The organism is Mycobacterium europaeum, assembly GCF_002102155.1.
In the GTDB taxonomy this organism is placed as follows: Bacteria; Actinomycetota; Actinomycetes; order Mycobacteriales; family Mycobacteriaceae; genus Mycobacterium; species Mycobacterium europaeum.
In genome coordinates, this window is sequence record NZ_LQOU01000004.1 from 1 (window position 1) to 56,338 (window position 56,338).

The following is a 56,338-nucleotide window of genomic DNA, read 5'->3' on the forward strand; positions in this document are numbered from 1 at the left end:
GGCTGCAGCTGCGCGGGGGCGGGTATCACGGCCGGTTCCGACCCGGGCGGCGGGGGCCCCGGTTCGGGCGGCGCGCCCGGCGGTGGCGCCGGCGGCAGGCCCGGGTATAGCGGTGTTCCGTCCGGGGCGTATTGCGGGGCGCCGTAGGGCGGCGCCCCCGGGTACGGGATCGGCCCGGGAGCGGGACCCCCGGGGTAGCGGATGCTGGGCGGTTCTGGGATTCCGCGGGTCACGGGCAGGTAGTCGGCGTATCCCGGGAACGCGATGCCGGGGTTGGGCCGGATATCCAGACCGGTTCCCCACCCGGTGTTCGTAATCAACTCACGCAGTGGCCAATTCGCTGCGACGTCCGGGAGCGATCCGCAGCCCGGCTTACCTCCGGGCCCGCCCCTGGCGCCGACGATCGGAAGGTTCTGCGGGTAGCGGTATTGGTCCGCGCCGAACAGCGGCGTGCTGTCGATGATCAGCGAGTAGCCGTTGGCGCCGCCCATCGCGTCCCGGTACCCGGTGTCGAGGGCGGTCTTCGCGCCGACGAGCATGCACGTCAGTGCGGGGTTGTATTTCATCAGCAGGCTCGTCGTGGGCTCGAGCAGGTTCACCGCCTTGATGAGGTTGTCCTTGTTGGGGCCAACGAGATTGATACCCGCGCGAGACAGGCCGATGACGCCGGCGAGCAGCGCGTCGAGGGCGGCTGAGTCGTGGTCGATCGTGCCGCTGGTAACGCTGGCCGCGTCGAGCACCCGCAGAATGTCCTGCACGGCAGGGCTATAGGTGTCGCTGACGCGCTTGACGGCGCGAATGTCCGCCCTGACCGTCTCGGCGCGCGGATTGATCGCGCGCAGCACCTCGTTGGCGTCGGTGATGCCCTGGCCGATGACTGCGCCCCTTCCGCGCAAACCCTCGGCCAGGGCGGACAGGACGGCCTGCAGCTTGGCCGGGTCGATCTCGTCCAGCACCTTGACGAGATTGGCGAACATGGTGTTGACCTCGGTGCCGACGTTGTCGACCCGGATCACCGCCCCGGCCGCCAGGCGCTGGGGGCTGGGCTGGCTCGGATACACGAGGTCGACGTATTTCGCGCTGAAGAAGGTGGTCGCCCTGATGCGGGCACGCACGTTCGCCGGGATGTATTGGACCTGGTTGGGGTCCAGATCCAGCCTGAGGCTCACGTGGTCCTTGCCGGTGGCGATCGCGGCGACCCGGCCCACCTGCACCCCGCGCATCTTGACCTTCCCGCCGCGGTCCATCACCAGGCCGGCCCGGTCGGAAATCGCCGTCACCGGCACGTAGGACTTGAACGACCCGGAGAAGAAGGCGGACGTCAGCACGATGGCGGCGACCGTGGCGACGGCCGAAATCAGTGTCCACCACGCGGGATGCATCCCCTCCGAGCGCGATTCCGACATGGCCCTACCCCGAGAGATTGAAGTGGCCGGACTGGCCGTGTACGGAAAGGGAGATCGCCAGCACCATGAGCGTCAGCACGATGAGAGAAGTGCGGACGGAGTGGCCGACCGCCCGGCCCACGCCGGCGGGACCGCCCCAGGCGTTGTAGCCGTAGTAGGTGTGCACGAGCATGACGGCGATGGCCACGGCGATCACCGTGACGAAAGACCACAGCAGGTCGGTCGAATTGAGAAATGTGCGGAAGTAGTGGTCGTACACACCGGTGGATTGGCCGTAGATGCCCGTCGTGCCGAACCGGGCCGCCTGAAACGCACACACCACCGCCACGCAGTACAGCGGGATGACCACGACGACGCCCGCGACCACCCGGGTGGAGACGAGATAGGCGATCGATCGCACCGCCATCACCTCGAGCGCGTCGATCTCGTCGGCGATCCGCATCGCGCCCAATTGCGCGGTCGCGCCCGCGCCGATGGTCGCGGCCAGGCCGACCCCGGCAACCGCAGGGGAAATGATGCGTACGTTGACATAGGCGGAGATGAATCCCGTCATTGCCTCGACGCCGATGCCCGACAGCTGGTTGTAGCCCTGTACCGCGATGACCGCGCCGGTCGACAGGGTCAGGAAGCCCACGATCACCACGGTGCCGCCGATCACCGCCAGTGCGCCGGTGCCCAGGCTCATCTGAGCGACCAGTCGGATGATTTCCTTCCCGTACCGAAGGAAGGCCGTCCGCATTTCGGTGATCGCCATCGCATAGAACTTCACCTGCGCCCCAACGCGATTCCAATCAGCGGCGACGCGGCCGGCCGCGTGCTGCAGCCAGTCGGATCGCCGGCGAGTCGCGCTGTCGGCGGTCATTGCGGGCCCGTGTAGTAGACGGCTGTCGCCACGATGTTGATGACGAACAGCGCGACGAACGAGTAGACGACGGTCTCGTTGACGGCGTTGCCGACGCCTTGCGGGCCACCGCCGACGGAAATGCCTTTGTAGCAAGCGATCAGGGCGGCCGCCATCCCGAACAGTGCCCCTTTGACCAGCCCGAGGACGAGGTCGGGCAGGTGGGTGAGCAGCGTCAGACCCGCGGCGAAGGCGCCCGGGGTGACGTGTTGCACGAAGACCGAGAAGAAGAACGACCCGGCCATGCCCACCAGGGTCACCAGCGACACCAGGGACACCGCGACGACGGTGGCCGCCAGCACCCGCGGCACGGCCAGCCGGCGAACCGGGTCGACGCCCATCACCCGTAACGCATCGAGTTCGTCGTGGATGGCGCGCGCTCCCAGGTCGGCGCACATCGCCGTGGCCCCGGTGCCCGCGACCACCAGCACGGTCACGACCGGCCCGATCTGGGTGACCGAGGCGGTCGCGGCGCCGGTGCCGGAGAAGTCGGCCGCCCCGAACTCGACCAGCAGGATGTTCATGGTGAACACGACGAGCACGGTGAACGGGATCGTCAGCAACAGCGTCGGAATGATGGACACCCGGGCCACGAACCAGGTCTGCAACAGAAACTCGCGCCACGGAAAGGGCAGCTTGAACATCGCCACGATTGTGTCGAGCGACATGGCGAAGAAATCGCCGACCGAGCGCAGGGGTTTGGTGACCGACTCTGCGGAAATCACGGCAAACCCCTCCTGCGGCCTGTAAATACGGCCGTTGTCGCGACGCCCGAACGCCTGACATGGGGCCGCTTGTGGGGAAGCGTACGACAAGTGTCCACGGCGCAAAGGCACATTCGCAATCTTTGCCGCCCGAACGCGAAATGAACCTGGCGCGAACAAGATCCACAACAATACGAATGGCTGAGATATCCGACCGGTGTCATCGCGGCACGGCCCCGGGGGGAAGATATCCGGCGGCCGATTGCCGTAATTGCCAGATCCGCGCGGGGCACAATTCACCGACGGCCTGGCTGATCAGATACGACGCCTGATACTCGTCGGAGTTGCCGAAGTCCGCTTTGACCTCCGCCATGATCTGCGCGTAGCGCTCCCCCGCTCCCACCTTCTCGCAAATGCCGTTCCCGTACGCCAAGGCGGCGTCGGCGTTGGCGAAGTTGTAGCCCGGGCGCACCGTTACGTTGACGAGATAGGCCACCGCATCGGCCCGCGCCGGGGGTGGCCCGCCGCCGCACAGCAGGACGGCAGCCGCGGCAGGACCGGTCAGCCGGTGAAGGTTCATCTCGGCGCCCGAGCGCCGGGTGCGCCGTACATCGCCACGACGACACTGCGGTCCAGGCTGTTCTCCGACCACACCCCCATCTGCGTGTAGGAACAATTTCGCATGATCGCCAGGTAGGTGGGGTTGGAGTACCACTGGTTGATCACCTCGAGCCCGCTGATCGCCAATGCCGGGTTGATCGCCACGGTCTCGGCGACGCTGCCCCCATAGCCCGCGGCATTCGCCCGATCCTGCGGTGTCGAGCCGTCGGAGCCGATGTCGCCGTCGAGCGCGCGGTTGGTGAGCACATCGTCGGTGTGCCATTGCGCGGCGAGTTGGAGTTGCGGGTTGATCCGCACGTCGTTGGTGCAACCGGCGTTGTGTTGGACGGTGTAGACATTGGCGACGACTCCGTCGTTGAGCCGCTTGTTATCCGCGTTCGCCAGTGGTGGGCGGGCGAGTACCGCGCCGGCCAGCAGACCGGCCAGCATCGCCGTGCAGCAACAAATGGAGTCGCGCAGTTTCATGCGGCCCCGCGCCTACCGCCGGGTTTGGAAATCCATTGGCGCGCCTTTTCGGCCTCGGCGTTCGAAAAGGTCCGGTACCTCCCGGGCCATAGGAATCCGAGAAGTTCAGTCAGTTTCGCCACATGCTTCACCCATGGCAGGTCACTGACGACCGCGCACCGATCCCAGTCGAAGTAGTGGTCCACTCCGAACTTCGAATCCGCCCACACCGCGCTCGGCCCGCGTCGAGTTCGACGCCAGGGCGCGGCGTAAGGCCAGTTGCAAGCAAGAAGGGTTAAATCAGATGCGATTTCGCAATAAATCCGAACCTTTTTGTGCCGGGTCAGTTTGTCTTCGAAGCTGGGTATCAGCACCGCATCGTAATCGGCCTTGGTCACGTGCCCACGAATGGCGAACGCGGCCACGTCGTCGGGAAAGCCGCGAAGCATCTCGATCACGGTGCCTCCTGGAAACAAACGCAAATCTTCTTCGATCCGGTCATCGTCTCCGCGCCGAGCGCGGCGGCCTAGGGGCCAAAGTCATCGGAAGATGCGACCGGTGGCCGCTCACTCGAGGACCCGTCGGGCCGCGGCGCGCCGGGCAGAAAGCTTGTTTCAGGCCCCCGGCGCGGTCCTAAAATTGCGCGATGAGGGTCGGCATCGACTTTGGCACCACACACACCGTCGTCGCGGCCGTCGACCGGGGCAACTACCCCGTCGTCTCGTTTGACGGAGTCGATACCTGGCCTTCGCTGATCGCCGCCAACGCCGCCGGTGAGTTGCGGTTCGGTTTGGACGCCGCCTCGGTCCGCCACGAGTCGGGATGGTCGGTGCTCCGATCGTTCAAGCGCCTTCTCACCGAGGCCGGGCCGCAGACCGAAGTCAGCCTGGCCGGCCGCAACCATCGACTGGCCGACCTTCTCACCGGCTTGCTGGCCCAGCTGAAAAGCGACCTACAGCGTCGTTCGAATGCCGGCCTTGCCCCGGGCGAGACCATCGAGGCCGCGATCAGCGTGCCGGCCAATGCCTCCAGCGCCCAACGCCTGCTGACACTGGACTCCTTCGTTGCCGCCGGTTTCCACGTCGTCGCGCTGCTGAACGAGCCGTCGGCCGCGAGCCTGGAATATGCCCACCGGTACCGCTCCACGATCACCGCCAAGCGTGAGTACGTCTTGATCTACGACCTCGGCGGGGGCACCTTCGACGCCTCGCTGCTGAAGATGACCGGCCACGCGCATGAAGTGGTGATCAGCGAGGGCATTCAGCGGCTCGGCGGCGACGACTTCGACGAGGCGATCCTCGGGCTCGTCGTCTCCCGGTCGGATCTGCAGACGGCGGATCCCGCCGCGCTCGACTTGCTCAGAGAGGAATGCGTGGCCCGCAAGGAGGCCATCGGGCCGCAGACGCGGCGCTTCCTGGCCGACCTTTCCGCCGTGGACCGGCCCCCGTTCTCCTGCCCCATCGACGACATCTATTCGGCCTGCGCGCCGCTCGTCGACAAGACGGCGGAATTGCTCGATCGCGTCCTGTACGACGTGACGTGGTCCGAGGTGGCGGGCATCTACGTCGTGGGCGGCGCCGGAGCCTTCCCGCTGGTTTCGCGGATGCTGCGCACCACCTTCGGCGATAAGCGGGTGAAGCGTTCGCCGCACCCGTTCGCCGCGACGGCCATCGGGTTGGCGGTCTTTTTGGACAAAGAGGCCGGTTTCGCCCTGTCCGAACGCTTCTCGCGCAACTTCGGGGTCTTCCGCGAGGCGGAGGCCGGTGCCGGCGTCGTGTTCGACCCGATCGTGTGCAAGGACGTCTCACTGCCGGCCGACGGCCAGACCCCGCTGGTGGTCAGGCGGACCTATCGGGCGGCACACAACATCGGACACTTCCGGTTCGTCGAGTGCAGCCGCGTCGTCAACGGCCGGCCCGACGGGGACGTGACGCCTTACGACCCGGTGCTCTTCCCCTTCGACCCGGCCCTGCGCGATCGGGAGGACCTCGGGCGCCAGCCGGTCGGCCGGTGGAAGGACGGCCCGGACGTCGAGGAGCGTTACGTCATCACTCCCAGCGGGGCCGTCGAGGTCACCCTGACGACGCGCCCCGCCGGCTTCGAGCGCACCTTCCGTTTGGAGCGCTGCGCCTCCGTGAGCGTGTGACGCGGCCATGGAGCTCTATGACGTCATGCGAACGACCTTCGCGGCGCGGGAATTCACCGACGACACGCTGCCCGACGAGGTGTTGTGGCGCATCTTCGACAGCGCCCGGTTCGCGCCGAGCGGCGGCAACCGGCAGGGCGCCCACATCACCGTGGTGCGCGACCCGGACGTCCGTCGCCGACTCGCCGAGCTGGGTACAGCCGCCGCCCGCCGCTACTTCGCCCAGCTCCAGGCGGGTGAAAACCCCTGGAATTCGATCCATCCCAGCGGCGTGCCGCAGGACATCATCGACCGAACGGAAATCCCCGAGACGTTCGTCGCGCCGATCGTGAAAGCGCCGGTCGTGCTTGTCTTTTCGGTCGATTTGACCGTGGTCGCGGCCGTCGATCAGGATCTGAGCCGCGTCGGCCTGGCCAGCGGGGCATCCGTATATCCGCTGGTATGGAATGTCCTGCTGGCCGCCCGCGACGAGGGCTACGGCGGGACGATCACCACGATGGCCATCGCGGCCGAGGCGCACGTTCGCCAATTGCTGGGCATCCCGGATCAGCACGCGGTTGCCGCGATCGTGCCGCTCGGCAAGCCGGTGCGGCAACTGACGAAGCTGCGGCGGCGCGCGGTTGCGGAGTTCGTTACCCGTGACCGTTTCGACGGCCCGGCGTTCGACGGCTGAGGGCCCGTCCCTGGGCCGGTCCGTCCTTATCCGATGACATCGGCATAGATGTCTAGGAGCCGGAACCTTGTCGCATCGAGATACTCCCCGAGAACCGCGATCACACGCTTCTGCAGCTCGTACCCGAGTTCGTGGTCCTCTTCGCACTTGTCGCGCAGGCATTTGCCGTCGAAACCGATGGCGCGCGTCGTCTCGACGGCGCGCGCGTCGAACCGCGAGTTGTACGGTGGCACCAACCACGACCATCCGAGGATGTCTCCGTCTCCGAGTGTCTGCACCGTCAAGCTGCCACGGCCCAGAACGGCGGTTTCGAGCGCGATCCTGCCGGCGCGGATGAGGTAGAAGTGATCAGCGGGGCGGCCCTCGCGGAAGATCAAGTCACCCGCGGCGAAGCGCATGTTTGCCGCACACCCGACCGCCAACTCCAAATAGCGCGGGTCCATCCCCCGGAAGAACGGGTGTCTGCCCAGAACGCCTTCAAGCGTCCGCACTGCCTGCTTCCTTCACCGGTGCCTGATCAGTTCCTCGAGTCGGACGATAGTCGATTATGAAGGCCTCGTCCCGGGATCGAAGGGAAGAATTGCCCGCCGAAAGCCGACGCCGGGTGTCGGACCACCCTCGTACGATGCTTTCGTGATCCCCCGCGACTTCCCGACGAGGGATGTAGTCGACGCGATCGAGTTGGACGACGATCGGAACCCACCTTGGGTACCCGACGTCGGGGGCCTATCACCGGTTAACGCTGCCCTGGCGTACGCGCGGGCGAGCTGGTACGTCCTGCCGACCGACCCCGCTGATATCAAGAACCCCGGCAGCGTCGTACATGGCCACCGGCAGGACCAGTCAAGCCGCGACCCCCGGCAGATACGCGCATGGTGGCGCGATTCGCACGCCTGAAGTGGCGGTCATATCGACGGCCACACGACGAGTGACCTGTCCAAGTCAGTACCGTAGTCTGACAACACATTTCACGGTACCAGTTGCGTCTCGGCGAGAAGGAGCCATCCAGTATGTCCACCTGGCTGATCACCGGATGCTCGACCGGACTCGGTTGCGGGCTTGCCGAAGCCGTCATCGGGGCCGGCCACAACGCGGTCGTCACCGCGCGCGACGTCGCGAAGGTCGCCGACCTGGCGTCTGCCGTGCCGGACCGGGTGCTGGCGGCGGCTCTTGACGTCACCGACCCCGCACAGGTCGCCTCGGTTGTGCGGCAGGCCGACGATCGGTTCGGCGGCGTCGACGTACTGGTGAACAACGCCGGCTACGGGTACCGCGCCGCGGTCGAGGAGGGCGACGACGCCGACGTGCGCGCCCTGTTCGAGACGCACTTCTTCGGCACCGTCGCGATGATCAAGGCGGTCCTGCCGGGCATGCGGGCGCGCCGCAGCGGCGCGATCGTGAACATCTCCTCGATCGGCGCAACGGTAACCCCGGTGGGCTCCGGCTACTACGCGGCGGCCAAAGCCGCCGTCGAAGGCATGAGCGGCGCGCTGCGCGGTGAGCTTGCCCCGCTGGGCATCTCGGTGACCATCGTCGAGCCGGGTGCGTTCCGCACCGATTTCGCCGGGCGGTCGCTCGTCCAGTCGGCCACCGTCATCGACGACTACGCGGGCACCGCGGGGCAGCGCCGCAAGGAGAACGACACCATGCACGGGAACCAGGCGGGCGACCCCGCCAAGGCGGCCACCGCGATCATCGCGGCGGTCGAGTCGAGCGAGCCGCCCGGTTTCCTGCTGCTCGGACCCGACGCGCTGGCCATCTACCGCTATGTCGCGGACACGCGCGCCACCGAGATCGCGAAATGGGAGCAGCTGACGAGCGGCACTAACTTCGGGCCGTAACCGCCTGCCGCAGCTGGTTTTTGGCCAGTTTACCGGTCGGCGTCCGGGGCAGGTCGTCGACGAACTCGACCGAACGGGGCGCCTTGTAGTGGGCGATACGATCGCGGACGTACTCGATGAGCTCTCTTGCGAGGCAGTCCGTTCCGCTCATCCCGGGTGTCAGCTGGACGAAGGCTTTGACCTCCTCGCCCATTTCGGGGTGGGGCACCCCGATGACCGCGACGTCGAGCACCGCGGGGTGCAGCGCGAGGGCGTTCTCCACTTCCTGGGGATAGATGTTGACGCCACCGGAGATGATCATGAACGACTTGCGGTCGCTCAGGTACAGAAATCCCTCGGGATCGAGGTAGCCGACGTCGCCGACGGTGGTCCAGAACGGATGTTCGGGGTGGCAGGCCGCGGCGGTCTTGTCGGGATCGTTGTGGTACTCGAACGGTAGGTGGTCGCGTTCGAAGTACACGGTGCCCACCGCACCGACGGGTAGCTCGTTTCCCTCGTCGTCGCAGATGTGCAGCGTGCCGAGCACGCTTTGTCCCACCGACCCCGGGTGGGTGAGCCAGCGCTTCGAGTCGATGTACGTCAGGCCGTGGGCTTCGGTGGAGCCGTAGTACTCGTAGAGAATCGGGCCCAGCCACTCGATCATCGCCCGTTTGACATCGGCGGGACAGGGCGCGGCGGAATGCATGAGCATCCGCAGGCTCGACAGGTCGTAGCGGCCGCGGATGGTCTCGTCGAGTCTGAGCAGCCGGACGAACATGGTGGGGACCAACTGGGCGACGGTCACCCGGTACCGCTCGATATACCGCAGGGTGGCCTCGGCGTCGAACTTCTTGGCCAGCACCACCGTTCCGCCGAGCGCCTGCACCATGCCGCACCATCGCAGGGGTGCCGCATGGTAGACGGGCGCCGGAGACAGATAGACGTCGGTGACGTCGATCCCGTAGACGTGGCTCGCCATCGCGACGATCGGATCGCCCGGTTCGTCGACGCGACGGTCCGGCAGCGGGGGCTTGACGCCCTTGGGGAATCCGGTTGTGCCGGAGGAGTACAGCATCACCGCCCCGGACGGCTCCTCGCGCAGGCGCGGGCCGGCCCCCGCGAGACCGGTTTCGTAGCAGGCGAAACCGGGGACGGCGCCGCCGAATGCCAGCCGCAGTCCGGGGCCGCCTGCCCGGGCGGCTACTTCGGCCGCCAGGTCGGCCAGCGCAGCAGAGGCGATCAGCGCGCGTGCACCCGAGTCACGCACGATGTAGGAGGCCTCCTGCGCCGTGAGGTGGTGGTTGACGGCGGTGATGTACAGGCCCGATCGTTGCGTCGCCCAGTACACCTCCAACACCTCGGCGGCGTTGTCGGACAGCAGCGCGACGACATCGCCACGGCGGAGCCCGGCGTCGTAGAGCAGCCGCGCCAGCGCGGCGGAATTCTCGTCGAGTTGCCGGTAGGTCAACACCTCCCCGGTCTCGGCGAGGACGACGGCGGGCCGGTCGGGACCGTTCTTGGCGTGGGCGGCCGGGTACATCGATCAGGCCGTTGCGGGGGCGGACACGACAACGGCGTAGACCCGCTTGGCGCGGTCGTTGGTCATGTCGACGTGCACGAACTTCTGCTCGGTGTACTCGTCGAGGGCGGTGGGTCCCAATTCCCGCCCCAGACCGCTTTGCTTCACACCGCCGAAGGGGAACATCGCGTTGACCATGTGCCAGTCGTTGATCCACACCGTGCCGGACTCCAATTCGCGCGCGATCGCCAACGCGCGTTCGTTGTCCGTGCTCCACACGCCCGCGGACAATCCGTACTCGCTGTCGTTGGCGATCGCGACCGCCTCGGCGTCGTCGGCGCACTTGATCACGACGAGCACCGGCCCGAAGATCTCCTCCCGGGCCACCCGCATGTCGTTGGTGGCCCCGGTCAGGATCGTCGGCCCGACCCAATGACCGTCGGCCCACCGCGCGTCGGCGGGAACCGTGCCCTGGAAGGCGATCTTGCATCCCGCCTCTTGGCCGAGCGCGATGTACTTCTCCACCCGCGCTTGCTGTTTGGCCGAGATCAGCGGGCCGACGTCGGTGGCCGGGTCCATCGGATCGCCCACGACAAGGGTGGACGCGCGGGCGACCAGGCGTCGCACGAACTCGTCGTGAATCGACTCGTGCAGCAACAGCCGCGTACCGGACTCGCAGGCCTGACCACACATCAGCAGGAATCCGAACAGCGTGCCGTCGACCGCCAGGTCCAGATCGGCGTCGTCGCAGACGATGTTGGCGCCCTTGCCGCCCAGCTCGAGGGTGACCCTCTTGACGTTGCCGGCGGCGGCGCGCATCACGGCCTTGCCGACTTCGGTCGAGCCGGTGAAGGCCACCTTGCGAACATCGGGGTGTTCGGCGAGCCGGGCGCCCACGACTGGGCCGGGCCCGGTGACGACGTTCAGCACCCCCGCCGGCAAACCGACGTCGTCTGCCGCCCTGGCCAGTTCGAGCAACGTCAGCGGAGTCTGCTCGTCGGGCTTGAGCACTATCGTGTTGCCCGCCGCCAACGCGGGGCCCAGCTTCCACACCGCCAGCAGCAACGGGAAGTTCCACGGCACGATGCCTGCGCAGACGCCGACCGGCTCGCGGCGAAGCACACCGGCGGCCAGCGTCGGCGCTTGGATCAACGGTCCGGTTTCCTCGAATGCATACGAGCGCGCCAGGGAGGCGAAGTATTTCAGGTGGGCGATCGAGTAGCCCAGCAGGAACGCGCCCGCCGACCGTGCGGTCGCACCGTTTTCGCGTACCTGCAGCACGGTCAGCTCGTCGAGCCGCGCGGCGAGGTTGTCCGCGATCGCGTCGAGGATGCGGGCGCGTTCGGCCGGGGGCGTCAACCGCCAGACACCGCAGGCATGTGCCGCGTGCGCCGCGGCGACGGCCTCGTCGGCCACGCTGACGTCGCCGCGGGCAACGGTCGCGACCACTTGACTCGTCGCGGGGTCGCGCACCTCCGACCTGCTCGAGGTGTCGCGCCACCGCCCGTCGATGTACATCGGATAGTGCGGAATGCCAGTCATGTCGTCCTCGCTCTCGTCATCGGATCCGTCGGCGCCATCGCGCGAGACCACGCCATCCGTCGGCGGCGTGGTGCGCGGCGCTGACCCCGGCCGGGATGCCGAGCGGGGCAGCGAAAATGACGACGATGGTGATCAGGCCGATCATCGGTGGCCCGGTTCAGAACCGGATCAACCCGCGCAGATTCACGCCGGCATGCATGTCGGCGTAGCCGGTGTTGATGTCGTCCAGGGTGTACTCGCGGGTGACGAGTTCGTCGAGCTTCAATCGACCGGCCCGGTAGAGGTCGAGCATCCGGGGTATGTCGTGGCGCGGATTGGACGATCCGAAAAGCGATCCACGGACCTGCTTTTCGTACAGGGTCAGATCGAACAACGACATGTCGACGCAGGTGTCGGCCGGGTGCGGGATCGCGGTCATCACCACCCTGCCGCGCTTGCCGACCAGGCTCAGCGCCTGCGCGACATAGGCTCCCTCGGCCGAGTCGGCGCTGACGACGCAGACGTCGGCCATCTGGCCGCGCGTCAGGTCGGCGATCAGGGCTTGCGCCTCGGCCACCGTCGCCGCCGTGTGGGTGGCGCCGAATTCAAAAGAGCGGCTGCGCTTGTACTCGACGGGATCGAGGGCGACGATGACGCGGGCTCCGGCGATCCGCGCGCCCTGCACCGCGTTCATTCCGATCCCGCCCACCCCCATGACCACCACGGCGTCGCCGTCCCGCGCCTCACCGGTGCGGACCATGCTGCCGTAACCGGTCGTGACCCCGCAGCCGACCAGCGCGGCGGTGTCCAGCGCGGTGGACGGGTCCACCTTGATCACCGAGGCCAGCGGGACCACCGTGTATTCGGAGAACGTTCCCAGCACGCACATTTGGCCGAGCCCTTGGCCTTTGGCGTGGAACCGGAATGTGCCGTCGAGTTGCGGTCCGGCGATGATGGCGGCCCCGAGCACGCACAGGTTGCTCATGCCGCGCGAACACGGTTCGCATCGACCGCAGGCCGGGATGAAACTCAGCGCCACCGAATCGCCCGCGGCGACGTCGGTGACGCCCGGGCCGACCTCGACGACCACGCCGGCGCCCTCGTGACCCCCCACCACCGGCAACTGCATCGGCATGTCCCCGGTGATCAGGTGGTCGTCGGAGTGGCACAGGCCCGCGGCCGCCATCTTGACCAGGACCTCGTTCTCCTTGGGCCCGTCGAGATCGACCTCTTCGATCTCCCACTTCTGGTGCAGCCCCCACAACACCGCGGCTTTGGTCTTCATCGAAAACTCCTCGAGGTCAGCGCTTCTCGGGCGTCCAGGTCGCCGGCAGGCTGTTGACGCCGTTGATGAAGTTGGCCAGGGCGTATTGCGGCTCCGGCGCCGAGATGTCCGGGATGCGGGTGTAGACCTCGGTCAGCAAGGCCTTGAGCATGGTGCGCGCCAGGGCCGCGCCCAGGCAGAAGTGCGGCCCACCACCGCCGAAGGCGATGTGCGGGTTCGGGTTTCGCAGGATGTCGAACGAATGCGGATTGTCGAAGACGTCCTCGTCGCGGTTGCCGGAGTAGTACCACAGCACCACCTTGTCGCCGGCCTTGATCTCGGAGTCGCGGACGGTGATGTCCTGGGTGGCGGTGCGGCGCATGTGCAGCAGCGGCGAGCCCCAGCGCAGCACCTCCTCCACGGCGGTGCCGACCCTGCCCTCGACGTCCTCGACCAGCAGCGCGCGCTGCTCGGGGAACTTGGAGAGGGCGGCGATGGCGTGGGCGGAGGCGTGGCGGGTGGTGTCGTTGGACGCGACGCCCATCAACACGAAGAACGCCTTCAGCTCGTCGTCGGTCATCTTCTTGCCGTCGAACTCGGCCTGCACCATCCAGGTCATCAGGTCGTCGCCGGGATTGGCCCGCCGCTGCGGGATCAACACCGTCGCCACCTCGTGCAGGTCCATCACGGCGCCCATGAACAGTTCCAGTTCGCTCTGCTCGCCGCGGATGTTCGGGTCCGTCCACCCGACCAGGCGCTGGGCGGCCGTGACGGCCTTGTCCCGCAGATCGCCCTCGGGCAGCCCGAAGAAGCTGCCGAAGATGCGGCCCGGCAGCTTGACCGACACGAGTTGGACGAAGTCCCCTGCACCGAGGTGCGCCATCTCGCTGACCAGGTCGTGGGCGTGGCCCCGGATCCAGCCTTCCAGGCGGCGCACGTTCTTGGGCTTGAAGGCTTCCGTCGTGATGCCCCGCAGCTGGGTGTGGCGCGGGGCGTCCATCGCGATGAACGACTGCGCGATCTCCACCGCCTCGGGGGCGAAGTCCTCCATCGTGATGCCCTGGGCCGACGAGAAGATCTCCGGGTGGCGACTGGCCATCCGGATGTCGTCTTGCTTGGTCAGCGACCAGAATCCCCTGGTGTTGAGTTCGGGGGGCAGCAGGTCAGACTCCGCGGGACGGCTCCACGGCACGGGGTTCTCCGCGCGCAGGACCGCGAAGGCGGCGTCGCGCTCTTCCGGGGGTTTCGCCCAGAACTCGCGGGCGCTCAGGTCGATGTCCTTGTGGGTGGGCGCGGTCGTGGGAGCGGTCATCGTGGGGGCCTTTCTGGCGGTGTGCTGTGGTGCACGTCACCGCCGCTTCGCACCCATGCTGGCCAGCGCGCCGGCGGCGCGGCACTGACCCGAGTGCCAATCGCTGGCCTGCGCGGGCCAGCGTGCGGGACTGCCCGGTCAGGCGATCGGCGCGCGGAAGGTGGCGATCAGGCCGCCGCCGTCGCGCGCGGCGAAGTCGACCCGGCCACCCATCGCCTCGGCGATCTGCTGCACGATCCACAGGCCGAGGCCCGCGGTGCCGCGTTGGCCGCCGACGCTGACGTATTTGGCGGTCAGCTCGCCGAGGTTTTCGGCCGGGATACCCGGGCCCCGGTCGGCCACCGTGAAGACCACCTCGTCGCCGTCGCGTGAGCAGGTGACGTCGACCGGTTCCCGGCGGCCGTGCCGGGAGGCGTTCTCCAGGAGGTTGGTCAGCAGCCGGCGCAGCCCCTGGGCGTTGACGGTCACGGCGCCGACGTCGCCGCCGACGCTCAGCCGCAACCGCGGTGCCGCGAGGCCGACGGCGTCGGCGGCGGCAACGATGAGGTCTGCCACGTCGACCCGGCGGACCCGGCCGGCCGAGAACGTCGGCCGGCGACTCAGCGCGACATCGGAGAGGGCATCGAGCATGTCGCTCAGGTGATGCACGTGCCGGGCCACCAGCTGCAGACTGGTGTCCCGATCCGCCTGCGACATCGGCGGCTTCGCGGTCAACGCCTCGGTCAGCGCCTCCAAAGACGTGATGGGAGTGCGGAATTCGTGCACCAGCACCTGCAGGCCGTCCTGTTGGGACTGGTAAGACCGCAGCAGGCGGGCCCGCAGGTCACGCTCCTCCTCGGCGGCGGCGTGCTCGGCCTCGGCTTCTACGAGCGCGCGCACCCGGGAGCGGTGTTCGCGTTCGGCGAGCGCGGACAGCCCCGCGGTGATGATCGCGACGAAGAGCAGGTACACCGCCCACCAGCCGGCCTGGAGCGCCGGAGCCGGGCTGACCGGTCGTTCGGGCGACGAGATCAGCGCCACGAGGATGTAGGCGGCGCCCAACAGCAGCGCGACCAGCAGGGTCTCGCCGAAGGAAAGGCGCGCCGCCGAGGCGATGACGGCCAGCGCCAGCACCGCGACCACGGGGCTGTAGACGCCCCCGCTCAGGGCGATCAGCGCCAGCGTGAACGCCGAGTCGAAGGCGGTGACCAGCCACGAGTACCGGGTGCGCCGGACCTCCAGCTGCGGATAGGCCATCACCACGGCCGCGTAGACCATCGCGCCGGCCAACACCGCGACGGTGGCCGCCGTGTGCTGACGGACCCACTGGGGCCCGATCGCCAGCAACACGCCGATCGAGATGACGACGGCAACCCGTACCGCCACCACGGTGCGGGCCAGGCCGTAGTCCTCGCCGTCGAAGTCCACCGTGGTCCTGAGCTGATCGAGCGGTCTCACCCGGCTGACCATAGAGTTCGCGCTAGCATCGCGGCAATGACTCGCTCGCCGTATGTCGTGGTCATCGTGGACGACCATGAGCTGTTCGCCCAGGGCCTCGCCCTGTTGCTCACCCGCGAGTGGGGCGAGTTGTTCACCGTGGGCGGCCAGACGACGTACGTGGAAGAGGCCGCCGACCTGGTGGCCCGCTGCGATGCCGATGTCGCGATCATCGACCTGTCGATGCCGCCGCTGGGCGGGGTCGCCGCCATCCGGCACATCAAGGCGCGCCGCCCCACGACCCGGATTCTCGCGCTGTCGGGGACCGAGGACCTGGCGCTGGCCGAAGAGGCGCTACGCGCCGGCGCGGACGGCTTTCTGCCGAAAACCGCGAGGCCCGAAGCGCTGGCGGGACCGTTGTGGACGATCGCGGAGGGCTTGCGGGTCGTCGACGGCGCACTGCTCGACGCGCTGCTGAGCAACACCCGCAAGCCGCCGTCCGAACTGCTGGACAGCCTGTCCGCCCAGGAACTTCAGCTTTGGACGCTGCTGGCGACCGGCGTGGAAACCGGCGACATCGCCCAGCGGATGCTGGTGTCGGAGCGCACCGCCAAACGTATGGTGGCCGCGCTGCTGCACAAGCTCCGGGTCAGCAACCGGGTTGCGGCCGCCGCGTTGGCCGGGCGTTACCGGCTGCTCGATGACGTCGCCGAAACCAACCGGATCAGTTGAGGATTCGGATCGCCTGCGCGGGGCACATCGCCGCCGCGCGGATCAGCCGCTCCCGATCGGCTTCGGGCGGGTCCGGCTGCAGAACCACCACTTGTTCGGCACCATCGGGAATGTCGAAAACGTCGGGGGCGGCCAGCAGGCACTGCCCATGGCCCTCACACAGGCCGAGGTCGACGGTGATGTGCATGGGCGCCAGTATCGGCGATCGCCATGCCCCGCCGGCGGCCCGCCTGCGCCAGAGTTGGCCTGCCCGGGCCAGTTGGTCGAGGGCCTTTCAGCCCTAGGCGCACGGCGTCGCTTCTGCTCATTCTGGAGCCCTCCGTGTCCCCCATCGAAAACGCGATCATGACCACTACGCCAACCCAGCCCACCTCCTCAGTCGACCCCTTGGTCGGCGAGCAGCGCAGACACGAAGTCGACGCGATCGTCGGCAGGGCGGCCACGGCGGCCCGCGCCTTCCGCAACCTCGACCAGCAGCAGGTCGATGCGATCGTCGAGGCGATGGTGCGCGCCGGGGTACGGGCCGCGGGGGAGCTGGCGAGCGTCGCGATCGAGGAGACGGGTTTCGGCGTCTTCGAGGACAAGGTGGTCAAGAACTATGTGGCCACCGAGTTCCTGCACGACTACCTGCGTGGCAAGAAATCGGTGGGGGTCATCGACGAGGACGTCGAGCACAACATCACCTACGTGGCCGAGCCGATCGGGGTCGTGCTGGCCATCACCCCGGTGACCAACCCGACGTCGACGGTGCTGTTCAAGGCGATCGTGGCCGCCAAGACCCGCAACGCCATCCTCTTCCGGCCGTCACCGTATGCGGTGCGCTGCTGCGAACGCAGCCTGGAGGTGCTCCGCGCGGCGGCCGAAGCGGCCGGGATGCCACCGGGGGCGCTGCAGGTCATCCCCGACGCCGCACACGAGGTCACCCACTATCTGTTCAAACACCCCGGAGTCGATTTCATCTGGGTGACCGGCGGACCGAAGATCGTCGCGCTGGCGAATTCGGCCGGAAAGCCGGGCCTGTCCGTCGGTCCCGGGAACGCACCGATCTACATTCACAAGACGGCGGACCTCAAGGGCGCAGTCGTCGACATCCTGATCTCGAAAACCTTTGACTCCTCGGTCATTTGCCCGGCTGAGCAAACCTGCGTCATCGACGACGAGGTGTATGACGAGATGATGGCCGAGTTCCAGCGGATGGGCGCGCAGGTGCTCACACCGGGCGAGGCGAAGGCGTTGGCGGAGTTCGCGTTTGGCTGCGGTGACAAGATCTCGCTCGACGCGGTCGGACAGAAGCCGTCGGAGCTGGCCGCCCGGGCGGGCTTCAGCGTGTCGCCGACGGTGAAGGTGCTGCTGGCGCAGCTGCCCGCCGACTTGGACGAACTCGCTTCCCATCCCCTGTTGCGGGAGAAGCTGATGCCGGTGCTCGGGGTGGTGCGGGCACGCAGCGTCCAGCACGCCATCGACGTCGCCGTCCTGGTCACCGAGCACGGGGGTCTGGGCCACACCTCGGCGGTCTACGCCAACGACGAGGACGTCATCGACGCATACGGCCTGGCGGTCCGGACCGGTCGCATCCTGGTCAATGCCCCCACTGCGGTCGGGGCCCTCGGTGGGGTCTACAACAACCTGACCCCCACCTTCTCGCTGGGTTGCGGCACGTGGGGCGGGTCCAGCACGACGGAGAACGTGAACTACCGGCAGCTGCTGAACATCAAGACGGTCTCGCGGCGCCGCACCCCGCCGCAATGGTTCCGCGTCCCGTCCAACACCTACTTCAACGAAGGCGCGCTGGACAACCTGCGCGAACTCGACACAGAGACCGTCGTCGTCATCACCGATGCGCTGACCGAGGAGCGCGGCGTGGTCGAGGCGTTGCGCGGCAAGTTGCGCGCCCAGCACGTGCAGGTGTTCAGCGAGGTGACGCCGGAGCCCGACGAGGCGACCATCCGCCGTGGCGTCGCGCTGCTACAGCGGGTCCAGCCCGATCTGCTGATCGCCGTCGGCGGCGGCTCCGTGCTCGACGCCGGCAAGGCGATCCGGCTGTTCTACGAGCACCCGGAGAAGAGCCTCGACGAGTTGACGATGCCGTTCCTCGATCCCCGCAAGCGCGTGGCCGACTATCCGGTCGACCGGCATCGCGTCCAATTAGTCGCCGTCCCGACGACGTCGGGCACCGGGTCGGAAGTCTCGCCGGCGGCGGTGCTGACGGTGCGCGGCAAGAAGGAAACGCTCGTCGACTACAGCCTGGTGCCCGATCTCGCGATCGTCGACCCGGTCCTGACGTCCTCGATGCCGCAGCAGCTGACCGCCGACACGGGCATCGACGCGCTGACCCATGCCCTGGAGGCCTGCGTCTCGATCTTCGCGTCGCCCTATACGGACGCGTTGTGCGCCCAGGCGGCACGGCTGATCTTCGACGCGCTGCCGCAATCGTTCGAGCATCCGGACGACCTGTCCGCGCGAACCGACATGTCCAACGCGGCAACCCTTGCGGGGCTTGCCTTCTCGAATGCCTTCGTCGGGACCAACCATGCGCTCGCCCATGCCGTCGGCGCCAGATTCGGGATCTCGCATGGCCGGGCGAACGGGATATTCCTGCCGCATGTGCTGCGCTACAACGCCAGCCTGCCGAGCAAGTTCATGCCCGCGCCCGGCTACTCCGCCTACGTGGCGCCGGACAAATACGCGCAGCTCGGCCGGCTGATCTTCGGTGGCCATGAACCCGACGAATGCCGCAGTCGGTTGTTTCGCGGCGTCGACGATCTGCTGAACCGGCTGAACATGCCGCGATCGCTGCGCGAACACGGCGTCGACGAGGGGGAGTTCCTGGCGGCATTGCCCGCGTTGGCGATGACGGCATTCGAGGACCTGAGCAACCGCACCAATCCGCGGATGCCGTTGGTCAGCGAGATCACCGCGTTGCTGCGGGCGGGCTTCTACGGCGATGCCCAAGCGGAGGCTCAGCCGCGGACCTGAGGCAGCACGTCGCGCTCCCACGCCGCGAAGAAGCCGTCCTTGTCCGGCCCGATCTGCTGCACGTACACCTCGTCGATGTCGGCGTCGAGGTACTTGCGCACCCTCGCGACATGTGCGTCGGGGTCCGGTCCGCAGACCACGGCTTCGGCGACCTGCTCGGGCGTGACGAGCGACATCAGCGCGGCAAAGTCCTTGGGGCGCGGCAGGGTCTGGGCGGACTGTCCGGGCAGGGCATCGTTGCCCCACAACCGGTGCGCCGTCGTGAGCGCGGCGTCGGCGTCGTTGTCCCAGCTGACCTTCATGCCTGCCTGAACCGGCTTGTCCCCTCCGCCGGCCTCCCGAAAGGCTTTCACCAAGTCAGCCTCGGGCGTCACCAGGACGAAGCCGTCGCCGATGCGCCCGGCCAGCTCGGCGCCCTGCGGCCCGAAGCCGGACACGTAGATCGGCACCGGCCGCTCGGGCCGCGTGTAGATGCGGGCCTCCTGCACCTCGTAGTGCTTGCCGTGGTGGCTCACCTCGTCCCCGCGGTGCAGCAGGCGGATGACGTCGACCGCTTCCTCCAGCATTTCCTGGCGCACGCCCACCGACGGCCAGGGGTCCCCGAGGATGTGTTCGTTGAGCGCCTCGCCGCTGCCGACGCCCAGCACGAAGCCGCCGTCGAGCTGAACGGCGGCGGTCGCCGACGCCTGCGCGATGATCGCCGGGTGCGTCCGGATCGTCGGGCAAGTCACGGCGGTGCTGACCGGCAGCGACGTCGCCTCCGACAACGCGCCGATCACGCCCCATACGAACGGGCTCTGCCCCTGCTCGTCGTTCCACGGGTGGAAGTGGTCGGAGATCCACAGCGCGTCGAACCCGGCGGCCTGGGCGCGCTTGGCCTGGTCCACAAGTTCTTTCGGGCCGTACTGCTCACTGGAGAGGAAGTATCCGATCTTGGTCATGCGGTGCGGGCTACCCGATGCGCGCCGGGTTATGCGCTGCTGCCCACCGGGCGAGAATAGCTTCGCCAATTTGGAGAAGGTAGTTCTCCACAGCCGAGAGACGAATTACGATACCGGTGATCTGTGAGGTCATCGCCCCCGAACGATGGGAGTCCGTCATCGACGCCTGGATCCTCGATGCAGTGCGCACGCCCCGCGGCCGAGGCCGCCCCGACGGCGGACTGCACGCCGTCCATCCGCAGACCCTGTTCGCCCGTTGCCTCACCGCGCTGGCCGAGCGGATCGGCTTCGAGCCCGCCGACGTCGATGACGTGATCGCGGGCAACGGCATCCTCAGCGGCGACCACGGCGACGACATCGCGCGCCTGTCGGTTCTGCTCGCGGGGTGGCCCGAGACGGTGCCGGGGATGACGCTGAACCGATTCTGCGGATCGGGCCAACAGGCCGTCACGGTCGCGGCGTCGTCGATCGCGGCCGGCAACGAGAATCTGGTGATCGCCGGCGGAGTCGAATCGATGTCCCGGTGGGACGCCACCGTGGGAATCCCGACCATCGACGGCCACAACCCCGACTTCCGGGCGCGGTACCCTACCGTCCCCCAAGGCATTTCGGCGGACCTGATCGCCACGCTGGAGGGCTTCACCCGCGAAACGGTCGACGCCTACGCCGCGCAGAGCCAGAGCCGCGCCGCCGTGGCGATCGACGAGGGAAGGTTCGTGCGTTCGCTGGTCGACGTCCCCACCCCCGATGGCCCTTTCGGACGCGACGAACATCCCCGCCCCGGCACCACCACCGAGACGTTGGCGCGCCTCAAGCCTGCCTTCGCCGCGATGGGTGACACCCGCGCCGACGGTGAGCAACGCACCTTCGACGAGATCTGCCTTCAGCGCTACCCCGGCATCGACCACGTCGATCACGTTCACCACGCGGGCAACTCCTCCGGGGTGGTCGACGGGGCCGCCGCGGTGCTGGTCGCCTCCTCCAACTGGATGCACGCCCATGGCGTCACCCCGCGCGCTCAGGTGCGCGCCGCCGCGACGGTCGGCAGCGAACCGATCATCATGCTCACCGCGCCCGGACCGGCGGCCCAGCGATGTCTGGAACGCGCCGGCATGACGGTGGCGGACATCGACCTCTGGGAGATCAACGAGGCCTTCGCCGCGGTTCCGCTCAAGACGGTGCGCGATCTCGACATCGATCCCGAGGTGGTCAACGTCAACGGTGGCGCCATTGCCCTGGGCCACCCCATCGGCGCCACCGGGGCGATGCTCATCGGCACCCTGCTGGACGAACTCGAGCGCCGCGACCTGTCAACGGGTCTGGTGACCATGTGCACCGGCGGCGGAATGGGTACCGCGACCATCATCGAGCGAGTGTGACCATGCCGAGCGCGCTGGAGCTCGAGCGGCCGTGCGACGGGGTCGCCGTGCTGCGCCTGAACCGCCCGAAGCAGCTCAACGCCATCAACGAGGTGATGCAAACCGAATTGGGCCAGACGCTGGCCGATTTCGCCACCGACCACTCGGTGCGTGCCGTCGTGCTGACCGGTGCCGGGCGCGGCTTTTGCGCCGGGATCGACGTGCTCGACTTCGGCCCTTCGATGCTGGAGGCCAGTGCACCCGCGCTGGATCGGATGCGCTTCCAGGAGCGGATGGCCGCCCTGGCGGAAGCCGTCCGGGCCTTGCCGCAACCCGTCGTCGCCGCGGTCAACGGCCCCTGCGTCGGAGCCGGACTCGCGCTGTGTTTGGCCGCCGACATCCGAATCTGTTCGCAGAACGCATCGTTCGGCAATGCCGCCATCCTGCTCGGGCTCTCCGGCGCCGAGATGGGGATGAGCTACCACCTGCCGCGCATCGTCGGCACCAGCGTGGCCGCCGACTGGATGCTCACCGGCCGCACGGTTTCGGCCGCCGAAGCCGATCGGCGCTGTCTGGTCAGTGAGGTGGTCGAGCCGGATCGGCTGGCCGAACGCGCGGTCGAGTTGGCGGCGCTGATAGCGAGCCATTCGCCGCTCGGAGCGCAACTGACCAAGCGTGCGCTGCAGGTCAACACCGACGCCGCGAGCCTGTCGGCGGCTCTGGAGCTGGAGAACCGCAACCAGGTGATCTCGCACGCCACGGACGAGGCGGCCGAGCGCCGCAAGAAATGGTCGTCGTGACCGGACCGCTGCGCGGCGTGCGCATCGTGATGATGGGCGGCCTGGGGCCCGCCCCGTTCTGCGGAATGTTGTTGGGCGACTTGAGCGCCGACGTCATCCGCGTCGACGGCCTTCCCGGTGTGGACGGTCCGCTCCCCATCGATTACTCGGTGCGTCGTAGCCAGCGGTCGCTCGCCGCCGACGTCAAGGATCCACGCGGCAGGGACCTGGTTCACCGCCTGGTCGCCGACGCGGACGCCTTCGTTGACGTGTACCGGCCCGGAGTGGCCGAACGACTCGGCATCGGCCCGGATGCGCTGTGCGAGCGCAATCCCCGCCTGGTGTACGCCCGCATGACCGGGTATGGCCAGGACGGGCCGCTGGCCGGGCACGCCGGCCACGACATCAACTACATCGCCCTGGCAGGTGCCCTGCACGGCATCGGCGCCGCCGAATCCCCGGTGCCGCCGCTGAACCTGGTCGGGGACTACGGCGGCGGCGGCATGCTGCTGGCGGTCGGCCTGCTGAGCGCGATCCTCGAGGCCCGCGGATCCGGCACCGGTCAGGTGCTGGATGTCGCCATGGTCGACGGGGTCGCCACGCTGCTGGCGCCCTATTTCGGGATGGTGCCCGCCGGCACCTGGCGCGACCGACGCCACGACAACCTGCTCGACGGCGCCGCCCACTTCTACGGCGTCTACGCCACGGCAGACGGCGGTCATTTCGCCGTCGGCGCGATGGAGCCGAAGTTCTACGCGGAGCTGTGCGATCATCTGGGCGTCGACGTGCCCCACGATGAAGACGCACCGGAAACGTGGGCCGCGCACCGGGCCACACTGGCCGCCCGCTTCGCCGAGAAATCGCGTGAGGAGTGGGCGCGGCTCCTCGATACGCCGGGATGCTGTGCGACACCGGTCCTTTCGCTGGCCGAGGCGCCGCGGCACCCACATCTTGCCGCGCGGAAGACGTTCATCGACATCGACGGCATCACCCAACCGGCGCCGGCGCCCCGGTTCTCCCGTACCTGGCCGGCGACCCCCACTTCCCCCTCGCTTCCCGGTGACCACACGCGCACGCTGCTGCGCGAAATCGGGTTGGACGACAACGCCATCACCGCGCTCGAGCGCGCGGGCGTGGTGGCCCAAAGCGGCTCAGAGTCAACAACCTAGAGAGGACGGCGCATGTCGTGGGACTTCTCCACCGACCCCGAGTGGGCGCGGCAACTCGAGTGGGTCGAGGACTTCGTGCGCGAAGAATGCGAGCCGATCGACATGATCGTCAAGGAGTCGCACGATCTCAACGACCCGGTGCGCCAGGCGCTGATCCCGCCGCTGCAAGACATCGTCAAGGAGCGCGGCCTCTGGGCCACCCACCTCGGACCGCACCTCGGCGGACCCGGCCACGGTCAGGTGAAACTGGCCCTGCTCAACGAGATCCTGGGCCGCTCGGAGTGCGCGCCGATCGTCTTCGGCTCCCAGGCTCCCGACTCCGGAAACAGCGAAATCCTGGCGCACTACGGCACGCCGGAGCTCAAGGCCCGCTACCTCGAGCCGCTGCTCGACAACCGCATCGTTTCCTGCTTTTCGATGACCGAGCCGCAGGGCGGTGCCGACCCGAAGGTCTTCCGCACCACCGCCGTGCCCGACGGGGATCACTGGATCATCAACGGGGAGAAGTGGTTCTCCTCGTTCGCCTCGATGGCGTCGTTCCTGATTGTGATGGCCATGACCGATCCCGACGCGCCGCCCTACCAGCGTTATTCGATGTTCGTCGTTCCGGGCGACACTCCCGGCATCAACGTGCTGCGCGACGTCGGGCTGGGCTACCAACCGCTGGGCGGAGGGCGCGAGGGCTACGTCCGCTACGAGAACGTCCGCGTTCCGGCCGATCACATGCTGGGCCCGCGGGGTGGGGCCTTCGTGGTCGCGCAAACCCGCTTGGGCGGTGGGCGGATTCACCACGCGATGCGCACCGTCGGCCTGGTCCGCCGGATCTTCGACATGCTCTGCGAGCGCGCCGTGTCGAGATACACCCAGGGCGAGGTGCTGTCCAACAAGCAACTCGTTCAGCAGATGGTCGCCGACTCGTGGATGGAGATCGAGGCCTTCCGGCTGCTCACCCTGCAAACCGCTTGGAAGATCGACCAATTCAACGATTATCAGGCGGTGCGTGCCGATATCTCGGCGGTGAAGGCGATGATGCAGAAGGTCCTGCACGACGTGTCGGCGCGGGCGCTGCAGCTGCACGGGTCGCTCGGCACCACCCACGAGATGCCCTTTGTGCAGCACTTGGTGGAGTCGTTCGTGCTGGGCCTTGCCGACGGCCCGACCGAGGTGCACAAGGTGACGCTGGCCCGGCTGCTGTTGAAGGACCGCGAGCCCGCGCCCGATCTGTTCCCGTCCGAACATTTACTGCGGTTGCGCGCGGCCGCGGAAGCGAAGTTCGCCGACAGGCTGGCCGGCATCCCCCGCGGCGTGGCGATCGCTAGCGCGGCGGAGCCGGGCGAAGCGGGTCGCCACCATCGGCCTTAGACCGATTTGGTGACGCCGACGTACGACAGCACCACGTCGGACAGGTCGGTCATTCGGGTCAGCACCGCGTAGGAGCGGATGAAGGACTGGCCCACGCACCCGTCGATCTTGATGTGGAAGTTGCTGATCATGACCCAGGGATTGGCGCCCTTGAATTGTTTCTTGATCACCGGCACCGTGATGACCAGGCCGGGCTTCATTCCGATGCTCATCACGCCGTTCAGCGGAGTCGAAACAAACGGCAGCAGGGGCGGCAAGGTACCGGTGGTGTCGAAGGTCGGGCTGACGCCCGGGATGATGCCGACACCGCCCTCCATGATCACGCCGTTGGAGGTGCTCATATCGATCCCGCAGCCGATCTGATAGCCGACTTCCAGGATTCCGTGGGGCTCTTCGGGTCCTTTCAGGGAGCCGACGTAGATGCCGCTGGCCATGTATTCGCGCGACGCGATGGAGGTGGTCAGCGGCGCCACCGGAAGCTGCGCCTCGTCCTTCGCGCCCAGCCCCAGGGTCCAGCCGTCGGGAGTGTTGAGCATGACGGGGGGATTCGAGGGCACCGCACCCCCGGCCGGTGCCGAAGCTGCAGCGGCAGGCTCGATCTCGGGACCGTCATCGGGATCAGCGGTCGCCGCCGGCGCCGCGACCACAGCCATGACGAGGCAAACGGCGACCACCAGCGCGCGACGAACGACCACGGCTACCGGCCTCACGCACGCCAAGGTACGCACTTGCCGATTCGAGTCGCGAAATTTGCTGGGCGGCCGATCGATTTTGTTGTGTGTTCGTGACTCTTATGCGATATGGACACCGTAGGTAGAATTAGGCGCAGTTAGCCAGCATTTCAGGCAGACGACCGAAGGGCCACGATGATGAAGCGTAGGTATGCTGCTCTACTCATCGTGGGATTGACGGCCCTTGCAGTTTTGATAGGCGGCAGCGGATTTTCGGCCGGAAGGGCCCTCGCGTCTCCGGACCCAGGCCAGGTGGACGACATCCCGACGATCGACGAATGGCAGATCCAGTACCCGACCACAATGACGAACCCATACGAAGATTCGGTCGGCACGTCAGGTGATTGGGGTGGCGTCGGAATGTGGTGCCAAAATCTCCACGCCAACTGCAGCTGAGCAGGGGCCGCGCTAATCCAGCAGTGACCGCGCCCGGGCCAGCAACCTCGGGAGCGTTGCCGCCATGGCCTCCAATTCCGGCCGCGGACTGCGCCGTCGCCGGTTGTGTTTGACGATCAGGGACCACGTCGCGGCCGACTTGAAGCACGCGAGCGCCTCGAACCAGGCCAGGTCGGTGACCCCGCGGCCCAGCCCTTCTTGGTAGAGCTTTGCGAGTTCGGCCACGGGCGGCACCATGCCGGCCGGCCCGGAAAAGCGCCCGTAGGTGTCGGGGTCGCAGTTGATCAGAAACCAGCCGGCGTCGATGCGCGGATCGCCGACCGACCAGATTTCCCAGTCGATTACCGCGTTGATGCCGGATCCGGCGGCCAGCAGGTTGCCCAGCCGGAAATCACCGTGCACCACGCTCGGCCGCATCGCCCTTGGGGCGCAACTCGACAACGCGTCACGCACCGCCGGCCAATCGGGCACCAGCGTCGCGTCCACCGTTCGCAGCGTCTGTGACCACCGCCGGACCTCGGCGCCCGCATCGACGGGCGGTTCGTCATCCAGGCTGAGCTCACTCGGCGACAGGCCGTGCAGGACGGCCATGGTCCGGCATGCGTTGCGGTACCGCTCGGGAAGCGTGGGCGAAGCGGCGCAACCGTCGAAAAGTGGTTCCACACAGTCGCCTTCGACGTGCGACATCACGAACAAAGGCGGTATGCGCGGGGGGTCCCCCGGGTCCTCCCGCAGCACCTCCGGCACCGGAACTCCCGTTCCGGCAAGCGCCTTGATGATGCGGGCCTGACGCAGTACGTCGCGGTGACCGACCGGGTCGACACCGGGCGGAGCGACCTTGATCACGACCGGTCGCCCGCCAAGGTCCCCGCTGAACGTCAGGCTGGAGGCGCCGCCGGTCAGTGGGGCAATGCCGGTGACGCCGGCACCGCCCAGTCGCCGCCGCAGCTCGTCCGAATCGAGCTCGGCCATTCAGTTGGCGGACTTTGTCCAGCCCACCTCGGCGAGGAAGGGCTGAGTGTGCGCGATGCGGCCGGTCAGGATTTTCGGATCACCGGTACACAGCCGCAGGGCGGTCTCGGTGATCAGTTCGATGTCCTCGGTGTCGGTCTTGGCCAGATCGAGGGTGCCGGCCCCGGGTGTGGCCACGGGATTGCTGGGCGCGGCGGCGTTGACGGCGATTCCGTCGTCGTACAGCTCGGCCGCAAGGCTTTTCGTCAGCCGGTTCAGCGCGGCCTTGACCGTCCCGTAGATGCCGAAGCCGGCGGTGCGGTCGAACTCGGAGAACGGCGGTCCCGGCGGCAGGTCGCCGCCCGCCGAGGTGAGGTTCAGGATCCAGCCCCTCCCGCGCTCGCGCATCGCGGGGATCGCCAGCTGGCTCAACTGCAGCGGACCGAGGACGTGCATCTCGATCATCAGGCGGGCCCGCCGTTCGGGAAATCCGTCCAGGGGACGCAGGAAGGTCACCGCCGCGTTGTTGACCAGAATGTCCGGAGGCCCGACCGCGCTGACCACCTCGGCGAAAAGCCTTGCCCGCTCCTCGGATTGGGACAGGTCGGCCTGGACCGCGACAGCCTTCCCGCCGCCGGCCACGATCTCGTCCAGGGTTTCCCTCAGCGATCCCCGGTACTTGGGGTCAGGGTCCATCGTGCGGGCGGTCAGCGCGACCGTGGCACCGTGTGCGGCGAGCCGTGCGGCGATCGCCTTGCCCAGCCCGCGGCTGCTGCCGGTGACGAGGGCCACCATCCCCTCGCAGCGTTGGTCTACGCTCATCTTCGGCCCTTCTATATGGAAATGGCTTCTCCGTATCAGAGAATGCCATTATCGAGGCTTGGCCGAAAGTGCCGTCCTGGCGCGCACCGCGTCGATCGAGTAGTTCCCGCCCCCCGCGAAGACCAGCAGCAAGAACGCGAAGCAGAACAGGATCGCCAAGGCCCCACCGTTGCCGGCCGGCGGATCGGCGACGGGCCACAGCGCTTGGGGTTGGTGGATCCAGAAGTAGGCGACCGCCATCTGCCCCGAGGCCACCAACGAGACGGCGCGGGTGAACAGGCCCGTGCCGATGAGCAGACCCGCGACGACTTCGATCAACCCGGCATACCACCCCGGCCAGGAGCCGAACTCGACGCGAACCGGCGAACGGACGGGCCAATCGAACAGGCTCCTGGACCCGTATGCGGCGAAGAGCAAACCGTAGACGACCCGAAACACACTCAGCACCGCCGGGGTGTGGCGATCCAGTCGCCGGCCCAGATCCGCTGTCACGACTGCGAGGTTACGGTCGCGGCCCAGTCGAGCAGGCGCCGCCAAAGCCGATGGCGGCTCGAGGCCATGTTGTGGCAGTGCGCGCTGTCGGCCAGAACCAGCGTGGTGATGTCCGGGCAACTGCGATACAGGGCGGCTTCGCCGCGCGGGTCCGGCGAGACGTCGACGACGCCGTACCCGATCAACACGGGGACGTCGATCAGTGCGGCGTGGTCGGCGACGACCCCCGGGACCATGGCGGTGCCGAACACTCGCGGCACCATCGACCTGGCGACGACGCAGTCCGCCGCCACGACGCCGGCCGGAACGTCGGCCAGGTGGAACCAGCTCTGCAGGTGCTCACGGGGTCCCTCGAAGTAGGGCTCCGGCAGGGCGGACAGGATCTCCCGGGCGAGTTCCTCGCGTCCCCGCGCGGTTGCCGACCGGGCGATGAACGCCGGATCCAGGTTCAGCGGCGCGACGTGCTGATTGGTGCACCCGAGAAGGGCCAGTGCGGTGAAGCTGGAGAACAGCGCCTGCTGTGTGATTGCCAGGTAGCCGCCGAGGGAATGGGCCACCGCCACCGGAGGCGCCTGGATTCCGATCGCCTCGGGCAACGCGGAGACGGCGTGCGCGAGCGCCGCAGCGATGTCGCGGAATCCGAAATCGCCTGCGGGCTGGGAGCTCTCGCCGGTGCCCAGCGGGTCGATGGTTACCACGGCGTAGCCGTTTCCGGTGGCGAACTCGGCGAAGCTGTAGCCGTGCTGGCCGGGGATGCACAGGTCCCAGTAGTCGCGGCTGTAGGTGCCGCCCGGCAGACAGACCAGCACGCCCACGGTCGCCCCGCCGGTGCGCGCGGGATAGTAGGTCGCCGCCAGGGATGCTTGCTCCCCGACCGCGTCGCTGGCGTCGAACCGCAACGCCCGAGCGGAAGAGTTCATAGGGCGCTCATGTCCTCGTCTTCCTCGGCGTGCCGGCCAAACCGGTCACCACGCGATGCGGTCCGTGGCTGCGCCATTTCGGCGTAACGTCATACTCGCGTACATCGGGTGATCAAGACGCCAACTCGTGGACTCTGGTGGATGGAAATGTGGTGATGGCCGAGACTTTCCCCGATCGGCGATCGGACCCTTCGGACTGGGCCGCCAAGGTCCAACAGCGGGTGAAAGAGCTCAACCAGCGAAGGGCGGAATTGGCCGCGGGCGAGCGCCCGACGCCTGAGTCGGTGGAGCTGGCGCACCGCCGTGCCGAGGAATCCTTGCTCCGCGCGCAAGCGGCTCACCGCGCCGCGGCCCGGCGGCACGAAGAGTTGGCCCGGGTGCACGAGCAAACGGCGAACAGCTATCAACGGGCCGCACTGCAAGGGCTGGGGCCCACCGCTCGGCTGCAACAAGCGGCCGATGATCATTGGCAGGCCGCACAAGAAAGCCGGCTGGAGGCCCTGGAGGACGAGGCGAAGGCCCAAGAACCCAAGGAATCCTCATCGGGTTAGCTCCCGAACCAGTCCGCCCGTCGCCCGTCCAAGGAGACTCCTTGACATACGTCCTTCTCCTCTGCGCCATCCTCGCGGAAGTGGCCGCCACCAGCCTGCTCAAGAGCACGGAGGGCTTCACCAGGCTGTGGCCGACGGTCATCTGCCTGACGGGTTACGCCATCTCGTTTGCGCTGCTGGCACTGTCGATCTCGCGCGGCATGCAGACAGACGTCGCCTACGCGCTGTGGTCGGCAATCGGTACGGCCCTGATCGTGCTCATCGCGGTGCTGTTTCTCGGCTCGACGGTCTCCGTCGCCAAGGTGGTCGGCGTGGGGTTGATCATCGCCGGCGTGGTCACGTTGAACCTGTCCGGCGCCCACTGACGTCAGGCGCGGGCGGCTAGCGGCGCACTCAGCAGGTCGAGCAGCGCCGCGGTCACCTCGTCGGGCCGTTCCTCCATGACATAGTGGTCGGCGCCCGGCAGCCGAATTAGTGTGGCGTGCGGGATGGACCCGGCCAGTTCGCGCGCGGTGCCGAACGGGATATAGGGATCGCGGTCACCCCAGATCACGGCCACCGGGCACCGGATCGTCCCGAGTCCGTCCGCCAGCCACGGAACGGCGGGCACCGGGTAATGCGAGAAGAAGTTCCAGAACGTGCGCGTCCCCTCGGGCGAATTCATCCAGCCCAGGTACTCGGCTTCCAGCGCGGTGTCGAAGCAGCCGAGCCTTCGATAGCGGGTCAGTGCCAGATGGTGCAGCGCGGCCAGCGGAAGACGGTGTGCGGCATCAGACAGCGCCGGGTGGGTCGCGATCCAGCGTTGCCCCCGGGAAAAGCGGTAGAACCCCGGGCGAAAGATGCCATGCGCACGGGTGTTCAAGAGAGCAAGCCGCAGCACTCGCTCGGCATGGCGGATGGCATAACCGAGTCCGATGAAGCCCCCGTAGTCGTGGGCGCACAGGTTGAACCGTTGCCACCCCAACTCCGCCACGAATCGTTCGAGCCGCTCTACCTCGTTGTCGTAGGTAGCCACGGTCGACGGCGGATCCGACCGGCCGAAGCCGGGCCAATCCGGCGCCACGACGTGGTGGCTCTCGGACAGCGCCGCGATCTGATGGCGCCAGCAGGATGCGCTCTGCGGGTAGCCGTGCAGCAGCAGCGCTGGCTCTCCCCTGCCGGCGGCCTCTCCGAACACGTTGCGTCCGTCGATGTTCCACACGGTCGAAACATATGCGCATCCGGCGCCGTGCCACCCCTCGCTTTGAGACACACGACGCTCCATTCCCGCCACCGCGAGATCCCGCGGCCCGACGGCCGCCCGCGCCGATTCGTCGCCGGCCCGTGAGCTGGTGTTTACGTAAGAGCCTTCAGCTGCGCTCCTCGTGTGCAAACATCACTGCCAGACTGACGGTCTGCCGTCCCCGGACGACAGGTTGATTTGCGGCAACCTCGAGGGAGTAGGACTCACGATGACCGATGTCGATCAGCCGCCCACCGACGGAATCGCCCCCTCAAGTCCCGCGAGGGCCGATCTGGTCGAGCACTCTCGCACCGGGATGAGCGCGGCCGCGCTGCAACGGGCCATCAACGACCACCTGCGCTACTCGATCGGCCGGCCCGCCGCGGCCCGCCGGCCCGAGCATTACTACCGGGCGCTCGCACTGGCCGTGCGCGACCGCATGCAGGACCGCCGCGTGGTGTCGACCCAGACCTCGCTCGATCTCGGCCGCAAGGTGACCTGCTACCTGTCGGCGGAATTCCTGATGGGTCCGCAACTGGGTAACAACCTGCTCAATCTCGGCATGGAGCGGGCGGCCCGTGAAGCGCTGACGGCGATGGGGCAGAACCTGGACACGGTCCTGGCGTGTGAGGAGGAGCCGGGGCTGGGCAACGGCGGCCTGGGCCGGCTCGCGGCGTGCTACCTGGACTCGCTGGCCACCCTGGAGCGACCGGCGATCGGCTACGGAATCCGTTACGAGTTCGGCATTTTCGATCAGGAGATTCACGATGGCTGGCAGGTTGAGCAGACCGACAACTGGCTGGACCACGGGAATCCCTGGGAGATCGCCAAACCCGATGTCAACTACGTGGTCAAATGGGGCGGCTACGCCGCTCACTACACGGACGACGCCGGCAAAGACCGCGTCCGATGGGTGCCGGGGCGGGTGCTGAAGGGGGTCGCCTACGACACCCCAATCCAGGGCTACGGCGTCAACACCTGCAACGTGCTGACGTTGTGGAGCGCGCGCGCCGTCAAGTCGTTCGCGTTGGAAGCCTTCAACACCGGCGACTACTACGGGGCGGTCGAGGACGAGGTGATGTCGGAGACGGTCACCAAGGTGCTTTATCCCAACGACGAGCCGGAGGCGGGCAAACAGCTGCGCCTGCTGCAGCAGTATTTCTTCGTGTCGTGTTCGCTGCAGCATGTGCTGCACATCATGGATGACCTTGCCGACGTTTCGGTGACCGAACTCCCTCAGCGTTTTGCGTTGCAACTCAACGACACCCATCCGTCGATCGGCGTCGCCGAGCTCATGCGGTTGTTGGTCGACGAACGCGAATTCAACTGGGAAGAGGCGTGGGAGATCACGGTCGCGACGTTCGGCTACACCAACCACACCCTGCTACCGGAGGCGCTGGAGACCTGGCCGCTGGAGATGTTCGCCGAGGCGCTGCCGCGCCACCTGGAGATCATCTACGAGATCAACCGCCGGTTTCTCGACGAAGTGCGCGCTCGGTTCCCGGGTGACGAGGAGCGGGTCGGCCGGATGTCGCTCATCGGCGAGAACGGCGGCAAGAACGTCCGGATGGCGCACCTGGCGACCGTCGGTAGCCACGCCATCAACGGTGTCGCCGCACTGCACTCGGAGCTGCTGAAAAGCAGTGTGCTCAAAGACTTTTACGAGATGTGGCCCGAACGGTTCAGCAACAAGACCAACGGCGTGACGCCGCGCCGCTTCCTGGCGCTGGCCAATCCGGGGCTGCGCGAACTGCTCGACCGCACCGTCGGTGATGGATGGCTGACCGATCTGAGTCGCCTGCGCGGACTCGAGCCGTTGGTCGACGACCACACGTTCCGGCGGGAATGGCGCGACATCAAACGCAACAACAAGGCGCGCCTCGCCAAGTACATCCGCTCGGTAGCCGGCGTGGACCTCGACCCGGACTGGATGTTCGACGTCCAGGTCAAGCGCATCCACGAGTACAAGCGTCAGCATCTCAACGTCCTGCACGTGGTGGCGCTCTATCGCCGCCTCAAGCAGGACCCCGGCCTGTCGATTCCGCAGCGGGCCTTCATCTTCGGCGGAAAGGCCGCCCCCGGCTACTTCATGGCCAAGCGGATCATCAAGCTGATCAACGCCGTCGGGGAGACCGTCAACGCCGACCCGGACGTCAACCGGTTCCTGAAGGTGGCGTTCGTGCCGAACTTCAACGTGCAGAACGCGCACATGATCTACCCGGCCGCCGATTTGTCCGAGCAGATCTCCACCGCGGGCAAGGAGGCGTCGGGCACCGGGAACATGAAGTTCATGATCAACGGCGCCCTGACGGTCGGCACGCTCGACGGCGCCAACGTCGAGATGCGCGACGAGGTGGGTCCGGAGAACTTCTTCCTGTTCGGCCTGACGGAGCAGGAGGTCGAGGCGGTCAAGGCCGGCGGATACCGCCCGGCCGATTACATCGACGGCAACGACGAGCTGCGCGCGGTGCTGGATCTGATTGCGGCCGGAACGTTCTCGCACGGCGACACCGAGGTGTTCCGCCCGCTGGTCGACAACCTGCGCCATGACGACCCCTTCCTGGTGTGCGCCGACTTTGCGTCCTACGTCAACTGCCAGGAGCAGGTGAGCGCCGCGTGGCAGGACAGGGAGTCGTGGACGAAGATGTCCATCCTCAATACCGCTCGCAGCGGCAAGTTCTCGTCGGATCGCGCGATCACCGAATACTGCGACGACATCTGGAACGTGTGGCCGCTGACCGTGAAGATGTAAGAAGCATCGCAACGCCGGTAGGTCCGGCACTCCGCCCGCGGTCAGCCATCCATCGCCGCTCGTCGCTGCGCATCGCCACAGGCTAAGGCTGAACCGGCGCTCGACAGTGGACGTTTTCCCGCTCCGCCGCAAGGATCGACACAGTGACCCCTGGCAGGAGAAAAGTGACCCTACGATTCCGTCGGCTTGCGCTGGCCCCAGTGACCATGGCGCTGGCGATGCTGCTCGCGCCGTCCGCGTCGGCCGACACCTATACCGATCAGCTGGTGGACAAGTTCAACGCCCAGACGCACGTCCTGGCCGACCCGGCGGCGAATCCGCCGCTGCGGGACCCCGACGGGCTCAACGACCAGATCCTGTCCAGCCGATGGACCTGGAGTTCCACGCCGCCGGTCTGGGTGGCGGCGGTGGCCCGCAGCCAGACCGGAGTGACCACCGCGGACGCCGTCCACACCGCCATGCTCCGCCGGGATCCCACCTTCAGCGGCGTCATCCTGGTCATCGACGCCAGGGGCTACCACGTCCGCGCCTACAACGTGCCCAAGGCGGTCGCGGACAGCGTCGACCCGCTCATGAGCCAGTCGGCCAGAAACCACCGAAACGACCCGTACGGCGCGACCAGCGAATTCGTCGGCAGGCTCGCCAGAGTGGACGTGTCCTCGGGTGGACCGGCGACGACGTCGCCCGTGGTGCACAGGAACCCCGACCGGTGGTCGTGGCTGTGGACGCTGCTGGTCTTTCTCGCCGTCGCGTTGAGCGTCATCAGCTTGGTCTGGTTCGTGGCGAGCCGAAAGCGCAAGCGCCGCACGGACGCAGAGGCGCGCGAGCAGATCAAGCAGGAATTGATCACCGCCACAGCGGATGTCGGCGACCTCGACAACGCGGTGCTCACCAACAGCGAAACGGACGTCAGCGCGGAGTCCACCAAGGCGAACGCCAGCCTGTATGACGCCAGGAAGGCCTATGAGACAGGGGACTACGGTGCGGCGCGGGCACACCTGAGCGTGGTGCAGTCGACGGTGGCCAAGGCCAACCAGAAGCTCAACCCAGGTCACCCGGCACCCAACGTCGCCGCCGTCGACTCGGTGCCCGAGGACGACCGCAAGCAGGCCTCGGTGCGCACGAAAAACCCCGACACCGGGGAGTACGTGACGATCAACAACAACAACTACAGCACCACCCCGCAGCCCGGCTATCCCCACTACTACGGGGGTGGCTACTACAACGGGATGTTCTTCTACCCCGGGTATTACCCGTACGCGTTCTGGGGTCCGGGCTGGGGTTGGGCGCTGACCGACGTCCTGCTGATGGATGCGCTGCTGGACGACCACTGGGGCGGCGGCTACGAACGCGGCTTCGAAGCCGGCCGCGATTCGGCGTACACGGACGCCGGCTATGACGGCGGGCAAAGTGGCGGTTATGACAGCCCGCAGGGCGATGTCGGGTTCGGCGGCGGCTATGACTCCGGCGACGACACCGGCTTCGCAGGCGACGGCGGCGCGTACTCCAGCGGCGGCGACGTGGACTTCGGCGGCGGCTGGGACTCGGGTGGCGGGTCCGATTTCGGCGGCGGTGGCTCGGATTCCGGCGGCGGCGACTTCGGGTTCTGACTCCCGAGAAGTAAGGTTTCGGAGATGAGCACCGGCCGGGCGCCTTTCTGGTGGGGCCCGTCGTCCGTGACGTCGTCAACGACCGGAAGCGGTGGCTCCGAAGGAGTGTGATCGTGACTGAGGGGTTGTTCGGCCTGCTGACCGTGGTCGCGTTGGGCCTGGCACTGACACTTGCCGCCATTGCCGCCGTGTACGTCAGGCGGCTGGAGAGGCGGACGACCAGCCCGATGAGCGAGGAAATCGGCAGCGCCAAAGAGGTCGTGCGCAAATTGCGCAAACGCGAACCCATGTCTGCCGAAGAGCTGGATTACGCCCGGCAGGTCGTCGCCGACCGCGGCTCCCTCATGGCGCTCTGCATCCCGGGCGCGTTGTTCATGCTGGGCTGCTTCTACGTGTTCGGCAGCCTCTACCACCTGCACGGAGCGACACCGTCGGAGCGCACATTTCTCGGGGTGATTCCCATGCTGACGTCGACCAACCTGGCTCTACGGCTTCGCAGTAGCGCACGGCTGAAGAGGCGGCTGCGCAGCGCGCCCATCGCAGCATGACGGTTCCGCGACCCAGGTTCGACACACCGAGATCGCGCCGGCGGCCCGGCTGCAGTAATCTCTTTACCGACATATGTCAACCTTGTTGATATATGACGGGCTCCTGGCGGTCCTTCGGGGGGCGGAGCTGAGGCGGGAACGTTTGTAGGACTGGGTCGCGAAAGGTGAGGGAGTGAGCCGTCGTTCAGTCGGCAGGACTGCCTTGGAGCGGGGCTGGATGCCGTTGGTCACCGTTGTTGCGGTCGGGGTGGGCCTGCTGTGCATGTACAAGGTGCACCAGTTCTCCGAACCCGAGCCGGTCATCACCGTCAACGGCCCGCAGGCACCCGAGCAGTTCAATCTCAAACGGATCACCTACGAAGTGTTCGGCAACGCCGGCAAGGGGGGAAAGCTCGTCTACATCGACATCGACGGCCATCCGCACCAGGTCGATTTCACGAGTCTGCCGTGGTCCCACACGGAGACCACGACGCTCTCCGTGGCGTCCGGCAGCATCTCGGTGCATGTTCGTAGCGGTCAGGTGAGTTGCCGGATGCTGGTGGATGGCGTCGTCCGCGACGAGCAGTCGGACGACCATCCGGATGCCGACGTCGAGTGCCGGGTGAAGTCGGCATGACCGAGCATCGCCTCGACGAGCCCCGGGCCAAACGCCCGTTCATCCCCAGGATGGTGCGGGCTTTCGCCATACCGATCATCTTCTTCTGGGGCCTTCTCGCGGTCACCACGAACACGTTCATGCCGCAGGTGGAGCGGGTCGCAGAAGAGCTCGCCGGGCCGATGGTCCCGCACTACGCTCCCTCGCAGCGGGCGTTGCTGCACATCGGCGAGAAGTTCCACGAATCCAACTCGACCAACTTGACCATGGTGGTGTTCGAGGCGAACCGGCCGTTGGGAGACCAAGACCACCGGTACTACGACGACCTGATGCGCCGCCTACAACAAGACACCCAGCACGTGCAGTACGTGATGGACCTGTGGGGTAAGCCGTTCACCGCGGCGGGAGCGCAGAGCGTGGACGGCAAGTGCACGTATGTGCTCCTTCGTCTCGCCGGGGACATCGGCCAGATTCAAGCCAACCAGTCGGTGAACGCCGTCCGCGACATCATCAAGAACGACCCGCCCCCACCGGGTCTCAAGGTCTACGTCAGCGGCGCGGCTCCGCTGGCCTCGGACACGCTGGCCATCGCGAACGCGAGCCTGAACAACGTCACGATCGTCACGATCATCCTCATCGTCGTGATGCTCCTGCTGGTCTACCGCACCCCTTCCACCCTGCTGGTGCCCTTGCTCGGCGTGCTCATCGAGATGCTCGTGGCGAAGGGAATCATCTCCACGCTCGGGCACCTCGGATACATCGAGCTCTCGTCGTTCGCGGTGAACATCGTGATCGCCCTAACCCTGGGTGCGGGAACGGATTACGGCATCTTCCTGATGGGCCGCTATCACGAGGCCCGGCAGGCCGGGGAAAGCCGGGAGGACAGTTTCTACATCGCGTACAAGGGGGTCGCGCCGATCATCATCGGCTCCGGGCTGACGATCGCCGGCGCGTGTTACTGCTTGACGTTCGCGCGCCTGAACTACTTCCACACCATGGGGCCCGCCGTCGCGATCACCATGCTGTTCACCATCGCCGCGGCGATGACGCTGGGCCCGGCTGCGCTGACCGTCGGCAGCCTGTTCGGGATGTTCGACCCGAGGACCAGCGCCAAGGGATATCTGTATCGGCGCATCGGGGCGAGCGTCGTGCGGTGGCCGGTGCCGATCCTGGTGGCCAGTTCCGCCGTCGTCATGCTCGGGGCGGTCTTTGTACCGACTTACCGGCAGAACTACGACGACCGGCAGTACCAGCCGGCCAGTGCGCCCGCCAACCTGGGTTTCCAGGCGGCGGATCGGCACTTCCCCAAGAGCAAGCTCTTCTCCGAGATGATCATGGTCGAAACCGATCACGACATGCGCAACTCGGCCGACTTCATCTCGCTGGACCGGGTCGCCAAGGCCCTGATCCGCCTGCACGGCGTGGCGATGGTGCAAGGCATGACCAGACCCTTGGGCCGGGCGCTCGAGCACGCCAGCATCCCCTACTTGTTCACCACGCAGGGCAGCGGCAACGGGCAACAGCTGCCCTTCAGCAAGGAGCAGAACTCCAACACCGACGCGCAGGCCGACATCCAGGCGCACTCGGTCGCGGTGCTGCGGAAGGAGATCGGCTTTTTCCAGAAGGTGTCCGATGAGCTGCACCAGACGGTTCTCACCGTCGAAGACCTCCAACGGGTCAGCGACGACATCAGGGACGAGGTCTCCAACGTCGAGGATTTCTTCCGGCCGATCAAGAGCTACTTCTATTGGGAGAGGCACTGTTTCGACATCCCCATCTGCTGGACGTTCCGTTCGCTGTTCGAGGCGATCGATCAAGTCGACAAGTTGGCCGACGACATCGCGGACGCGAAGCTGTCCCTGGAAGAGGTGGACAAAGCCTTCCCGCAGATCATCGCCCAACTCAAGGCCACCGCCGACGACACCGAGGCGCTGCAGTCGAAGCTGGTGAACAGCTACGGATCCGCCGACCTGCAGACCATTCAGACCGCGCAGACCTTCGATGATCTGATCAACGTCGGCAACGACTTCGACAAGTCCCGCAGCGACGACTACTTCTACATCCCGCACGAGGGCTTCGACAACGACGACGTCAAGACGGGCATGAAGCTGATGATGTCGCCGGACGGCAAGGCGGCCCGCTTCATCGTCACCCACGAGGGCGACGCCATGGGCCCCGAAGGCGTGGAGCACGTCCAACAGTTTCCCGACGCGATCAAGACGATCCTCAAGGAGACTTCGTTGGCCGGCGCGCGCATCTACATCGGCGGTTCGGGCTCCAACGACAAGGACATCAAGGAGTACGCGATGTCCGACCTGATGATCGCCGCGATCGCCGCCTTCGTGCTGATCTTCTTGATCATGATGTTCATCACGCGAAGTCTGGTGGCGGCCTTGGTGATTCCCGGCACCGTGGCCTTCTCCTATGCCGGCGCCTTCGGGCTGTCCATCCTTTTTTGGCAGCACCTGGTCGGCCTGCACCTGCACTGGCTGGTCCTGCCGCTGACGTTCATCATCCTGGTGGCGGTGGGTTCGGACTACAACCTGTTGCTCATCAACAGGGTCAAGGAGGAGCTGCACGGCGGCATTCACACCGGGCTGATCCGGGCGCTCGGGAGCACGGGCGGTGTGGTGACGTCGGCCGGTTTGGTCTTCGCCTTCACCATGCTGGCGATGCTCACCAGCGATCTGCGCACCATCGGTCAGGTGGGTTCCACCGTGTGCATCGGCCTGCTGCTCGACACGCTGATCGTGCGGTCGTTCGTGGTGCCGTGCATCCTGCGACTCCTGGGGCCGTGGTTCTGGTGGCCGACCCTGGTGCGCGCCCGCCCGCTGCGGCAGAGCTAGACCCGTTATGCGTCCGCAGAATACGCATCGGCACCGCCACTAAATCAGCATCGCCGCCAACAGCTCTGGGAACAGCTCCGCGATCACTTCGGCGACCGCCGCAGCACTGACCGCAGCCGCGCCGGTGATCGCGGACTCCGCGATCGCGTACTCCGTTGAGCCGTAGCCGAAGACTTGAGCGAGGAGCGGGTTGTACGCCAGACCACTCGTGGTCGGCGTGAAGGTGAGAGTGACGGGGGTGGAGGTCAATGTGGTGACGGTGACAGAGGTGGAGGTCGGGACGGTGGTGGGGACGGTGACGGCCGGGGCGGTGATGGTGGTGAGCACCGTGCTCGTGGAGGTGGTGACCAGTGCGGCCGAGCCGACCCCGGCCGCGGGGGCGGCCGCCGCGCTGACAGATCCGGTGATGACGTTGATGGTTGCACCGGCCGAGCCGGCGGTGACCGAGGAGCCGGCCGTGAGGGAGATGGAGCCGCTGTTGCCGGTGCTGGCGACGACGACGGAGCCCTGGGTGACGGTGAAGGAGCTGTACCCGTAGCTGGCGGGGTTGAAGGTGACGCCGGCGCCGAAGGTAAGGGGGTTGAGGCCGTGAGCGGCGATCATGGCGCCGGCCGGGCCGGCGGTGAAGGTGTCCGTCGGGCCGACGGAGACGATGGTGCCGGCGGGAACGGTGACTGAGCCCTGGGTGACCGTGACGGTGGTGCCGTCGGAGACGGCAGTGACGGTTCCCCCGGGTTGGACGGTGACGGTCGAGCCAGGACCGTACGTGCTGACGCCGCTGGGATTGACGGTCGAGGTCAGTTGCGCCAGGGACTGAGTGTGAGCGCTGGTTGCGTTGCCGGCGGCCTGAGCCATGGCCTGGGCCTGGGCACCCTGACCGGACGGGTTGGTGGTCTGTGGCGCCTCTTTGAAGGGGACCAGCATGCTCGCGGACTTAGAAGCGCCCGCATAGCCGTACATCGCGGTGGCGTCCTGCGCCCACATCTCCGCATACTGGGCTTCGGTGGCCGCGATCGCGGGGCTGTTCTGTCCGAAGAAATTGGTTGCGACCAACGCCAACAGCTGCGCCCGGTTGGCCGCGATCACCGGCGGGGGCACCGTCATCGCGAACGCCGCCTCGTAGGCCGCCGCAGCCCCGTAGGCCTGGACGGCGGTTTGCCCGGCCTGAGCGGCAGCAGTCGATAGCCACTCCGCGTAAGGGGTAGCCGCGGCCGCCATCAGCATCGACGACGGACCCGACCATGCCTGGCCGCTCAGGCCCGAAACTTCCGACGAATAGCCGCTGGCGGTCGACTCCAACTCGGCGGCCAGCGTGTCCCAGGCGGCCGCCGCGGCCAGCAACGGCCCCGATCCCGGGCCGGTATACATCAGCCCGGAATTGACCTCGGGGGGCAGCGACGCATAATCCATGGCTTGACTCTCTTTTCGGAGTTAAGCGCGGTAGATCGACATGAGCAAAATACGTCGTCCGGGCGCGGTTTTTCGCGGCTCAGGTGAATGCCTCCTTACAGCAGCATTAAGCTTCCGAGTGGATCAGCCGGACACGAAATCCCCGCTGGCGCTCAGCTTTACGCGATTTCTTCGCGCAAAGTTCCATTCCTTCACCGCTCGTTCAGTCCGGGTGCACTGAACTTACCTATGGTGTGCGACACCGGTAACCGCTTGCCATTGAAACACCTGGCAGAGGAGCGTCCCATGCAGTTCTTCATCCGCGCCATGCCCAAGACGGTTGCCGGCGGGGTTGCCACCGTCGTCGTCTGCAGTGCAATGATTTTCAGTATCGCCGGCCTCGCGATGGCAGACCCGTCGGATCCGGAGCCCGCTCCCCCACCGAACTGCACGCAGGCCGATTTCTTCCAGGTTTCGGCCGGTGTTGCCGCGGCGACGTCGCGTTATCTCTTCGCCCATCCAGCGGCCAACGCCAAGTTCACCGGCGTGAGTGACGTGCGTGACCAACTGCAGCAGTACAAGAGCGCCAACCCCGAGGCCCAAGCGGACTTGGCGGGCATTCGTCAGCCGCTGACCGAATTCCTGAATCGGTGCCAACGGCAATAAGCGTTGTGCACCAGCGCAATCGGTCATCAGCGACGCACTGCGCCGGGCTAGCCTGCGCCCTTTCCGTTGTCGACGCGATAGACGGCGCCGTGCACCGCCGCCGCGGCGTCGCTGGCCAGGAAGGCGATCACGTTCGCCACGTCGAGGGGCTGCATCATGCCGCGCGGTGAGGCCGTGCGCATGATCAGGTCGTAGTTCGGGTTCTCCGGAGGGCTGAAGTGCTCGAGCTGCGGGGTCAGCATGCCGCCGGGACATATTGCGTTGACGCGCAAGCGATCCGCCGTGTACTCCACCGCCAGCGCGCGGGTCAGCCCGACCAGACCGTGCTTGGCCGCGCAGTAGCCGGCCGAGTACGCCTGGCCCTCGACGCCGGCGATGGAGCCGACGTTGACGATGTTGCCGCCCCGCTCCAGCAGGTGCGGCAATGCCGCGCGGGACAGGAAGAACGGCCCGTTCAAATTGACCGCGAGGTCGTGCGCCCAGTCCTCGTCGGTCATCGTCTCCGTCCGGCGCATCTGGTGTTGTCCGGCGACGTTGACCAAGACGTCCAGCCCGCCGAACTCGCGCACGCACTGCGCGACCGCGTCCCGGCAGGCCGGTGCGGAAGCGACGTCCACGGATGCGTAGGAACCGTTCTGCACGTCGGCGAAGACCTCGGCCAGCCGAGCCGTGTCCCGTCCGATGCCGAAAACCGTTGCGCCCTGGCGGGAGAACAATCTGGCCGTCTCAGCGCCGAGGCCCGACGACGCACCGGTCACCAACGCGACCTTGCCCTGCAATGACATTCCAGCCCCCGGGGTCAGTAGGAGCGCATCCGCGCGACGAGTCTCGGCCCCCACAGGGTCATCGCACGGCGCGCGGTGAACAACACGAGCAGGCTGATCGCCATCCGGCCGAGGGCGACCCGACTGGTTCGCCGCTTCCAGGTCCGCGGCGCCGATCCCGCGCGCCGGCCCAGGTAGTAGCCGAGGTAGGTTGCCACCGCGAGAGCCGCGATTCCCGCGAGCACCGTCATGATGATGAGCGTTTCGCGTCATCGTCGCGGTGGGGTCACGCGAAAGGCACACCTTGGCCACTACGTGCGGCCGACGAATGCGGCGCTAACCGATCTCGCTGACGACATAGACGGCGACATAACCGATGGGGATGCCCGTCCAGGTGGCGATGCACTTGCGTGCCGCCAGCTCGACGGCGCCGCGGCGACTGGTGCGGGTGACCCTGCCGATCTCCGGAATCCGGATCAGCCATCCGTCCGCGTCACGACTGACTTCGACATCAAAGCACTGGCCGACCATCGGGCACTTCACGCGCGGGGCGACCCGCGATGCGCGGGCGCTGCGCAGCGATTGACGGCGCAGCAGGCTGGGCTGAGTGGGCATGGCTGCTTTCGGAGAGTCGCAATCGAACCGCGGGCAAGAGTAATGCGCGGCGCGGCGAAAACCTAATCGGCAGCCGGGCCGGCCCGCAGTTGAGGCGCACTCGCTACCGAGTCGTTGCCGCGACTTAATGTTCAAGGGCCTAATCCGGTCGGCTCGGCGGGAACGCGGCGCGATTCTCGATGGCCTCCCGATAGGCATTCACCCGGCCCGGGACCGTCGCGAGCACCGCGACGGTGCGACCGCTACGCCCGTACGCGGCGACGAATTCCCAGGACTTCGCATCCCCTTCGATGACCTCGACGGCGTCGTAATCGGTTGGCAAACCCAGCATCTGCAGCTTGACGTCGTATTGATCGGACCAGAAGTACGGCAGCTCGGCGTGAGCCTCGGCGCGTTCCTGCCCCGCCAACAATGTTCGCGCCGCGGCCGCGCCCTGGCCGCCCGCGTCGTCCCAGTGCTCGGTACGCAGGTGCCGTTCGTACAGCGGGTGCCACCAGCGCGCGACGTCCCCGGCCGCAACGACCGGGACGTCCGCGGGGCTGCCCTCCGCAACACCTTTGGCGTCGCAGATCACGCCGTCGTCGATCCGCAGTCCAGAGCCGTCCAGCCAGTCGGTCGCGGGAGTGACCCCGAGGCCGACGATGACAAGGTCGGCCGGAATCTGCGAGCCATCGGTGAGTCGAACCCCCTCCACCTGAGAATCACCGACGAAGGCGTCGACGCCCACGCCGACCCGCAGGTCCACGCCGTGCCGGCGATGCAGTTCGGCCCATCGTGGTGCAAGCTCCTCGCCCAGCGCGGCCAGTAGCGGGCCGGCGGCCTTCTCGATCAGCACCACGTCCAAGCCGATCGAGCGGCAGCTCGCGGCGACCTCGGCGCCGATGAACCCGCCGCCGACGACGACGACGCGCGGTCGCGACGCCAGCCGGCCCCGGATGGCCAGGCAGTCCTGAACCGTCCGCAACGTCAGCACCCCGTCGGGGACGGGGCCGCCCGGCCATTCGCGCGGCATCGCGCCGCTGGCGATCACCAGTCCGTCGAAGGGCAGGGATAGGTCCTGGCCGTCGTTACGCACGTGGACGGCGCGCGAGGACAGGTCCAACTTGAGAGCGGATGCGCCGCGCAGAACGCGGGCGTCCATATCGAATTGCGGCGCCAAGTCGACGCCGGCCCGGTACACCTCGCCGGTAAGGAATTTCTTCGACAGCGGCGGGCGATGGTAAGGGGCCTGGCGCTCTGCGCCGACGATGGTCAGGGCGCCCGCATAGCCCTCTTGTCGCAGTGTCTCCGCCGCTCGCGTGCCTGCGATCCCGGCGCCGACGACGACAACGTTCTCCAGCTGGCGACTCGGCATCGCTCAGTCCTTCACCGTGATCGCCTGCGTCGGGCAGGACACCTCGGCGCCCAGCAACTGCTGGCGCAGCTCCTCCGGCGCCTCGGATTGCAGCACGTGCAGACCGTCTTCCCGGACGTCGAAGACCTCGTGACAGATGCTCATGCAAACGCCGTTGCCGTCGCACGTGTCCAGGTCCACCGAAACCTTCATCGCGCTCCCGCCCTTTCCGTTGACCTTTCCGCTTGGGCACGCGCCCGCTCGCGGGCGTCCTTCGCCACCGGCGAGTACTCGAGATAGTCGACGGCCATCTGGGTGGAACCTTCGTCGTTCGGGTGGTGGCTGGGCCGCAGATACCGGACCGGCGTCGTGACCATCAGCTTCCACGGGCCCGGCAACCGGTACTCGCGGGCGGCCGACAGCCAGTCCCGCCAACGCCACTTTTGGTCGATGGTCGGGTCTTGGGCCATCAGGTAGCGCGCCCCCGCGACCCACCAGGCGATGAACAGCGGCGTGGTGAAGAACATCGAGAACGCCCTGATCCAGTAGTTGCCGCTGACGTGCTGGAAGACGTCGTAGACCAGCGCGCGGTGCTCGACCTCCTCGGCCCCGTGCCAGCGCAGCAGATCGAGCATCATGGGGTCGGCCTTCGCGTAGTCCAGGCCCCGGTTCGTCAGCACCCACTGGCCCAACATGGCGGTGTAATGCTCCAGCGCGGCCACATCGGCCAGCCGGCGATACAGCCACCACCGCTTCATGGCCGGCGGAAACCACTTGGGCGGGTCGCCCAGCGTCATCGACAACAGCCTCCCGAGCCGATCGGTGTACGGCTTGGTGTCAATGCCCTGTTCGGCCAGGTGGTCCAGCACGATCTGGTGCGCCCAGGCGTGCCAGGACTCCTGCTGGATGAACGGCTTGATGGCCGCCTCCAACTCGGGGTCATCGACCAGCGACGACGCCTCGAGTACGGCCTTGATGAAGTGCCGCTCTCCTTCGGGCAGTAACAGGTGCAGGACGTTGATCATGTGGGTCGAGAACGGGTCGTCAGGCACCCAGTGCAGCGGCGTTTCCGACCAGTCGAACCGGACCATCCGGCGGTACTGGGGATGTCCCTCGTGGTGAAGTTGGACCTCGGGCATTGAAAGCTCCTCCCGCCGACAAGAACGCGGGCATCGATTTTCTGCGAACAATCGTTCACCGGGCCGCGTACCCACATGGGTCGCCTGTTATGCGTACCGGCGGTACGAGGTTTTGAGTTCAACGCCGCTCGCCGCCGGCGCTTCAGCCATTGACTCGACACGATGAACCGTAGAAACCGATTTGATATCGACTGCTACGCGCCACTTATGTTGACAAAAGTCACAAATTTAACATCACGCGATGCAGGATTTGTCGGAGAATGTGCGGCCGCCGCGCCCCATTCCCCGGCGGGACTTATTGCGGTACGCCATCGCCATGCCCGCACTACCAGGGTTGTATGCGGCATCGACCGGTGTCGCCATCCCGACGGCGACGGCCATCCCTACCGGGGCTGGCGCGACCCCCAAACTGATCGACTTCGCCATGCGCCAAATTCCAGCGGAGCGCATTCGAGCCGCGGGTTACTCCGGGGTCATCAATTACGTCTCGCTCTCGCGTCCCGGCTCGTCCATGGGCGCCAAGCCGATCACGCGGCCTTATGCCGAGCAGCTGACCGCTGCCGGGCTGATAATCGTCAGCAATTACCAATACGGCAAGCCGGGCGGGACGGCACCGTCGGACTTCAGGCGCGGTTTCGAGGGCGGCGTTGCCGATGCTCGCACCGCGTGGGAGCTGCATACCGCGGCGGGCGGCGGTCAGAGCGCCCCGATTTTCTTCAGCGTCGACGAGGACATCGACCGCGGCACCTGGAACAACCTGGCACTCAAGTGGTTTCGCGGAATCAATTCGGTGCTGGGAGTGCAGCGCACCGGCGTCTACGGCGGGATCGACGTGTGCCGATGGGCCGCCGCCGACGGCGTGATCGGCAATTCACGCACCCCCGGCCACCGGTGGGCCTGGCAAACCAAGGCGTGGTCCGGCGGCAAGGTCGACCCTGCCGCCGTGCTCTACCAACGCGTGGTGAGCACGGCGTCGAATCCGGGTCCGGTGGTCGGGGGACTCGAAGTCGACGTCAGCGACGTCCTTGCCGGCGATTGCGGCCAGTGGAACTTGCATCGGTGAGCCGGGTGCCGCCGCCGAATATCCGGTGGAGCTCAGGGTGCACCGAGCTGAAGGAGCTGGCCGAAGCCGGCGCCCAGCACTACCGAAGTGCCGCTCGACGGCTCAAAGATGCGCGAGCTCGCAGCTGGGTCGGACCAGGCTACCGAGGTCAACGAGTTTATCGCCAACCTCCGCCATCGATACCACCGTCGGCCTCGACTCCAACTGGAGTTCGATCGCGCGGGCGGCGGATGCGGAGCGGATGAAATCCAAGCTGTGATCCGTGGGCACCGCCGGCATGACTAGACATGATGGAAGCCCTTGCGTGATGTAGCCGCAGCAATTCCTGCATCTGCGGCTCAAACGCATCCATTTCGAACCCACGAGCCGGCCTTATCTCGCCGACTTGATTGTTGCTTCGCGTCGAACCCATCGACTGACATACCTCCCCCGCCCGTGACGGTCTCTCCCGCGCAGCGCCGAGGTCCATCGGCCCTTGAACGGGCGTTGTCCCGTGGTGTAGGGGTTAAGAAGGCGAGATTCGGACCTATGCACAGCACAGTTCCGATACGGCGAAGATCGAGCGTCGACAGCGCGTACAAGTCCGAGAACGGCTCGCGAGGAGGAGGGAGCGATTGATCGGCAAGGAGCATGCCGACACGCACGGTGGGCTCGATCGCCGGGCTGCCGAGCTCGATGAGCGCGAAAAGGCTCTCGTGCAGCGCGAGGCCGACCTACTAAGACGCGAGTGGCTCGTTGACGAGCGAGACCGGATCGCTGACGAGCGAGACCGGATCGCTGACGAGCGAGACCGGGTCGCTGACGAGCGAGACCGGGTCGCTGGCGACCGAGAGCAGAGTGCAGACACACGAGAGCGGATCGCTGATGAGCGAGAGGGCACGGCTGCGGAGCGCGAACGCGAGCGACTCCGCCGCGCGGCCGACCACGTGGACTCCTTGGCAGCCGGTGGCCGACGGGAACGCGCTGAGTACTTGCGCGAGCAAGCCGAAATCTCGCGTGAGATGGCCGCAACCAAACGACTTCCCGCCGAAGAGTGACTCTCCCCGGAGGAAGAGCATGGTCGAAATCGCGACCAGCATCCAGGCTGTCTAAAACGTGGCCACCGCTGTCGTATTGAGGTATGGGTCCTGCAGTGGTATGCGCCAGCAGACGTGGATGCCGCCGTCCGGTGGGCCAGTGATCGTGCAGTGACCGCCGAGGTCTTCGGCGCATTGGGCAATATTGGCCAGGCCAATTCGGCGCTGGTCGTCCGAGGGGATTCCGCGTCCGTCACCAGTGATCTCGATGAGTAGTTCGTCGGTGACAGTCACCTCGACGGTGATGTTTGCGGTCCCTGACTGTAACACCGCGTTGCTGAGCACTTCGACGACAACGACTTCGGCGTGCTCGGCCTGTTCATCGCTCACGACGGTCATCGGCCCAGCCATGCTCAGCGTGGTGACCTCGCCGTGGTCGTCACTGAGGTGCGCGACCGCGTCCTGGATGCGCTGGGCGAAACTGCGCCGCCTGGCCGGGGGATGTTGCAGTTTGAAGACGGAGCGGCGGATGTCGTCGATGACGGTGTCCAATTCGTCCACGGATTGGGTCACCCGCGCCGCCAGCTGTGGTGAACGCAGGCTTGCGGTGACGCCTTGCAGGTCCATGCCAATGACGAAGAGGCGCTGGATGACTTGGTCGTTCAGATCGTGGACGATGCGTTCCCGATCAGCCAGGACGGCCTGTTCACTGGCGTGTCGTCGCGCGGTAGCTAGGGTCAGGGCGATCGCGGCGTGGTCGGCGAAGGCGCAGACCAGGTCAAAATACTCGTCGTCGAAAGGTGGTGCACCGGCGTTACGGGCCACCATCATCACACCCAGTGCCTGTTGTCCGGATCTCAGCAACATCACGATTGCGGGTCGCTTACCGACGTCGGTGGACGCCTGGATTGGGTGGCGAAAGGTATCGGTGATCAGGGGTTCGCCAGACCGAAACACCTCACCGGCGGTGGAACCTTTGATCGGAACCTCTTGTCCGAGAAGCCCATTGGCGTGCAAGCCGATTGCTGCTGCGGACACGACCAGCTGGTCCACGTCACCGCTGGGTTGATCGGGGTCAGTCGGAACGAGCACGATCGCCTGCTCGGCATCGGTCAGCTCTGCGGCACGTTCGACAATCAGCTGCAGCGGCTGCAAACGAAGATCAGCGTCCGACAAGAGAGCGGCAGTAATTTCGCGGCTGGCGCTAGCACACCGAGCCGACGGGCGGACCCGGTGAAACAGAATGCCATGATCATTCTGATCCACTATATTGGCCTCCCGCCACACGATGCGTTACCGATAAGCGGTGGCCAGCCGTTACAGCGTGGTGATTAACGAACGCCACCAGCACTGCGGGCTCAGAAGGATAGTCACAGCTAGATCTGCGTGCCCCCAGACCATCGGAGCCCGATACTCCCATGCCCCGGTCGACACGGACATCCCAGACAATACACGTATTACGTGGGTGAAGGAACAATTCACCAGGTGGAAGATCAACTAGGCTGCTAATGAATTCCCGATGCAGTTGATTATCCGATTGTTTACTCGGAGGTCATCGGCGATCACAGCGGCCCTATTAGGGTGAGGCAACGCCTCAGCCGTGAGCTCAGACCCTTAGGCCGACAATGCTATTGGTTGACGCGGGAACACGGCGGTTAGAACTCGAACGCTGCGATGCTGTGGTTGCCCACGCAGCGCAGGCCACCTGGCGTCAGCTGGTAGCTGGCAATCCGATAGTGGTTCGTCGCCCGGAATAACGGGTACATTAGGGCGATCCGGTTAGGGCGGCGGCGACGACTTGGGTCCGCGCCGTGTGCTGCCATCGAGTCACAGTGACCGGATTGAACCTTGCACCTCATCGCACCCGGTGCCACAAACGAAAGGGTGGATGAGTAGTGCACGAGCACGCAATTAGTCGCATCACTACGCGGGAAGATCTCAATGAGTTGTTCCGACGCTGCGAAGAACAACGCGTGTGGTCACACGAGCTTTGCGTCCAAACCAAACGGTTGAGCCTACAAAGCAAAGCAGCCCGGGTGGACCGCGAAAACGACCGCCCTGGGGACTTGCGACCCGCCTAGACAGATGCCGGGCACCGTCGCAACGTCCGGCATCGGCGCAGCGGACGAATCAACACGTCCATTCGTGGCTGTTCGCGCGGCGGTACGGGCCACGCAGCCGTTCGCGCTCGATGGTGGTGTCGTGCCGGCGCGGCGCTGTTGTTGTCAACGAGCGAGTCAGGGTGCCGGGTGGCTGATCGCGTGCTGGCCACCGCAGCTGTCGGCATGGGCGGCTGTGACGGTGACAGTAGTCCGCGGACGGGGCGAGCTGGTGCCACTCGGGCAGTTCGGCGCTGCCGATCGGCCGACGTCGGTTTCCCTGGCCCTTTGAGTCGCAGGAAAACTGTGGAAGTCCGGGGAGTTTCGGATACTCGGTATCAGGTGGTCGCGCCGATCAATCCTTTCAGCCCGACAAGGCTTCTTTGGCCGCAGTCCCCCGGCCCACGTCACGCGCACAACCCTGCGAAGCGCGGAAGTTGGCGATATCCGAGCTGCGAGTCCAGCCGGGAGCCCGCAATCACGGCGAAAGGCCCTCCGAATTCTCATGCCCGAGCCAAACTTCCAGACGAGTTGCCATATTCTCTAATGTTGTACATCGCGCGGTCCATGCAGCACATCCGTCATACCGACAGCACGGGGACTTACTTGAGCCCGTCAATAGGGCTGGCCGCGTGAACGATTCGCGGGGTGTGACGTCATCTCTGTGACGACGGAACGGCCTTGCCCGCGAGGAGATTCCTGTGCGGCCGCCACCAGAATGCTGACAGAGTGCATGATCCCGGTCGCGATATCATCGATTGCAGGCACATTGTCCGGGCACGCACACACGCTCACATCCAGCTCGTCACCACGGGACGTCAGCGCGATGCTCAACCCACTTTCCTCGACTAGGGGCGCCACGCTATGCATGCCGACGACCTTGGCGCCGGCACAGTACGCCGGCACCGGCTCACCGGCGATGTGGGAGACACTGCCATGACAGATCGGCTTGAGCTGGCGCCGCAGGCCTGATCGAGTGTAGAGCCGCATGCCCACGCGAGCTACGGTCGGCGGGGTAAGCGAAGCCATTGTCTCCAAATCAATTGCGGGAGAGATACTTTTGCGACGGTGGCTTCGGATGGCGTTCAGTCTTTCGGTGGCGGTATGGAGGTTGGCGAGGACCTGCACAGGGTCATCGAGGTGTACCGGGATGCGAAGCCGCCCCATAGTCAACGCCCTGCCAACCCTAGGGGGATCCGTAGCTGGCAACTCGAACGGCATCCGCATCAGCAGCGGACCGCCGGGCACCTTGTCGTGCCGTTGCAGCCAGGCGCGCAATGACAGTGTGCAGGCAGCTAGAACAACATTGGTGATGCTGCCCCCGAATGCGTTGCTGACCGTCTCCACGTCTGCCAGCGAGATCGAGGCCAAGGCCACCGCACGCCGCTTGGTCAGCGGCGCATTGAACACTGTGTGCGGCACCGGCCCACTCGTCGACGACGCCACCGGGGCCCTTGGGGCGCCTCCGCGCGCGCGGAGCAGCCGACCGCTTACGGCTTGCAGCACACCAGATACCGTCTCGGCGAGCAGCCACATTCCGGCGACATGGTTTTCGACGATCTCGGTCATCACATCGGTGACGAGGTCGCCGACGGAGGGCGCCGAGCCTAAGCTCGGCTCGGTCGGCAGATTGTTGGCCGGGTCGGCATGCGGTCCGGTGGTCAGCAGCCGCGGCCACAAGGACGCCGCACCTGCGGCCCCGTCGTTCAGTGCAGTCGACATCTTCACCGCCAACGCCCACCGGCCGCCCGCCAGTCCGTCGATACTCCACGCTTCCCACAGCCGGCTACGCCAATCCTGTCGCCCGGTACTCAACTCCGCGATGAGATCGGCGAACTCCCGCCTACCGCCCGGAGCGCGAACCGTTGCGCAATGAATTTGCGGAGAAGGGTCATAGTCATCAATCTCGGCCCACACGGGCTGCCCCACACCCAGCGGCTTGGTCACCAGTCGGCTGCGAAATCGCGCCAGCTGCGGCAGCGACGCGGCCACCAGTTGGTGTAGCCGCTGGTGGCTGAGCTGATCGGACCCGCCGAGGATGACCAGCGCAACCGTGTGCGCCGGCACTTTCGAGCTCTGTGTGTGTAGCGACAGCGCATCGGCCCCCGACAATCGCACGACCATCAACGCACCCCTTCTTGCAACGAAACCTCTTGAGCCACAACCTCTACCAACACGGGCCAACGGTGATGCGAACAGAATCACTCCACCCAGCGGTGCCTTCTTCGTCGGTGACGAGTTGTTTACTTCACTTGCGCCAGTTGATTCAATTCGATGAGTTGGTTCTCGAGTTCGACCACGGCATGTGCGACGACGCTGGACGCCAAGGCGTCCCGCGCAGCCGCGGTAGTCGGGCCGGGGGTTGTCGAATTGTCAATGTCCGCGAGTCGCCGAAGCATGCGTCGCGAAACTGCTGCCTCGGCGGGGATGTCGTCGAAACCGAAGTCGCTGAAGGCTTTGAACACTGGATCGCCGCCACTTGTCATAGTCGCGTTGTCCCTAAGCCAGGGCGCGATGGAGGCGCGATGGCCGCAGAGCGAAGACGACCGGAAGACCTGCCCCAGGGTCGAGGATCGATCCCGACCATCGGCTGTTTCGCCCCGCATTGCGAATCCCAGCGCTCCCGCGCGGAGTCCCTCTTTGTGCGGCTTTCCCGGTCTTTCACGCTGATCATGAGCAGGCTATCGACGTTTGACGCGTCGCCCGGTGCTGCGGCTGCCATCACAATCCCGTGCGCTTGATCAGGGTCGCTGTGATATGGGACAACCAGCAAGACAAGCTTATTGCCTTTGGAAGCGCGCCCAGGCGGATCGACAGAACCGCGATCAGACCTGGCAGCTCCGTCATCAGGTCATCACTGCGCGGCCACCATGCACCATCCACATAACCGCTGGCATGCGCCGTGGGTTTCAACCGAAACCGCGGCGTATGGACGCCCCGGGTGGCGTCCCACCTCGAGCTGTCGCCAGCTTGCCCTCGCGTCATCGCGACGCTCCCGCCTTGACCGCGATACTGGCCAATTATTCGAATCGGCGACGACATGACCCAGAACGATCACAAACGGAATACCGTCGATGTGTTGTCACCCTACCCCAATCCGGGCTGGAACAAAGGGCCGCCAACATCAACCAACGCGCTGCCGGCCCTGTTCCTGCAGCATCAGGCCAACGGGACATGGATCGAGTAGTCCCTGCAGTTCGTGACTGGCCCGGCGAGGGGGGAATCAAGACCGAGGCTCCGCGCCAATTACCGGCTCGACGAAGAGCCGTGCTGCGTTTGTGCACACAGCGAAGATTCGACGGCGGCCGGCCTGGTGCTGACTGCTTAACACCACAGTTGCGCACCAACGGCCATCTAGCAACAGACTACGAACGCAACCTGCTCAAATCGGTCGCTGGCTCCCAGGGTATGCCATATGCGGCGAAGATAGAAGATTGAACGTAGACCACTGCCGGCGGTGTTACAGCGCAACGATGATCTCGGGAGGGGCGGACGCGCTGACGATCCACTGGGATGGCACCGACGATTTCGGCATCGTGGCGGTGCCAGGGTTCCCCGGTTCGGGCCTGGCGGACGCGTGTGCAGGGGAGCACGCCATCCCGATCCGGCGCCGCCGCGCGGCTGGCGGATCCGGAACGACTGGCGCATGATCACGCCATGAGACGCGAAGTCGGCGCCGAAATCGAAGTCGAAATCACCGCACCCACGACGCTGGAGTTTCAGATTGCTGTTGCCCCGCATCCGCGCGCCGAGGTCTTCGAGTCGCTGCGCTTCGTCTTGGACGGACGGCCCGTCCAGCCCTTGGAAGTCAGCGGTGTACATGGCAACCGTATCCACAAGTTCGACGCAGGGGTGGGCACACTGAAAGTCGACTACGCGGCAACGATCGTGGGTCAAACCGATCCGGCACCGGTGACCGAATACGACCAGTCGATGTATCTGCGACCCAGCCGCTACGCCGAGGCCGATAAGTTCTACGGTTTCGCTGCAACCGAATTCGGCACCTACGGTGATTCGGCGACGTTGCTGGAGAATGTGAGCTCGTGGGTGGGCACCAGGCTGAGCTATGTGCCCGGATCAAGCGATCCGATCGACGGGGCCGTGGAAACCCTGCTCTCCGGTGCAGGTGTGTGCCGCGACTACGCGCATCTGGTGGTGGCGCTGCTGCGTGCGGTCAACGTCCCGGCCCGCCTGGTGTCGGTGTACGCACCGGGGGTGCACCCGATGGACTTTCACGCGGTGGCCGAGGCTTTTGTCGACGGGCAATGGCGGGTGGTCGATGCGACGTTGCTAGCGCCGCGGCAAACCCTGGTCCGCATAGCTACGGGTCGTGACGCCTCCGATACGGCCTTCCTCGACAATCACAGAGGCGCGATCACGCTGAACCAGCTGACGGTGACCGCCGTCGTTGACGGCGACTTACCCCGGGATTCGATCGACCAACTCGTTTCCATCCGCTGAGAACGCCAGACCGGCTGATCGCGACGATCAACATGCCGTGGTTCCTGGACCATCCGAGTAGTGTGGGAATCATCGGCGATATTTCGTACCTGAGTGTCCAAAGCCATGTCGTCGCCGATCCGAATGATTTGACCGGTATCGCGGTCAAGACGGGAGCGTCGCTATGACGCTGGAAAACGACCACACGAATGCCGGGCACCGGCATACCCCACCGACCCACACACCCCGCTTGAGGCTAAAGCCCAAGGCGCCCCAGAGCGGATATGTCGACGGTGCGTGGTGGCCCCACAGTGCGGACCTCACGGCGGAGCTACCGGATCTACTGTCGGTGCTGTCAGTTCGACTCGGCCCGATTGGCCGCGTGATCTACAACATCAACGAATGGGCAAAGGCGCCCGCAAAATTGGCGACAGGGGGACGAACGGTACGACTCGACGGCTATCGTCTCCAGCCGGTCAACACTGTCGAAGTTCTCGGGCTCAATCGCGACAAAATCGTCCTATTGGTAGTTTCGCCGCACGCCGACCCAGACCAGGCACACACGATCATGATGACCGCAGCCGGCCCAAACAATGCCTCGACCGTCGCGGGCCTCCTTATGAACAGCGCGAAAGAAACGGAAACCCGCGTATAGACCCATGCAGGCAGTCATCGCGCAAAACCACTGCGAATCAACAAAGCGCTCAGCCGATTTGGCCTTCACGCGCCGCACCGGACACTGCAACTCACCGATTGAGAACCTCATTTGTTGCATCGCCGCTCGCGGTTTCGTACGTCGTCACACCGGCAACGAGGCTATGCTGCAGACATCGTGGATTTGTCGAGTGCCGCCCCTTCGGTAGCCATTTGCGATAGCTGAATTAGTAGATCGGAGCGTCACGTGGCGCGTCCTTCCCCCGTCCCTTCAAGCATGACCCGATTAGCGCTATGTGGACGCGACGATACAAGCGCTGCCGTAGACGGTGCCTGGTGGCCAAAGAGCCTGGACCTGAGATCAGAGCTACCCGACTTACTTGCTGTATTCGGTTTATGGATTGGCACCGTGCGCCGAGTCGTTTACGACCCGAGCGTGTGGTTGCCCGCGCCTACACGAATTAGGCGCCACAATGAGATGGTTTCACTCAATCCATACCGCCTGATTTTCAGCGATACCATCTATCTAGTGGGTACGCATTCCCGCGACGCGGTGCTGTTCGTGCTATCGCCTTCGAGCTCCACGGAGGAGGCGCGCCACCTGATGTGTGAGGTTTGCTCTTCAGCGGAACCGATGAATGCGGCAGACTTGCGCCAACTCGTGGGCAAATGCGCCTCAGGGTTTGGGAGTTCGGAGCAATCGGCACCGTTAATTCCGCACGAAAACTCCTGGGGCTGATCGGGTATCGCCCTCTTGGTCGACAGGATTCTGTTATTTGTCGGCCCTCGGGTTTTACATGCCAGAAAGGGCTGTCCCGACCCTGGGTTGGTTGACGTGCCTCGAGTCGGGTTATGGACTAGCGGTCACCGATTTGCTGCGTCGGCGCCGGTTCGTCGACTCGCGTTTGCATGAACGAACGTCATGCGATCATCACTCGAAGATGTTGAGCAACAGAGTATTTAGCAACAGACCGGTCCGAAAGGCTCAGAGTCCGTCCGGTCCGGTCGGCCGCGAGCTGTCGCGGGGCTACGTATTGCGAGCGCAACCCCATTCGAAGTCATTGCGGCACAGCAGTAAACGTCGAGCATGCTGCAAAGTCGAGATCACCGCCAGGGTCGCCTCCGCACCCTGGTTGTTGTCCACGCCGTCGGAGCGCAAACCGTCGTATCCACCACCTGTATCCGGGTCCCACATCGGCTCCCCCGCGTCGTTGTCTCCCATGAACCAGGCGGCTGCGGCCTCGATGCTGGCCGGCCAGATCGGGTCGGTATCAACGGCGGCGGCGCGGGCGCACGCATCGGCGAGCGTGGACACCTCGGCGGGCCGCTGGTCGAATCCGGGTCGGGTGTCCTCGGCACCTCTGCCCCCGGCGGGAGTGGGCGACAGATGGCCGTCTGCGGTTTCGAATGCGACCAGCCACGCCAACAGTTCCAAACCTCGCTGGCGCAGCGTCGCGTCGGCAAGCGCGGCACCGGCAGCGATCATCGCCTCGGGCACAACGGCGTTGGCGCAGGTCAGTCGAGGCTCTGGCCACGGCCACCCCAGGTCTTTGTTCGGTGCAGGCACCGACGAGGCATAGTCGGTGAGCAGTGCTCGAGCCGCGCGATTAGTTGGGTCGAAGACGAGAAGTTCGGCAGCACCGAGCGCAGCGAACGCCAT

Annotated in this window: 55 protein-coding genes (1 of these 55 cut by a window edge); 23 read left to right on the plus strand and 32 right to left on the minus strand. The window is 66.3% G+C overall.

What is annotated here, in order from left to right; all coding sequences use genetic code 11:
* The 6 genes from AWC03_RS01485 to AWC03_RS01510 form a co-directional block, all read right to left on the minus strand.
* On the minus strand, positions 1 to 1,406 hold a 1,406-nt coding region (locus tag AWC03_RS01485; protein WP_142278294.1), incomplete at its 3' end, for an MCE family protein.
* A 4-nt stretch (positions 1,407 to 1,410) separates the two neighbouring features.
* The gene (locus tag AWC03_RS01490; protein ID WP_085238766.1) at positions 1,411 to 2,268 is read right to left on the minus strand and encodes an ABC transporter permease; all 858 of its coding nucleotides are present in this window, start codon (positions 2,266 to 2,268) and stop codon (positions 1,411 to 1,413) included.
* Positions 2,265 to 2,975: an MlaE family ABC transporter permease gene (locus tag AWC03_RS01495; protein ID WP_420845639.1), complete on the minus strand. Its 711-nt coding sequence runs from the start codon at positions 2,973 to 2,975 to the stop codon at positions 2,265 to 2,267. Before AWC03_RS01495 ends, AWC03_RS01490 begins: the two co-directional genes overlap by 4 nt.
* 256 nt (positions 2,976 to 3,231) lie before the next feature.
* Positions 3,232 to 3,591, minus strand: a complete 360-nt coding sequence (locus tag AWC03_RS01500) for a DUF732 domain-containing protein (RefSeq protein ID WP_085238768.1) — start codon at positions 3,589 to 3,591, stop codon at positions 3,232 to 3,234.
* A complete protein-coding gene (locus AWC03_RS01505) occupies positions 3,588 to 4,061 on the minus strand; it encodes a CAP domain-containing protein (protein ID WP_211279198.1) in 474 nt (157 codons plus the stop codon). The genes AWC03_RS01500 and AWC03_RS01505 overlap by 4 nt, the downstream gene beginning before the upstream one ends.
* Before the next feature lie 32 nt (positions 4,062 to 4,093).
* Positions 4,094 to 4,525: a SpoIIAA family protein gene (locus tag AWC03_RS01510; RefSeq protein WP_249025804.1), complete on the minus strand. Its 432-nt coding sequence runs from the start codon at positions 4,523 to 4,525 to the stop codon at positions 4,094 to 4,096.
* 197 nt (positions 4,526 to 4,722) lie between these two features.
* Here AWC03_RS01510 and AWC03_RS01515 point away from each other — a divergent pair, with 197 nt between their 5' ends.
* Both AWC03_RS01515 and AWC03_RS01520 read left to right on the plus strand, forming a co-directional pair.
* On the plus strand, positions 4,723 to 6,222 hold the full coding sequence (locus AWC03_RS01515) for an Hsp70 family protein (RefSeq protein ID WP_085238771.1): 1,500 nt from the start codon (positions 4,723 to 4,725) through the stop codon (positions 6,220 to 6,222).
* Between the two features lie 7 nt (positions 6,223 to 6,229).
* Positions 6,230 to 6,895, plus strand: coding sequence for a nitroreductase family protein (locus tag AWC03_RS01520; protein ID WP_142278295.1), 666 nt, complete (start codon positions 6,230 to 6,232; stop codon positions 6,893 to 6,895).
* 26 nt (positions 6,896 to 6,921) lie between these two features.
* Here AWC03_RS01520 and AWC03_RS01525 read toward each other — a convergent pair whose 3' ends face one another.
* Positions 6,922 to 7,386 carry a cyclic nucleotide-binding domain-containing protein gene (locus AWC03_RS01525; RefSeq protein WP_085238772.1) on the minus strand — a complete coding sequence of 155 codons (465 nt, stop codon included), beginning with the start codon at positions 7,384 to 7,386 and terminating at the stop codon, positions 6,922 to 6,924.
* Between the two features lie 519 nt (positions 7,387 to 7,905).
* Between AWC03_RS01525 and AWC03_RS01530 the strand changes: the two genes are divergently transcribed.
* Positions 7,906 to 8,736, plus strand: a complete 831-nt coding sequence (locus AWC03_RS01530; RefSeq protein WP_085238773.1) for an oxidoreductase — start codon at positions 7,906 to 7,908, stop codon at positions 8,734 to 8,736.
* On the opposite strand, the gene AWC03_RS01535 is transcribed toward AWC03_RS01530, so the two are convergent.
* From AWC03_RS01535 to AWC03_RS01555, 5 genes are all read right to left on the minus strand, one after another.
* The gene (locus AWC03_RS01535; RefSeq protein ID WP_085238774.1) at positions 8,720 to 10,255 is read right to left on the minus strand and encodes an AMP-binding protein; all 1,536 of its coding nucleotides are present in this window, start codon (positions 10,253 to 10,255) and stop codon (positions 8,720 to 8,722) included. The genes AWC03_RS01530 and AWC03_RS01535 overlap by 17 nt on opposite strands.
* A 3-nt stretch (positions 10,256 to 10,258) precedes the next feature.
* Positions 10,259 to 11,776, minus strand: a complete 1,518-nt coding sequence (locus tag AWC03_RS01540; RefSeq protein ID WP_085238815.1) for an aldehyde dehydrogenase family protein — start codon at positions 11,774 to 11,776, stop codon at positions 10,259 to 10,261.
* A 157-nt stretch (positions 11,777 to 11,933) separates the two neighbouring features.
* Positions 11,934 to 13,040, minus strand: coding sequence for an NDMA-dependent alcohol dehydrogenase (locus tag AWC03_RS01545; protein WP_085238775.1), 1,107 nt, complete (start codon positions 13,038 to 13,040; stop codon positions 11,934 to 11,936).
* Between the two features lie 16 nt (positions 13,041 to 13,056).
* Positions 13,057 to 14,331 (minus strand): cytochrome P450, encoded by a 1,275-nt coding sequence (locus tag AWC03_RS01550; protein WP_085238776.1) that lies wholly within the window; start codon positions 14,329 to 14,331, stop codon positions 13,057 to 13,059.
* Positions 14,332 to 14,469: 138 nt separating this feature from the next.
* Positions 14,470 to 15,768: a sensor histidine kinase gene (locus AWC03_RS01555; protein ID WP_249025801.1), complete on the minus strand. Its 1,299-nt coding sequence runs from the start codon at positions 15,766 to 15,768 to the stop codon at positions 14,470 to 14,472.
* A gap of 36 nt (positions 15,769 to 15,804) precedes the next feature.
* Between AWC03_RS01555 and AWC03_RS01560 the strand changes: the two genes are divergently transcribed.
* Positions 15,805 to 16,479: a response regulator transcription factor gene (locus AWC03_RS01560; protein WP_085238778.1), complete on the plus strand. Its 675-nt coding sequence runs from the start codon at positions 15,805 to 15,807 to the stop codon at positions 16,477 to 16,479.
* Here AWC03_RS01560 and AWC03_RS01565 read toward each other — a convergent pair.
* Entirely contained in the window at positions 16,472 to 16,666 is a 195-nt protein-coding gene (locus tag AWC03_RS01565) for a ferredoxin (protein WP_085238779.1), read from the minus strand. The two genes, AWC03_RS01560 and AWC03_RS01565, sit on opposite strands and share 8 nt — an antisense overlap.
* 158 nt (positions 16,667 to 16,824) lie before the next feature.
* Here AWC03_RS01565 and adhE point away from each other — a divergent pair, with 158 nt between their 5' ends.
* Positions 16,825 to 19,455, plus strand: a complete 2,631-nt coding sequence (adhE, locus tag AWC03_RS01570) for a bifunctional acetaldehyde-CoA/alcohol dehydrogenase (protein ID WP_085238816.1) — start codon at positions 16,825 to 16,827, stop codon at positions 19,453 to 19,455.
* Here adhE and AWC03_RS01575 read toward each other — a convergent pair.
* Positions 19,440 to 20,396 (minus strand): LLM class F420-dependent oxidoreductase, encoded by a 957-nt coding sequence (locus tag AWC03_RS01575; RefSeq protein WP_085238780.1) that lies wholly within the window; start codon positions 20,394 to 20,396, stop codon positions 19,440 to 19,442. The genes adhE and AWC03_RS01575 overlap by 16 nt on opposite strands.
* A gap of 182 nt (positions 20,397 to 20,578) precedes the next feature.
* On the opposite strand from AWC03_RS01575, the gene AWC03_RS01580 reads away from it, so the two are divergent.
* Genes AWC03_RS01580 through AWC03_RS01595 form a run of 4 tightly spaced genes read left to right on the plus strand, consistent with a single transcriptional unit; the run spans position 20,579 to position 25,064 of the window.
* Complete coding sequence (locus AWC03_RS01580) at positions 20,579 to 21,775, plus strand: acetyl-CoA C-acetyltransferase (RefSeq protein WP_249025805.1); 1,197 nt, start codon at positions 20,579 to 20,581, stop codon at positions 21,773 to 21,775.
* 2 nt (positions 21,776 to 21,777) lie between these two features.
* Complete coding sequence (locus tag AWC03_RS01585; RefSeq protein ID WP_085238781.1) at positions 21,778 to 22,554, plus strand: enoyl-CoA hydratase/isomerase family protein; 777 nt, start codon at positions 21,778 to 21,780, stop codon at positions 22,552 to 22,554.
* A complete protein-coding gene (locus AWC03_RS01590; RefSeq protein ID WP_085238818.1) occupies positions 22,551 to 23,702 on the plus strand; it encodes a CaiB/BaiF CoA transferase family protein in 1,152 nt (383 codons plus the stop codon). Before AWC03_RS01585 ends, AWC03_RS01590 begins: the two co-directional genes overlap by 4 nt.
* Positions 23,703 to 23,714: 12 nt before the next feature.
* A complete protein-coding gene (locus tag AWC03_RS01595; protein WP_085238782.1) occupies positions 23,715 to 25,064 on the plus strand; it encodes an acyl-CoA dehydrogenase family protein in 1,350 nt (449 codons plus the stop codon).
* Here AWC03_RS01595 and AWC03_RS01600 read toward each other — a convergent pair.
* The 5 genes from AWC03_RS01600 to AWC03_RS01625 form a co-directional block, all read right to left on the minus strand.
* On the minus strand, positions 25,061 to 25,717 hold the full coding sequence (locus tag AWC03_RS01600) for an MspA family porin (protein WP_085238783.1): 657 nt from the start codon (positions 25,715 to 25,717) through the stop codon (positions 25,061 to 25,063). The two genes, AWC03_RS01595 and AWC03_RS01600, sit on opposite strands and share 4 nt — an antisense overlap.
* Positions 25,718 to 26,203: 486 nt before the next feature.
* Positions 26,204 to 27,163 carry a phosphotransferase family protein gene (locus AWC03_RS01610; protein WP_085238785.1) on the minus strand — a complete coding sequence of 320 codons (960 nt, stop codon included), beginning with the start codon at positions 27,161 to 27,163 and terminating at the stop codon, positions 26,204 to 26,206.
* Positions 27,164 to 27,964, minus strand: coding sequence for an SDR family NAD(P)-dependent oxidoreductase (locus AWC03_RS01615; RefSeq protein ID WP_085238786.1), 801 nt, complete (start codon positions 27,962 to 27,964; stop codon positions 27,164 to 27,166). It abuts the gene before it with no gap.
* A gap of 48 nt (positions 27,965 to 28,012) precedes the next feature.
* Positions 28,013 to 28,456 (minus strand): DoxX family protein, encoded by a 444-nt coding sequence (locus AWC03_RS01620; protein WP_085238787.1) that lies wholly within the window; start codon positions 28,454 to 28,456, stop codon positions 28,013 to 28,015.
* A complete protein-coding gene (locus tag AWC03_RS01625) occupies positions 28,453 to 29,376 on the minus strand; it encodes an alpha/beta hydrolase (RefSeq protein WP_085238788.1) in 924 nt (307 codons plus the stop codon). Before AWC03_RS01625 ends, AWC03_RS01620 begins: the two co-directional genes overlap by 4 nt.
* 155 nt (positions 29,377 to 29,531) lie before the next feature.
* Here AWC03_RS01625 and AWC03_RS01630 point away from each other — a divergent pair, with 155 nt between their 5' ends.
* Positions 29,532 to 29,927 carry a hypothetical protein gene (locus tag AWC03_RS01630; RefSeq protein ID WP_085238789.1) on the plus strand — a complete coding sequence of 132 codons (396 nt, stop codon included), beginning with the start codon at positions 29,532 to 29,534 and terminating at the stop codon, positions 29,925 to 29,927.
* Positions 29,928 to 29,968: 41 nt separating this feature from the next.
* Positions 29,969 to 30,292, plus strand: coding sequence for a DMT family transporter (locus tag AWC03_RS01635; RefSeq protein WP_085238790.1), 324 nt, complete (start codon positions 29,969 to 29,971; stop codon positions 30,290 to 30,292).
* Positions 30,293 to 30,294: 2 nt separating this feature from the next.
* Here the strand turns inward: AWC03_RS01635 and AWC03_RS01640 are convergent, their stop codons facing one another.
* Positions 30,295 to 31,128: an alpha/beta fold hydrolase gene (locus AWC03_RS01640; protein WP_244275404.1), complete on the minus strand. Its 834-nt coding sequence runs from the start codon at positions 31,126 to 31,128 to the stop codon at positions 30,295 to 30,297.
* 337 nt (positions 31,129 to 31,465) lie between these two features.
* Here AWC03_RS01640 and AWC03_RS01645 point away from each other — a divergent pair, with 337 nt between their 5' ends.
* From AWC03_RS01645 to AWC03_RS01665, 5 genes are all read left to right on the plus strand, one after another.
* Complete coding sequence (locus AWC03_RS01645) at positions 31,466 to 33,901, plus strand: glycogen/starch/alpha-glucan phosphorylase (RefSeq protein WP_085238820.1); 2,436 nt, start codon at positions 31,466 to 31,468, stop codon at positions 33,899 to 33,901.
* A 164-nt stretch (positions 33,902 to 34,065) separates the two neighbouring features.
* Positions 34,066 to 35,511 carry a hypothetical protein gene (locus tag AWC03_RS01650; RefSeq protein ID WP_085238791.1) on the plus strand — a complete coding sequence of 482 codons (1,446 nt, stop codon included), beginning with the start codon at positions 34,066 to 34,068 and terminating at the stop codon, positions 35,509 to 35,511.
* Positions 35,512 to 35,624: 113 nt separating this feature from the next.
* Entirely contained in the window at positions 35,625 to 36,059 is a 435-nt protein-coding gene (locus AWC03_RS01655; protein ID WP_085238821.1) for a hypothetical protein, read from the plus strand.
* Positions 36,060 to 36,276: 217 nt separating this feature from the next.
* Positions 36,277 to 36,675 (plus strand): MmpS family transport accessory protein, encoded by a 399-nt coding sequence (locus AWC03_RS01660; RefSeq protein ID WP_085238792.1) that lies wholly within the window; start codon positions 36,277 to 36,279, stop codon positions 36,673 to 36,675.
* Complete coding sequence (locus AWC03_RS01665; protein WP_085238822.1) at positions 36,672 to 39,500, plus strand: MMPL/RND family transporter; 2,829 nt, start codon at positions 36,672 to 36,674, stop codon at positions 39,498 to 39,500. Before AWC03_RS01660 ends, AWC03_RS01665 begins: the two co-directional genes overlap by 4 nt.
* 39 nt (positions 39,501 to 39,539) lie before the next feature.
* Here AWC03_RS01665 and AWC03_RS28260 read toward each other — a convergent pair whose 3' ends face one another.
* The gene (locus AWC03_RS28260; RefSeq protein ID WP_420845638.1) at positions 39,540 to 40,910 is read right to left on the minus strand and encodes a PPE family protein; all 1,371 of its coding nucleotides are present in this window, start codon (positions 40,908 to 40,910) and stop codon (positions 39,540 to 39,542) included.
* A gap of 285 nt (positions 40,911 to 41,195) precedes the next feature.
* Here AWC03_RS28260 and AWC03_RS01675 point away from each other — a divergent pair, with 285 nt between their 5' ends.
* Positions 41,196 to 41,555: a hemophore-related protein gene (locus AWC03_RS01675; protein ID WP_208859443.1), complete on the plus strand. Its 360-nt coding sequence runs from the start codon at positions 41,196 to 41,198 to the stop codon at positions 41,553 to 41,555.
* Between the two features lie 47 nt (positions 41,556 to 41,602).
* On the opposite strand, the gene AWC03_RS01680 is transcribed toward AWC03_RS01675, so the two are convergent.
* The 6 genes from AWC03_RS01680 to AWC03_RS01705 all read right to left on the minus strand — a co-directional run bounded on the left by AWC03_RS01680 (position 41,603) and on the right by AWC03_RS01705 (position 45,406).
* A complete protein-coding gene (locus tag AWC03_RS01680; protein ID WP_085238793.1) occupies positions 41,603 to 42,340 on the minus strand; it encodes an SDR family NAD(P)-dependent oxidoreductase in 738 nt (245 codons plus the stop codon).
* Positions 42,341 to 42,354: 14 nt separating this feature from the next.
* Positions 42,355 to 42,570 carry a hypothetical protein gene (locus AWC03_RS01685; RefSeq protein WP_085238794.1) on the minus strand — a complete coding sequence of 72 codons (216 nt, stop codon included), beginning with the start codon at positions 42,568 to 42,570 and terminating at the stop codon, positions 42,355 to 42,357.
* An 85-nt stretch (positions 42,571 to 42,655) separates the two neighbouring features.
* Positions 42,656 to 42,850, minus strand: a complete 195-nt coding sequence (locus tag AWC03_RS01690) for a long chain fatty acid-CoA synthetase Faa4p (protein ID WP_085238824.1) — start codon at positions 42,848 to 42,850, stop codon at positions 42,656 to 42,658.
* Between the two features lie 223 nt (positions 42,851 to 43,073).
* Positions 43,074 to 44,288 (minus strand): NAD(P)/FAD-dependent oxidoreductase, encoded by a 1,215-nt coding sequence (locus tag AWC03_RS01695; protein ID WP_085238795.1) that lies wholly within the window; start codon positions 44,286 to 44,288, stop codon positions 43,074 to 43,076.
* A gap of 3 nt (positions 44,289 to 44,291) precedes the next feature.
* Positions 44,292 to 44,480: a ferredoxin gene (locus AWC03_RS01700; RefSeq protein ID WP_085238796.1), complete on the minus strand. Its 189-nt coding sequence runs from the start codon at positions 44,478 to 44,480 to the stop codon at positions 44,292 to 44,294.
* Entirely contained in the window at positions 44,477 to 45,406 is a 930-nt protein-coding gene (locus tag AWC03_RS01705; RefSeq protein WP_085238797.1) for a metal-dependent hydrolase, read from the minus strand. The genes AWC03_RS01700 and AWC03_RS01705 overlap by 4 nt, the downstream gene beginning before the upstream one ends.
* 241 nt (positions 45,407 to 45,647) lie before the next feature.
* On the opposite strand from AWC03_RS01705, the gene AWC03_RS01710 reads away from it, so the two are divergent.
* The gene (locus tag AWC03_RS01710) at positions 45,648 to 46,469 is read left to right on the plus strand and encodes a DUF1906 domain-containing protein (protein ID WP_085238798.1); all 822 of its coding nucleotides are present in this window, start codon (positions 45,648 to 45,650) and stop codon (positions 46,467 to 46,469) included.
* 695 nt (positions 46,470 to 47,164) lie between these two features.
* Positions 47,165 to 47,506 carry a hypothetical protein gene (locus AWC03_RS28370; RefSeq protein WP_476738881.1) on the plus strand — a complete coding sequence of 114 codons (342 nt, stop codon included), beginning with the start codon at positions 47,165 to 47,167 and terminating at the stop codon, positions 47,504 to 47,506.
* Between the two features lie 51 nt (positions 47,507 to 47,557).
* On the opposite strand, the gene AWC03_RS01720 is transcribed toward AWC03_RS28370, so the two are convergent.
* From AWC03_RS01720 to AWC03_RS27715, 4 genes are all read right to left on the minus strand, one after another.
* The gene (locus tag AWC03_RS01720) at positions 47,558 to 48,661 is read right to left on the minus strand and encodes a sensor histidine kinase (protein WP_249025802.1); all 1,104 of its coding nucleotides are present in this window, start codon (positions 48,659 to 48,661) and stop codon (positions 47,558 to 47,560) included.
* 1,538 nt (positions 48,662 to 50,199) lie between these two features.
* Positions 50,200 to 51,708, minus strand: coding sequence for a wax ester/triacylglycerol synthase domain-containing protein (locus AWC03_RS01725; protein WP_085238800.1), 1,509 nt, complete (start codon positions 51,706 to 51,708; stop codon positions 50,200 to 50,202).
* Between the two features lie 119 nt (positions 51,709 to 51,827).
* The gene (locus AWC03_RS01730; RefSeq protein ID WP_141659282.1) at positions 51,828 to 52,070 is read right to left on the minus strand and encodes a hypothetical protein; all 243 of its coding nucleotides are present in this window, start codon (positions 52,068 to 52,070) and stop codon (positions 51,828 to 51,830) included.
* 235 nt (positions 52,071 to 52,305) lie between these two features.
* A complete protein-coding gene (locus AWC03_RS27715; protein ID WP_338067389.1) occupies positions 52,306 to 52,626 on the minus strand; it encodes a DUF5994 family protein in 321 nt (106 codons plus the stop codon).
* Here AWC03_RS27715 and AWC03_RS27205 point away from each other — a divergent pair.
* From AWC03_RS27205 to AWC03_RS27720, 4 genes are all read left to right on the plus strand, one after another.
* The gene (locus tag AWC03_RS27205) at positions 52,625 to 52,771 is read left to right on the plus strand and encodes a hypothetical protein (RefSeq protein ID WP_158089940.1); all 147 of its coding nucleotides are present in this window, start codon (positions 52,625 to 52,627) and stop codon (positions 52,769 to 52,771) included. The genes AWC03_RS27715 and AWC03_RS27205 overlap by 2 nt on opposite strands.
* 470 nt (positions 52,772 to 53,241) lie before the next feature.
* The gene (locus tag AWC03_RS01740) at positions 53,242 to 54,045 is read left to right on the plus strand and encodes a transglutaminase-like domain-containing protein (protein WP_085238802.1); all 804 of its coding nucleotides are present in this window, start codon (positions 53,242 to 53,244) and stop codon (positions 54,043 to 54,045) included.
* Between the two features lie 163 nt (positions 54,046 to 54,208).
* Positions 54,209 to 54,679: a DUF5994 family protein gene (locus AWC03_RS01745; protein WP_085238803.1), complete on the plus strand. Its 471-nt coding sequence runs from the start codon at positions 54,209 to 54,211 to the stop codon at positions 54,677 to 54,679.
* Between the two features lie 276 nt (positions 54,680 to 54,955).
* Entirely contained in the window at positions 54,956 to 55,417 is a 462-nt protein-coding gene (locus tag AWC03_RS27720; protein WP_244275400.1) for a DUF5994 family protein, read from the plus strand.
* 288 nt (positions 55,418 to 55,705) lie between these two features.
* Here AWC03_RS27720 and AWC03_RS01750 read toward each other — a convergent pair whose 3' ends face one another.
* Positions 55,706 to 56,338, minus strand: partial view of a glycosyltransferase gene (locus tag AWC03_RS01750; RefSeq protein ID WP_085238804.1) — the 3' portion only. The gene runs 420 nt beyond the window's last position; 633 of the gene's 1,053 nt are visible here — the last part of the coding sequence; its start codon lies beyond the right edge, outside the window — the gene reads right to left on this strand; its stop codon occupies positions 55,706 to 55,708.

Excerpts from the sequence above, each read along its gene's own strand:
- AWC03_RS01490 (WP_085238766.1), bottom strand. The coding sequence starts at position 2,268 with ATGACCGCCGACAGCGCGACTCGCCGGCGATCCGACTGGCTGCAGCAC.
- AWC03_RS01495 (WP_420845639.1), bottom strand. The coding sequence starts at position 2,975 with ATGTCGCTCGACACAATCGTGGCGATGTTCAAGCTGCCCTTTCCGTGG.
- AWC03_RS01500 (WP_085238768.1), bottom strand. The coding sequence starts at position 3,591 with ATGAACCTTCACCGGCTGACCGGTCCTGCCGCGGCTGCCGTCCTGCTG.
- AWC03_RS01505 (WP_211279198.1), bottom strand. The coding sequence starts at position 4,061 with ATGCTGGCCGGTCTGCTGGCCGGCGCGGTACTCGCCCGCCCACCACTG.
- AWC03_RS01510 (WP_249025804.1), bottom strand. The coding sequence starts at position 4,525 with ATGCTTCGCGGCTTTCCCGACGACGTGGCCGCGTTCGCCATTCGTGGG.
- AWC03_RS01515 (WP_085238771.1), top strand. The coding sequence starts at position 4,723 with ATGAGGGTCGGCATCGACTTTGGCACCACACACACCGTCGTCGCGGCC.
- AWC03_RS01520 (WP_142278295.1), top strand. The coding sequence starts at position 6,230 with ATGGAGCTCTATGACGTCATGCGAACGACCTTCGCGGCGCGGGAATTC.
- AWC03_RS01530 (WP_085238773.1), top strand. The coding sequence starts at position 7,906 with ATGTCCACCTGGCTGATCACCGGATGCTCGACCGGACTCGGTTGCGGG.
- AWC03_RS01535 (WP_085238774.1), bottom strand. The coding sequence starts at position 10,255 with ATGTACCCGGCCGCCCACGCCAAGAACGGTCCCGACCGGCCCGCCGTC.
- AWC03_RS01540 (WP_085238815.1), bottom strand. The coding sequence starts at position 11,776 with ATGACTGGCATTCCGCACTATCCGATGTACATCGACGGGCGGTGGCGC.
- AWC03_RS01545 (WP_085238775.1), bottom strand. The coding sequence starts at position 13,040 with ATGAAGACCAAAGCCGCGGTGTTGTGGGGGCTGCACCAGAAGTGGGAG.
- AWC03_RS01550 (WP_085238776.1), bottom strand. The coding sequence starts at position 14,331 with ATGACCGCTCCCACGACCGCGCCCACCCACAAGGACATCGACCTGAGC.
- AWC03_RS01560 (WP_085238778.1), top strand. The coding sequence starts at position 15,805 with ATGACTCGCTCGCCGTATGTCGTGGTCATCGTGGACGACCATGAGCTG.
- AWC03_RS01565 (WP_085238779.1), bottom strand. The coding sequence starts at position 16,666 with ATGCACATCACCGTCGACCTCGGCCTGTGTGAGGGCCATGGGCAGTGC.
- adhE (WP_085238816.1), top strand. The coding sequence starts at position 16,825 with ATGACCACTACGCCAACCCAGCCCACCTCCTCAGTCGACCCCTTGGTC.
- AWC03_RS01575 (WP_085238780.1), bottom strand. The coding sequence starts at position 20,396 with ATGACCAAGATCGGATACTTCCTCTCCAGTGAGCAGTACGGCCCGAAA.
- AWC03_RS01585 (WP_085238781.1), top strand. The coding sequence starts at position 21,778 with ATGCCGAGCGCGCTGGAGCTCGAGCGGCCGTGCGACGGGGTCGCCGTG.
- AWC03_RS01595 (WP_085238782.1), top strand. The coding sequence starts at position 23,715 with ATGTCGTGGGACTTCTCCACCGACCCCGAGTGGGCGCGGCAACTCGAG.
- AWC03_RS01600 (WP_085238783.1), bottom strand. The coding sequence starts at position 25,717 with ATGGCTGTGGTCGCGGCGCCGGCGGCGACCGCTGATCCCGATGACGGT.
- AWC03_RS01610 (WP_085238785.1), bottom strand. The coding sequence starts at position 27,163 with ATGGCCGAGCTCGATTCGGACGAGCTGCGGCGGCGACTGGGCGGTGCC.
- AWC03_RS01615 (WP_085238786.1), bottom strand. The coding sequence starts at position 27,964 with ATGAGCGTAGACCAACGCTGCGAGGGGATGGTGGCCCTCGTCACCGGC.
- AWC03_RS01625 (WP_085238788.1), bottom strand. The coding sequence starts at position 29,376 with ATGAACTCTTCCGCTCGGGCGTTGCGGTTCGACGCCAGCGACGCGGTC.
- AWC03_RS01630 (WP_085238789.1), top strand. The coding sequence starts at position 29,532 with ATGGCCGAGACTTTCCCCGATCGGCGATCGGACCCTTCGGACTGGGCC.
- AWC03_RS01645 (WP_085238820.1), top strand. The coding sequence starts at position 31,466 with ATGAGCGCGGCCGCGCTGCAACGGGCCATCAACGACCACCTGCGCTAC.
- AWC03_RS01660 (WP_085238792.1), top strand. The coding sequence starts at position 36,277 with ATGCCGTTGGTCACCGTTGTTGCGGTCGGGGTGGGCCTGCTGTGCATG.
- AWC03_RS01665 (WP_085238822.1), top strand. The coding sequence starts at position 36,672 with ATGACCGAGCATCGCCTCGACGAGCCCCGGGCCAAACGCCCGTTCATC.
- AWC03_RS28260 (WP_420845638.1), bottom strand. The coding sequence starts at position 40,910 with ATGGATTATGCGTCGCTGCCCCCCGAGGTCAATTCCGGGCTGATGTAT.
- AWC03_RS01675 (WP_208859443.1), top strand. The coding sequence starts at position 41,196 with ATGCAGTTCTTCATCCGCGCCATGCCCAAGACGGTTGCCGGCGGGGTT.
- AWC03_RS01680 (WP_085238793.1), bottom strand. The coding sequence starts at position 42,340 with ATGTCATTGCAGGGCAAGGTCGCGTTGGTGACCGGTGCGTCGTCGGGC.
- AWC03_RS01685 (WP_085238794.1), bottom strand. The coding sequence starts at position 42,570 with ATGACGGTGCTCGCGGGAATCGCGGCTCTCGCGGTGGCAACCTACCTC.
- AWC03_RS01690 (WP_085238824.1), bottom strand. The coding sequence starts at position 42,850 with ATGGTCGGCCAGTGCTTTGATGTCGAAGTCAGTCGTGACGCGGACGGA.
- AWC03_RS01695 (WP_085238795.1), bottom strand. The coding sequence starts at position 44,288 with ATGCCGAGTCGCCAGCTGGAGAACGTTGTCGTCGTCGGCGCCGGGATC.
- AWC03_RS01700 (WP_085238796.1), bottom strand. The coding sequence starts at position 44,480 with ATGAAGGTTTCGGTGGACCTGGACACGTGCGACGGCAACGGCGTTTGC.
- AWC03_RS01705 (WP_085238797.1), bottom strand. The coding sequence starts at position 45,406 with ATGCCCGAGGTCCAACTTCACCACGAGGGACATCCCCAGTACCGCCGG.
- AWC03_RS01710 (WP_085238798.1), top strand. The coding sequence starts at position 45,648 with ATGCAGGATTTGTCGGAGAATGTGCGGCCGCCGCGCCCCATTCCCCGG.
- AWC03_RS01725 (WP_085238800.1), bottom strand. The coding sequence starts at position 51,708 with ATGGTCGTGCGATTGTCGGGGGCCGATGCGCTGTCGCTACACACACAG.
- AWC03_RS01730 (WP_141659282.1), bottom strand. The coding sequence starts at position 52,070 with ATGACAAGTGGCGGCGATCCAGTGTTCAAAGCCTTCAGCGACTTCGGT.
- AWC03_RS27205 (WP_158089940.1), top strand. The coding sequence starts at position 52,625 with ATGACCCAGAACGATCACAAACGGAATACCGTCGATGTGTTGTCACCC.
- AWC03_RS27715 (WP_338067389.1), bottom strand. The coding sequence starts at position 52,626 with ATGTCGTCGCCGATTCGAATAATTGGCCAGTATCGCGGTCAAGGCGGG.
- AWC03_RS01740 (WP_085238802.1), top strand. The coding sequence starts at position 53,242 with ATGAGACGCGAAGTCGGCGCCGAAATCGAAGTCGAAATCACCGCACCC.
- AWC03_RS01745 (WP_085238803.1), top strand. The coding sequence starts at position 54,209 with ATGACGCTGGAAAACGACCACACGAATGCCGGGCACCGGCATACCCCA.
- AWC03_RS27720 (WP_244275400.1), top strand. The coding sequence starts at position 54,956 with ATGACCCGATTAGCGCTATGTGGACGCGACGATACAAGCGCTGCCGTA.